This is a genomic window from Xanthomonas sacchari (genome assembly GCF_024266585.1).
In the GTDB taxonomy this organism is placed as follows: Bacteria; Pseudomonadota; Gammaproteobacteria; order Xanthomonadales; family Xanthomonadaceae; genus Xanthomonas_A; species Xanthomonas_A sacchari_C.
This window is the reverse complement of record NZ_CP100647.1, coordinates 4,650,141-4,707,811: the sequence shown is the minus strand read 5'-3', so window position 1 is coordinate 4,707,811 and position 57,671 is coordinate 4,650,141. Positions and strand designations below refer to the sequence as shown.

The window sequence follows — 57,671 nt, the reverse complement described above, 5'->3', positions numbered from 1 at the left end:
CGGGAATCGCGACAGCGGTTCCCGATTCCTCCTTGCTCTAGGCGACTCAGGCACGCCGACTTGCCGTGCGCCAGGTCTGTAGTACGGGCGTCAGCCGGCGGTCGCTGAGGTGCTGCATCCCCGTGGTCGTGGGCCTTCGTCATCGGACATCGGGAACCGGCACTGCCGATTCCCGTTTCCCCATTCCCCGCTTTCAAACCAACGCGATCGACTTGTTCTTGCGCTCGGCCAGGCGCTTTTCCAGGTAGTGGATGTTCTGGCCGCCGGCCTGGAAGCCCTTGTCGCGCATGATCCGCTGCTGCAGCGGGATGTTGGTCTTGATGCCATCCACCACCATTTCGCTCAGCGCCACCCGCATGCGCGCGATCGCGGTCTCGCGGTCGGGGCCGTGCACGATCAGCTTGCCGATCATCGAGTCGTAGTTCGGCGGTACCTTGTAGCCGCTGTAGATGTGCGTATCCACGCGCACGCCGGGGCCGCCGGGCGGGTGGAAGCCGGTGATCAGGCCCGGGTTGGGCATGAAGGTTTCCGGATCCTCGGCGTTGATGCGGCACTCGATCGCATGGCCGCGCAGGACGATGTCCTTCTGCTTGATGCTGAGCTTGTGCCCGGCGGCGATGCGCAGCTGCTCGCAGACCAGGTCGATGCCGGTGATGCGCTCGGTGACCGGGTGCTCGACCTGGATGCGCGTGTTCATTTCGATGAAGTAGAAGCGCCCGTTCTCGAACAGGAACTCGAAGGTGCCGGCGCCGCGGTAGCCGATGCGGATGCACGCGTCCACGCAGACCTTGCCGATCTCGTTGCGCAGTTCCTCGGTGATGCCCGGCGCCGGCGCTTCCTCCACCACCTTCTGGTGGCGGCGCTGCATCGAACAGTCGCGCTCGCCCAGGTGGATGGCGCCGCCCTGGCCGTCGGCCAGCACCTGGATCTCCACGTGGCGCGGGTTCTCCAGGAACTTCTCCATGTACACCTGGTCGTTGCTGAAGGCGGCCTTGGCCTCGGACTTGGTGGTCTCGATCGCGGCCTTCAGCGCGGCCTCCGAATGCACCACGCGCATGCCGCGGCCGCCGCCGCCGCCGGCGGCCTTGATGATCACCGGGTAGCCGATCTCGCGGGCGATCTTGGTGTTGGCGACGATGTCCTCGCCCAGCGGGCCGCCCGAGCCGGGCACGCACGGCACGCCGGCGGCCTTCATCGCGCGGATCGCCTCGACCTTGTCGCCCATCAGGCGGATGGTGTCGGCCTTGGGCCCGATGAAGATGAAGCCGGACTGCTCCACGCGCTCGGCGAAGTCGGCGTTCTCCGACAGGAAGCCGTAGCCGGGATGGATGGCCTGGGCGTCGGTGACCTCGGCCGCGGCGATCAGCGCCGGGATGTTGAGGTAGCTCTCCGACGAGGGCGCCGGGCCGATGCACACCGACTCGTCGGCCATGGCCACGTGCTTGAGGTTGCGGTCCACGGTGGAATGCACCGCGACCGTGCGGATGCCGAGCGTATGGCACGCGCGCAGGATGCGCAGCGCGATTTCGCCGCGATTGGCGATGACGACTTTATCGAGCATGGGAAGGCCGGGAATTGGGAATGGAGAATCGGGAATGGAGGACGGCGTGCATCGTCAATCTCCGCGCTTGCTCAGGACATTCATCAATGCGGTCAGTTTGGCGAAGATCGTATCGATCAATCCGTCGAGTGCCGCGATGTCGGGGGTGTAGTCGAGCCGGCGCGCGATCTGCAGATGCGTGCTTGCCTCGGACAGCGAGCCACGTGCGATCGACAGGAAGCGCAGGTATTCGGGAGTGGAGCGGCGTGCCGCGCCTTCGGCGATGTTGGCGGGGATGCTGACCGCTGCGCGGCGCAGCTGCGCCGTAAGCCCGAAACGTTCCGTCGCCGGAAACGTCTCGGAGAGGCGGTAGATCATTCCCACCAGATCCATGGAGTCGCGCCAGACGTCGAGCCGCTCGTGTGGCCGCTTTGACGATTCCCCATTCTCCACTCCCGATTCCCGGCGTCTCAGCCAATCACAAACAACGGCTGGTCAAACTCCACCGGCTGGCCGCTTTCGCCCAGGATCGCGACGATGGTGCCGGAGACGTCGGCTTCGATCGGGTTGAACATCTTCATCGCCTCGATGATCGCCAGGGTCTCGCCGGCCTTGACCGCCTGGCCGACGCTGACGAAGGCGGGCTTGTCCGGCGCCGGCGAGGTGTAGAAGGTGCCGACCATCGGCGCGCGCAGCACGTGGCCCTCGGGCAGGGCGTTGCCGGGCTTGGCGCTGCCGCCGGTGGAGGCTTCGGTGGGCGAGTTCATCGGCATCGGCGCGGCCGCCGCCGGCGCGGCCACCGGGGCGGCGGCCACGTACTGCGGCGCGCTGCCGGTCATGCCCTTGGGGGTGCGCGCCAGGCGCACGCTTTCCTCGCCTTCCTTGATCTCGATCTCGGCGAGATTCGATTCTTCCAGCAGGTCGATCAGTTTCTTGATTTTGCGGAGATCCATAACGGCCTCTTGAGGTGACTCGGAAAAAGACCGGGCGCGCGGCCCGGGGACTCAGACGGGGGTGTGCGGCACCGGTCGGGCGCGGCTCATGCGGCAGTTCCCAGCCGGGTCAGCGCCGCATCCATCGCATAGCGGTAGCTGTCGGCGCCGAAACCGCAGACCACGCCGACCGCGTGGTCGCTGAAATAGCTGTGGTGGCGGAACGGCTCGCGGCTGTGCGGGTTGGACAGGTGGATCTCGATGAACGGGATCGCCACCGCCGCCAGCGCGTCGCGCAGCGCCACCGAGGTATGGGTGAAGGCCGCCGGGTTGATCAGGATGAAGGCGGTGCCGTCGGCGCGCGCGGCCTGCACCCGGTCGACCAGCACGTGTTCGGCGTTGGACTGCAGGCTCTCCAGCTGGTGGCCGGCGGCACTGGCCTGGGCCTGCAGCGCCGCGTCGATCTGCGCCATGGTGGCATGGCCGTACACGCCCGGCTCGCGGGTGCCGAGCAGGTTGAGATTGGGGCCATGCAGCAGCAGCAGTCGCGCCATCGGGAACAAAACAGCCGAAAGGGCGGCAGTCTGCGCGAAGCCGGCATTGCTGTCCAGTTCGGCGAAGTTGCGGGTGTTTTAAACAAATGTTTGATTATGTCGCCGGGCTGCGGGGCGTCATGCGGCGCGCGGCGGGCCTCGGCCGCAGGGAGGACGCAGCGCCCGCGGCCTACGGTGATGGCCCATCGTGCGCGGGCCAGGCAAGTCTCGCTGCCGCATGGGTCGGGACGATTGCAGTGCCGGCGCCCGCGCGGCGCCGCCGCCATAAGTGGTATATACCATTTGGAAATCACTGAAATACCAATCGGGAGTGGGCGCATGCGAACCGACCATGGTGGCCGTTCCGGCCTTGGCCGCTACATCCTGGCGCTGGCGCTGCTGGCCGGCTCGATCGCCGCGCCCGCGCTGGCGGCGACGCCGGCCACGCTGCCGGCGGTGTACCCGGCGCCGACCGCGCTGCGCCTGCTCGGGCCGGAACTGCCGCTCGGGCCGTCGGTGGTGCTGGTGCAGGCCGGCACGCCCGATCCGGCCACCGACGCGCTGGTGCGCGCGGTGTTGCGCCAGGCCGGGGTCTCCCGCATCCGCCGCGCCAGCGCGCTGCCGCGCGACCCGCAGGCGGTGGCGGTGGTGCTGGGCACCGTCGACGCCGCGCCGGTGCGCGATGCGCTGGCCGTCGTCGACCTGGACGTGCCCGAGCGCGCGGAAGGCTATGCGCTGGGCAGTGTGGCGCGCGGCCGCGGCGCGCTGATCGTGCTGGCCGGTCGCGACGGCGACGGCCTGTACCACGCGGCGCAGACCTTCCGGCAACTGGTCGCGCACGGGCGCATCGCCTCGGTGGCGGTGACCGACGCGCCGGCGATGCCGGTGCGCGGCACGATCGAGGGTTTCTACGGCAAACCCTGGAGCATGGCCGAGCGCGCCGCGCACCTGGCGTTCCTGGCGCGCTTCAAGGCCAACACCTTCATCTACAGCCCCAAGGACGACGCGTTCGCGCGCGATCGCTGGCGCGCGCCGTATCCGGCCGCCACGCTGGCGGCGCTGGGCAAGCTGGCCGCGGTCGCCAATCGCGAGCACATCAACTTCGTCTATGCGCTCTCGCCGGGGCCGTCGATCTGCTACAGCGACCCGGCCGACCTGCAGGCGATCCGGCGCAAGTTCGCCGCGCTGCGCGCCCGCGGCGTGCGCAGCTTCTACATCGCCTTCGACGACATCGAATACACCAAGTGGAACTGCCCCGGCGACGCCACCGCGTTCGGCCCCGCCGGCGAGCAGGCCGCGGCCACCGCGCAGGCGCGGTTGCTCAATGCGGTGCAGGCGGACATCGCCGCGGCCGGCCACGGCGCGCTGATCATGGTGCCGACCGAGTACTACAACGTCACCGAGTCGCCGTACAAGGCGACGCTGCGACAGGCGCTGGATCCGCGCGTGGTGGTGCAGTGGACCGGCACCGATGTGGTCCCGGCGTCGATCTCGGTGAGCGACGCGAAGAACGCGACCAAGGCGTTCGGGCGCAAGACGCTGCTGTGGGACAACTATCCGGTCAACGACTTCGCCGAAACCGCCGGGCGCCTGCTGCTGGCGCCGTACGACCGCCGCCAGGCCGGGCTGTCGGCGGAGCTGAGCGGCATCGTCGCCAACCCGATGAACCAGGAAGTGGCCAGTCGGCCGGCGGTGGCCGGGGTGCTGGCCTTCGCCTGGAACGACCGCGGCTACGACGCGCAGCGCACCTGGCGTGCGGCCGCGCGCGACCTGGCCGGCGGCGACGCGCCGGTGGCCGACGCACTGCTCACCTTCTTCGACACCCAGCACCTGGCGCCGACTTTCGGCCATCTGCCCTGGCAGCCGCAGGCGCCGCGGCTCAAGGCGCTGATCGACGCCGCCCGCGACGCGCTGGCCGACGGCGATCCGGCGGCCCGCACCGCGGCGCTGGCCGCGCTGGGCCGCGCGGCCGACGCCCTGGCGGCGGCACCGCAGCGCATCCGCGCCAGCACCGCCACCGCCGGCTTCGTCGCTGAGGCCGCGCCCTGGCTGGACGCGACCGCGCTGTGGGGCCGCGCGCTGCGCTTGAGCGTGGACGGGCTGAACCAGGCGCTGGCCGGCGACCCGGCGGCGGCAGGCACGTTCGCCGCGGCCGGGCAGCTGGCCGCGCAGGCCGGGGCGATCCCCTCCATTCCCGGCGCGACCCGCTTCGGCGGCCCGGTCAAGGTCGCCGACGGCGTGCTCGACACCTTCATCGCCGACGCGCCGGGCCTGGTGCAGCGTCCGCCGGCGCGCTAGCGGGGGGGCGTGACGGTGCGGATCGGCGCGAGTTGCAGGCGCAGCGCCGCAGGCAGGTCGTAGCGGCCATTGCGCAGCGGCACCGCGGCGAGCGCGGCATGATCCGGCCCCGGCGGCAGCCATGCCGGCGCACGCAGGGACTGGGGCGGCACGCTGGCGCGATCCTTCGCGCCGAGGTCTAAGTGCTGCCCGGAAGACGCCCGGGGGCGCGACAGCATGCCGCGGAGCGCTCGCGACGCGCCGGATGCGAGCGCAAGGCGGTTGCCTGACGGCATCGGTGCTGGTGCGGACGTGCAGAACACGAACCGCATCCGCCGCAATGCGCGCGGCCAGGCCGCAGCCGACAGGTGCGGATGCTGTACCACCCGCCCCCATGCCGGTCCAACGCGGCGGCGCTGGTCACGCACCGGCGCCTCCCGGCTTGCCCTGCGGATCGGCGCCCGCGCAAACACGCTCATGCGCATCGCCCATGTGCTGATGTCCGATCGCCATGCCGCCGAGCGCACGCATTAACCGGCGGTTTACACCTTCGGCCCGCATCCCGGGCACAAAGAACGCCCGACCGGCCACGAGGGCGAGCCATGCGAATTGCGATCATCGGCGCAGGATTCTGCGGCACCGTGCTGGCCGCGACGCTGGCCAGGCAGGGCGCCGTCCGCCACATCACCCTGGTCGGCGTGGCCGATACCTACGGCCGCGGCATCGCCTACGGCGCGGCGCGGCCGGAACACCTGTTGAACGTGCGCGCCAAGGACCTGGGCGTGGACCCGCAGGCGCCGGGCGGCTTCGCCGACGCCCTGCAGCTGGATGCCGAGCAACGCCTGCAGTTCCTGCCGCGGCTGCTGTACGGCCGCTACCTGCAGCAGCACCTGGACGACGCGCTGGCGGCGTCGGCGGTGGAGGTGGCGCGGGTGAGCGAGGAGGCGGTGGCGGTGGAGCGCGATCCCGACGGCTTCCGTTTGTTCCTGGCCAACGGCGAGGCGGTGGTCGCCGACGTGGTGGTGCTGGCGATCGGCGCGCTGCCGCCGGCGGCGCTGCCGGGCATCGGCCCGCGCCTGGCGGTGCATCGGCGCTACATCGGCTGGCCGTGGCAGGACGGCGTGCTCGACGAGGTGCCGCCGCAGGCGCGGCTGTTGCTGGTCGGCACCGGCCTGACCATGGCCGATGTGGCCTTGACCCTGCGCCGGCGCGGCCACCGCGGCCCGATCACCGCCCTGTCGCGGCGCGGCCTGCCGCCGCAGGCGCACCTCGCGGTGCCGGGCGCGCCGGTGACGCTGCCGCCGAGCGTGGCGCAGGCGCTGCGCAACCACGACCTCGCCGGCCTGCTGCGCAGCCTGCGCCAGCTGACCACGGTGGTGGAAGACTGGCGCTGCGTGGTGGACGCCTTGCGCCCGCACCTGCAGCCGTTCTGGCAAGGCCTGGCGCCGGCGGCGCGCGCGCGCTTCCTGCGCCACCTGCGTCCGTACTGGGAGGCGGCGCGGCATCGGCTGGCGCCGGCCGCGGCGACCGCGCTGGCGCAGATGCAGGCGCAGGGTCAGCTGCGCATCCGCGCCGGGCGCCTGCTGCGCGCACGGCTGGGCGAGACCGCGGTGGAAGCGGTGATCCGCGATCGCGCCAGCAGCAGCGCGCGCACCGAGGACTTCGACGTGCTGATCCGCGCCACCGGGCTGGACACCGATGTCGCCCGCACCAGCCACCCGCTGGTCGCCACGATGCGCGACGCCGGCCTGCTGCAGGCCGATCCGCTGGGCCTGGGCCTGCGCGTGGACGAGCGCCTGCGGGTGCGCGACGGCAGCGGCCATCCGGTCGCCGGGTTGTACTGCCTGGGACCGCTGTTGCGCGGCGTGCTGTGGGAAATCACCGCGGTGCCGGAACTGCGCGCCGGCGCGCAGCGCCTGGCGGCGGAACTGGCGACGCTGGGGCAGGCACGGACCGCCGATGACGGTGCGGGCGACGCGCGCCAGCGACAGGCGTTCTAGCGATCGGATCCGGTACGGTGTTGGGGAGCGACGGCGGTCGCGGCGGGGCTTGAGCTGTATTCCGTCGCGACGGCAGGCGAGCTTCCGAGCATCCTGCAAGGCGCGCGCGTAGGAGCGGCGTCAGCCGCGACGGGTGTTCCCGGGAAGGCCCGTCGCGGCTGAAGCCGCTCCTCCAGGACACTGCACGCATCGGGACGCGCACCGGCTACGGCGACGGCTGGGCGCCGCCGCCGGCCCACGTCTCGACTTCGCCCGGCGCGAACGGGCCCAGCTTCTGCTTGACGATACGGCCATCGGCGTCGATCAGCACGCTGTACGGCAGCAGGCCCTGGGTGTCGCCCAGGCGCACGCTGGCGTCGGCCGGACCCGGGGTCTCCAGGGCGATCGGGTAGCCGATCGGTACCTGCTGCAGGAAGGCGCGCACGTCCTCGGCGCGGTCCAGGGCGATGCCCAGCACCTGCACGCCGCCGTCGGCCTGGGCGCGGGCCAGCCGGTCCAGTTCCGGCATCTCGCGCACGCAGGGCTCGCACCAGCTGGCCCACACGTTGACCAGCAGCGGCCGGCCGCGGAACTGCGCCAGGGTCAGCTGGCCGCCGTCGAGCGTGGGCAGGCGCAGCGCCGGGGCGGGGTCGCCCGGCCGCGCTGTGGCGACCGGCGCCGCGTCGCGGCCGCTGGCTGTGGCCGGCACTGCCGTGGCCATGCCCGGCGCCCGCCGTTCCCACCAGTGCGCCGCCGCCACGCCCAGCACCGCCGCCACCGCGGCGACCGCCAGCAGGCGCGCGGCGCCGGCGTTCACCGCGCCGCGCGCAGCAGGGCGTCCTCGACCACGGCCTGGCTCAGCACCGGCGGCAGCACCGTCGGCGGCGCGCCGGGGCCGTAGACCACGTACAGCGGCACGCCCACCGCCTTGTGCTCGGCGAGGAAGGCGCTGATGCGCGGATCCTCGTTGGTCCAGTCGCCCTTCATGTACACCGCGTCGACCCGCTTGATCGTGTCGCGGAACGCATCGCTGTCGAACACGTTGCGCTCGTTGGCCTTACAGGTGACGCACCAGTCGGCGGTCATGTTGACGAACACCACGCGGTTGTCGGTGCGCAGGCGGTCGAGCATCTGCGGCGAATAGGCCACGGTGTTGCGCTCGACGCTGGCGCTGGGCGGCGGCAGCCGGGTCACGCCCCAGGCCGGCAGCAGCGCCAGCAGCAGCAACACGCTGGCCAGGCGGGTGCCCAGCGCATGCCCGCGCCAGCGCGCGCGCTCGAACCACCACAGGCCCAGCGCCAGCAGGGTGGCGCCGATCAGCAGCAGCGCCACCGCGTCCACGCCGCGCTGCTTGCCCAGCACCCACAGCAGCCAGATCGCGCTCAGGTACATCGGGAACGCCAGCACCTGCTTGAGCGTCTCCATCCACGCCCCCGGCTTGGGCAGGCGCCTGGCCAGCGACGGCACGAAGCCGATCAGCAGGAACGGCAGCGCCAGGCCCAGGCCCAGGGTCAGGAACACCAGCATCGCCGCCGCCGCCGGCGCGGTGAGCGCATAGCCCAGCGCCGGGCCCATGAACGGGCCGATGCAGGCGCTGGACACCACGCAGGCCAGCACGCCGGTGAAGAAGTCGCCGACCGGGCCGCTGCGCGCCGACAGCGACTGGCCGACGCCGCCCAGGTTGGCGCTGAGGGTGAACACGCCCGACAGGCTCAGCCCGACCACGAACATCAGGTACACCAGCACCGCGACGAAGCCCGGGCGTTGCAGCTGGAAGCCCCACAGCAGGCGCGCGGCCACGGCGATGCCGCCGATCACGGCGAAGGAGGCGAGCACGCCCAGCGTGTACCACAGCGCATGGCTGCGGGCGCGGCCGCGGCTCTCGCCGCTCTGCGCCAGGCCCAGCACCTTCAGCGACAGGATCGGCAACACGCACGGCAGCAGGTTCAGCAGCAACCCGCCGCCCAGCGCCAGCAGCAGGATCCACAGCAGGTTCTGCGTGGCCGGCGGCGGCGCGGCGCTGCGCGCGGCGTTGTGCGCCGAGGCGTCCGGGATCGCCGGCAGGGCGTCGGCGGCCGCGGCGGCGGCCGCGTCGTTGGCGTCGGCCTGGCGGCTGTCCAGCGGGGTCACCAGCAACGGGCTGACCTCGGCCTGGTCGGCCGGGGTGACGGTGCCCTTGGGCAGCGCCAGCTTCACCCGCCGGGTCATCGGCGGGTAGCAGATGCCGTCGGTCTGGCAGCCCTGGAAGGTCGCCACCAGGGTCGCGGCGGCGGCATCGGCGCGCTGGCGCTGCAGCGGCACGGTGACTTCGGCCTGGTCGAAGTACACCACCACGTTGCCGAAGTGTTCGTCCTGGTGCGAGCTGCCCTTGGGCCAGCGCGGCATGCCGGTGCGGATGCCGGGCGCGCCTTCCAGCGCCAGCGCGGTGCGGTCGCGATACAGGTAGTAGCCCGGCGCCGGGGTGAAGCGCAGCAGCAGGGTATTGCCGTCGCCGACGATGGCTTCGAACTGGAACGCCTGGTCCGACGGCAGCGGCAGGCCCTGCACCGCGGCGGCACCGGCGCCGGGACCGAACAGCGGCTTGGCGCCGGTGCCCGCGCCCGGGCCGCTGCCCGGCAGCCCGCCCGTCGCGGCCGGCGGTGGCAGTGCCGGCGCCGGATCGGCGGCGGCACTGGCAGTGGCAGTGGCTGCCGCCGGCAGGGTCACCTCCAGCAGGCGCTTCTGCGGCGGGTAGCACACGCCGGCATCGGCGCAGCCCTGGTAACGCACCTCGAGCTGCACGCGGCTGGTACCGGGATCGGCGACGCCGCTCTGCACCGCGTTCAGTGCGTCGCGGTAGGTCTCCACTTCGCCGAAGTACGGGTCGGTCTTCTTGTGGCCGGCCGGCAACTGCAGGGTCGGGTTGGGCTTGAAGCCGCCGATCACCTTCACCGCGATGCGGTGCCGATACAGGTAATAGCCCTTGGCGATGTCCCAGTGCAGCGCGATGCGGCCGCGTTCGGGCGCCTGCGCGCTGAGCGCGAAGGCCTGGTCCACCGACAGCAAGTCCTTTTCGCTGATCGCCAGGGCGGGGAAGGCGGCCACGGCCAGCAGGCACAGGGCGGCGAGGCGGTGCAGCAGGGTCATCGGTTTACGGTTCCTCACGGGTTTCGGCATGGACCCACTGCAGGTAGGCCGGCAGGCCGCCGGCGACCTCGAGTTCGACCAGTTCGGGGACTTCATAGGGGTGCAGCGCACACAGTCGCTGCTGCAGGGCAGGCAGGCGGTCGGCGGTGGTCTTGATCAGCAGCAGCACTTCCTCGCCCTGTTCCACCGTGCCTTGCCAGCGATAGGTGGACTGCACGCCGGGCAGGCGGCTGACGCAGGCGGCCAGGCGCTCGTCGACCAAGGCCTGGGCGATCCGCGCGGCGCTGGCCGCATCGGGGCAGGTGCTGAGCAGCAAGCGGAGGGCGGGCGCGGACATGCGGCCGACAGTATAGGGATGCCGGCCCCGCTTTGGCGGCGCCGGCCGTGGCCGCTCGCGGCCAATTCCCAATCCCGGCTTTCAACAGCCGCAGGCTGGTCATCCCGAATCCCCGCCCGCTGCAAACGCAGCGGGCGGGGCAACACGGCTCAGTTGACCAACTGGCAGCTGGCCGGCTTGGCCGAGGTGAACAGTGACGAGGTCGCCCACTCGGGGTGGTCGATGAACGGGTTGCGGTTGCCCTGGAAGCTGTAGATCACCTCGTTGCGGGCACGCTCGGCGTCGTCCGGCGGATCCTGCTGGCTCCACGCGATCAGGGTCGACAGCAGGCCCATGTAGGCGGGCGAGGACGAGGTCTTGACGATCTTGCTGCGGTCGTCGGTCAGCTCCAGGTCCGGCTCGGACTGCCCGGTCTTGGCATCCACCCCGCCTTCATAACGGATCGCCATGTACATCACCGCACGCGCCATGTCGCCCTTGCGGTGGTCCCACACCTCGAAGGTGCCGCTGTTGCCGTCCGGGGTGCGCACCCAGTTGGAATTGCCCGGGTAGCGGCCGCTGCCGCCGCCGAAGCCGGCGTTGGCCTCGGTGGCGCGCTCGCCGCAGTTGCTGTCGCACTTGGCGTAGGGCTTGTTGCCGCGGTCGGCGTTCCAGGTGGCGTCGGTCAGGTACAGCATGTGGGTGTCGGTGTACGGCGCGTAGGGCAGGCCCTTGTCGCCGGTGGCGGTGCCGAAGCCCAGCGAGTTCGGCCAGCTGTGCTCGCGGTTGTACTTCAGGCCGCTGCCGCTGCCGGCGCGGTCGCTGCCCTTGGCGTAGCTGCGGTTGCGGTAGGCGTCGAGGACCCGCTGGCTGTTGTTCGGATCCTCGTCGGCGATCTCCAGGATGGCCCAGGTGTCGGTGCCGGAACTGCTGCTGTACGGATAGACGGTGTGGCCCTTGATCGTCTCGTGCAGCGAGCAGCGCAACTGGCTGGGGCTGGAGGTGTTGACGTGCGAGTAGTAGGTGCCGGCGCCGCTGCCGCCGCCCGAGCCGCTGGCCACGTTGAAGGCGACGCTGCGGTCCTGCGCCGGATGCGCGCCGTCGGCATCGCTCACGCGCGCGGCGACGATGCTCAGGGTGCAGCTCTCGCCGGCCTTCAGCGCGGTGTTGGTGGACAGCGTGAACTGGGTGCCGCTGCTGGGGTAGCTCAGCGCCACGCTGCCGGACTGCTGGCAGCTCAGGCCGAACGCGCCGCTGGCCAGGCTCACCGCCTCGCTGAAGGTCACCGCCAGGTCGCCGGCGGCGGGGAAGTCGGTGGCGCCCTGGGTCGGGGTGGTGGCGGTCACCGTCGGCGCGGCGTTGCTGCTGCCGCCGGCGAAGGTCTGGCCGTTGTTGCAGGCGCCGAAGGTGTTGGCGGCGCTGGCGGCCCAGCTGAAATCGGCCGCGGCGCTGCCGTTGCCGCGCAGTTGCAGCGAGGTGCCGGCCGCGGTGCTGTTGCTCTCGCTGACCGGCAGGTTCTGGCTGGTCATGCCCGCAGCGGGGCCGCCGCTGCCGGTGATGGCGCCCTCGTAGCTGAGGAACTGCACCACCTTGCCGTCGCCGTCGACCAGCGCCAGGCCGTCGTTGGGCCCGTTCTGGATGCCGTTGCTGGCATAGCCGACGGTGGCGATGCGCACCTGCCCGCCGCAACTGACCAGGTTGCCGGCCGGCACCGCGCTGTTGGCGTAGACGGTGGCCGCGCTCGGGTTGCTGCCGTTGTACAGGTAGACGCGGTAGCCGCTCAGGCTCTCCCCGGCGGTGGCGACGATCTCCACGCCTTCGCCGGTGTCGCCGGCGGCGGTGGCATCGTCGTAATGCAATTCGTTGATGAATACGGCGGCCTGGGCCGACCCGGCAAGGGCGAGCAGGCAGGCCAGCGGCAACGCAACGGCGGATGGCTTCATCGACAACTCCTTTTGGTGATGGATCCCCCCCTGGGTCCGCGCCCAGCCTAGCCCGACTCTGTGACACTGTGACGGGATTCGGTCACTGCTTGGAACGCCGCGCACGCCGCAGGCAAAAATTTTTTGCCGCCGGCCCTTGAAAGCGCCCGCCGCGGCACTACATCAGGCGCATCCCGGCCTTACCGGGTTTTTTCGCGAGCGTTGCTGGCAGTCGTCATGGGCGAGTGCTAACATCGCCGGCCTTTCCTAGACCAATCAATCACTTAAGAGGTCTCTCTCAATGAGCATCAAGCCGCTTCACGACCGCGTCGTAGTCAAGCCGATCGAAGCCGACGAAATCTCCGCCGGCGGCATCGTGATCCCGGATTCGGCCAAGGAAAAGTCCACCAAGGGTGAAGTCGTGGCCGTCGGCGCCGGCAAGCCGCTGGACAACGGCAGCGTGCGCGCCCCGGCGCTGAAGGTCGGCGACAAGGTCATCTACGGCCAGTACGCCGGTTCCAGCTACAAGGCCGAAGGCGTCGAGTACAAGGTGCTGCGCGAAGACGACGTGCTGGCGATCGTCGGCTAACAGCGCCGCCGATCGCGGGAATCGGGATTGGTGAATCGGGAATCGGTCAGGCGCCTTCGTCGCCCGCGATTTCCGTCCGTCCCGACCGCCCGCTCTTGATCTGCCTATTCCCTGTTCTCCATTCCCTATTCCCGAGGTAACTCAACATGGCTGCCAAAGATATCCGTTTCGGTGAAGACGCCCGTTCGCGCATGGTGCGCGGCGTCAACATCCTCGCCAATGCCGTCAAGGCCACCCTGGGCCCGAAGGGCCGCAACGTCGTGCTCGAGAAGAGCTTCGGCGCCCCGACCATCACCAAGGACGGCGTCTCCGTCGCCAAGGAAATCGAACTGGCCGACAAGTTCGAGAACATGGGCGCGCAGATGGTGAAGGAAGTCGCCTCCAAGACCTCCGACAACGCCGGTGACGGCACCACCACCGCCACCGTGCTGGCGCAGGCGCTGATCCGCGAAGGTTCCAAGGCGGTCGCCGCCGGCATGAACCCGATGGACCTCAAGCGCGGCATCGACAAGGCCGTCGTGGCCGCCGTGGCCGAGCTGAAGAAGATCAGCAAGCCCACCGCCGACGACAAGGCCATCGCCCAGGTCGGCACCATCTCCGCCAACTCCGACGAGTCGATCGGCAACATCATCGCCGACGCGATGAAGAAGGTCGGCAAGGAAGGCGTGATCACGGTCGAGGAAGGCTCGGGCCTGGAGAACGAGCTGGACGTGGTCGAGGGCATGCAGTTCGACCGCGGCTACCTGTCGCCGTACTTCATCAACAACCAGCAGAGCCAGCAGGCCGACCTGGACGACCCGTTCGTGCTGCTGCACGACAAGAAGATCTCCAACGTGCGTGACCTGCTGCCGGTGCTGGAAGGCGTGGCCAAGGCCGGCAAGCCGCTGCTGATCGTCGCCGAGGAAGTGGAAGGCGAGGCGCTGGCGACCCTGGTGGTCAACACCATCCGCGGCATCGTCAAGGTCGTGGCGGTCAAGGCCCCGGGCTTCGGCGACCGTCGCAAGGCGATGCTGGAAGACATGGCCGTGCTGACCGGCGGCACCGTGATCTCCGAGGAAGTGGGCCTGGCGCTGGAGAAGGCGACCATCAAGGACCTGGGTCGCGCCAAGAAGGTGCAGGTCTCCAAGGAGAACACCACCATCATCGACGGCGCCGGCGACACCTCGGCGATCGAGTCGCGCATCAAGCAGATCAAGGCGCAGATCGAAGAGACCTCTTCGGACTACGACCGCGAGAAGCTGCAGGAGCGCGTGGCCAAGCTGGCCGGCGGCGTGGCGGTGATCAAGGTCGGTGCCTCGACCGAGATCGAGATGAAGGAAAAGAAGGCGCGCGTCGAAGACGCCCTGCACGCGACCCGTGCGGCGGTGGAAGAAGGCGTGGTCCCGGGCGGCGGCGTGGCGCTGGTGCGCGCGCTGAGCGCGATCGGCGAGCTGAAGGGCGCCAATGAAGATCAGACCCACGGCATCCAGATCGCGCTGCGCGCGATGGAAGCGCCGCTGCGCGAGATCGTCACCAATGCCGGCGAAGAGCCGTCCGTGATCCTGAACAAGGTCAAGGAAGGCAGCGGCAACTTCGGCTACAACGCTGCCAACGGCGAGTTCGGCGACATGGTCGAGTTCGGCATCCTGGATCCGACCAAGGTGACCCGTTCGGCGCTGCAGAACGCCGCCTCGATCGCCGGCCTGATGATCACCACCGAAGCGATGGTGGCCGAGGCCCCGAAGAAGGAAGAGCCGGCCGCCCCGGGCGGCATGGGCGGCGGCATGGGCGGCATGGGCGGCATGGATTTCTGATCCAGCCGGCCACGGCCGACCTGTTCCACGCAGTCGAAAGGAGCCCCGCAGCGATGCGGGGCTCTTTTTTTGCGTGCGCGCCGGTGGCGGCCGCACCGCGTGCGGTCATCGCGGTGGCATGCCGATGCGCTCGTCCGCGCCTTCGTGCGCCTGGGTCAACGCCGCGGCGCATCCGCTTGCCGTGACCCCGCAGAACCTGCTTGGCGAGCGTCTGTAGAGCACTTCGGCAAAGACGAGGGAACGATGTCGCAGGAGCGGCTGCAGCCGCGATGAAGCGTTACCGGCAATGCCCGTTGCGGCTGAAGCCGCTCCTGCGAGGACAACGGCGTGTGTCGCCGAGCTGCGGCAAGCAGCGAAGCTGCATTCTGGAAGCTGCCTGCGCCGGGCTTGTGCGATCTTCCGACCGAGGTGCGGCACAGGCGTCGCAGGCGGCAGTGCCCCCGACAGGCGGGATGAGAATGCAGGCGTCCCGCCATGCGCCCAAACACCGCGAGACGCTGCGCGCCGTACCCTCACCCCAACCTCTCTCCCAACGGGAGAGGGGCACGCGATCGCGATGCGCGTGCAGCCCATCGTTGCCCAGCAGCGTCTCCGCCAGAGTTGCGGCTGGCACTGCCTGCGATCGCGATGCGGCGGGAATCGGCGCGCTGCGCGGCGAATCGCGCACAACACGCAATCGTCTACACGCGTGGTGCGGCCGCGTGTTGACAGCGTTTTCAGCGCCATGCAGGTTAGGGCACACGGGCGTCCAGGGGGATCTGCACGCCCGCATGTTCGTCTTCTTCTGTGCGCCGCGGCCGGCGCAGGGTGGCGCGTGCCCGCGGCATGCGCGGCACGGCCAGGGGCGCGGCGCAGCGAAGAGGACGCCGCAGGTCGTGTTCGCACGGCGCTGCTTCCATCCGCTGCCGGGGACACTGCATGCCACTTCGCCCACTCACCACCCTCGCGTTCGGCATCGTGCTGGCGCTGCATGGCGCGCCGGAAGCGCGTGCGCAGAACGCCGACGCCGACGCCGACACCGACACCGCCGCGCCCAAGGCCGCCGCCACCGACCTGGGCCAGGTCGTGGTCACCGGCTCGCGGATCAAGCGTTCGGAGGTGGAGGGCGCCGAGCCGGTGCTGACGATCAGCGCGCAGCAGATCCAGCAGGAAGGCTTCCTCACCGTCTACGACGTGCTCAGCACGCTCAACCAGCAGGGCAGCGTCGAGGCCGACACCAAGTACGGCTCGCACACGCCCAACGCTTCGCCGGTGAGCCTGCGCGACCTCGGGCCCGGGCGCACCCTGCTGCTGGTCAACGGCCATCGCGTCGCCGACTACCCGCAGCCCTACGCCGGCGAGAGCAATTTCGCCAACTACGCCAACATCCCTTCCGCGGCGGTGGAACGCATCGAGATCCTCACCGGCGGCGCCTCGGCGATCTACGGCTCCGACGCGGTCGCCGGCGTCATCAACGTGATCCTCAAGCAGGGCTATGAAGGCAATCAGGTGCGCCTGCGCGGCGGCACCGCCACCGCCGGCGGGCGCGACGTGGTCGACCTGTCCTGGGTCGGTGGCCGCAGCGGCGACAAGTGGAACCTGACCTATGCACTGCAGTGGACCCGGCGCGATCCGCTGTCGGTCGGCGAGCGGCCGAAGATGGACGATCAGGACGATGAGTCCTACAGCAACTGGACCGCGCAGGCGCGCAAGTACGGCTTCAATCCGTTCACCGGGCTGAGCCTGATCGACGCCGGCAACAGCCAGCGGCTGGCGCCGCCCAGCGGCACCTGCGCGCGTTTCGGCGGCCAGTTCATCGACGCGCAGCGGCTGAGCTACGACTACAACAGCGACACCGTGCGCAACCTCGGCGGCTACTGCGGCATGGCCCACGACTACGCCGACTGGCTGGCCGCCAGCGGCGGCGACAGCGGCTCGGCCTACCTGTACGGCACCTTCGATTTCGACAACGGCGTGCAGGCCTGGAGCACGCTGTCCACGACCAAGAGCCTCGGCTACTGGACCTACGACCCGCCCTACGTCTACCTCGGCCCGTTCCACGACACCGCCAGCGACCGCGACCTGTATGCGATCCGCCAGTTGACCCGTTTCGAATCCGGCGGCTGGAAGAACCTGGCCAACACCACCAAGGAACTGTCCTGGGATCTGAGCGCCGGCCTCAAGGGCCGCCTTGCCGATCGCTTCGACTGGGAGCTGGCGGTGGGCCGCGCGCGCTACACCGTGGACGAATACGTGCGTACGGTGGACACGCAAAAGGCCTATGCCTACTTCCTGGGCCCGCAGCTGGGCAGCACCGCCGACGGCACGCCGATCTACGATCTCGACGAGTCGCGCTGGTACCAGCCACTGACCGGCGCGCAGTACAACGACCTGGCGGTGAAGGCGCACAGCCGCGCCGATTCCTGGGTCAACCAGGCCAGCGCCAACATCACCGGCGAGCTGCTGCAGGGCTGGGCCGGGCCGATCAAGTTCGCCGCGGTCGGCGAGGTGGCCAAGCAGGGCTACCGGCTGGCGCCGGATCCCTGCGCCAACACCTGCTATCCGCTGGACGTGGTCGATTACGGCGGCGGCGAGCGCCTGCGCTACTCCGGCGGGATCGAGTTCGACGTGCCGCTGCTGTCCTCGCTCAATGCCAGCCTGGCCGCGCGCCACGACCGCTACGGCGACTACCGCGTCTACGGCAGCGACCTGGGCGCGGCGATCGGCACGCAGCGCGACACCACCTGGAGCGCCGGCCTGGAATGGCGGCCGCTGAACACGCTGCTGCTGCGCGGCAGCGTCGCCACCAGCTTCCGCGCCCCGGACATGCACTACGTGCTCGGCGAACCCAGTTCCACCGAGCAGACCGTGATCGACCAGTACCGCTGCATCCAGAAGGGTTACTACCTCACCGGCGGCTGCAGCGCCGAGAACAGCGACGTGTTCTACCTGATGCAGGTCAATCGCCGCGGCACGCCTGACCTGGAATCGGAGCACGGCCGCTCGGTCACCGCCGGTTTCGTCTGGGATATCGCCGAGGGCCTGTCGCTGACCGCCGACTACTACCGGATCCGGCTGCAGGACATGATCAAGGACCTCAACCGCGACGAGGTGCTCAGCGCCGAAGCCGGCTGCCGCACCGGCCTGACCACCGCCGGCGGCGTGTGGGTCAATCCCGGCGGCGCCGAGTACTGCGCGCGCATCCTCTCGCGCGTTTCGCGCGATGCCGCCGGCCGCGTCACCGACATCGAGCAGGGGCCGATCAACATCGCGCAGATGCACGTGTCCGGCGTCGACGCCTCGTTGAAGTACCGCCTCAACACCGCGCGCTGGGGCAACTTCAGCTTCGCCCTGGATTACAACAACCTGATCGGCTACCACGAGCAGACCTACCGCACCGACGACGACAAGAACCTGCGCGATCAGAAGATCCGCAGCAAGCTGCGCGGCAGCTTGCACTGGGAAAACGGTGGCCCGCTGGACCTGACCGTGTACGCCAAGCGCTTCGGCTCCACCCAGGCGGTGAACTGGGGCACCTGCACCCGTTTCGACGACGGCTACCAGCCCAGTCCCTCCGACGCCTGCCGCGTCACCGACAGCGGCAACCGCCACTTCGGCCAGAGCACCACCCGCTACTTCGGCCGCGTCGGCCCGGCGCTGTACTGGAACCTCACCGCCGGCTACCGCATCGCGCCGAAGATGAAGGTCAACCTGTACATCAACAACGTGCTCAACACCGTCGGCTACGACAACAAGGAGCGCTACTACGGCTACCAGTTCTACAACACCACCCTGTACGACGCGATCGGGCGCGAGGTGGCGGCGGAGTACGTGCTGGATTTCTGAGGGGCGGGGAATCGGGAGTCGGGACTGGGGAGTCGAAAGCGGAGCGGTGGCGCTGCTTTTTCCGATTCCCCATTCCCGATTCCCCATTCCCGGCTCCACAAGTTGCCAATGCAACTGTGGCGCCGCCGCAAACCCTGTGTTATCACTACGTCCCATGAACGCTTCCTGCCGCAGCTTTTACTTTTGGTACTACGGTTTTCCGATGCCGCTGGCGGAGGAAGGATCGCGTTCACCCTGAAGGACACTTCAGCCGCAATCCCGAAAGCCGCCAGCGAACCTGGCGGCTTTTTTCATGCCGCCGGCCCTGGCCCCACCCAAGCCCCCACGAGAGACACCCATGGCCCCGCATACCGACGATCTGCGCATCCGCAAGATCGAACCGCTGACCCCGCCCTCCCAGTTGCTGGCGCTGCTGCCCTGCGACGAGGAGGCCTCGCAGACCGTCGCCGCCTCGCGCGCGGCGCTGCACGAGATCCTGCACGGCCGCGACGACCGCCTGGCGGTGGTGATCGGCCCTTGCTCGATCCACGACCCGGTCGCGGCGATGGAGTACGCGCAGCGCCTGCGTCCGCTGCGCGAGACCTACGGCGATGCGCTGGAGATCGTGATGCGGGTGTACTTCGAGAAGCCGCGCACCACGGTCGGCTGGAAGGGCCTGATCAACGACCCCAACCTCGACGGCAGCTTCGACATCAACAAGGGCCTGCGCCTGGCGCGCGGCCTGCTGCGCGACATCAACCGCCTGGGCCTGCCCGCGGGCGTGGAATTCCTCGACATCATCTCGCCGCAGTACATCGCCGACCTGGTGGCCTGGGGCGCGATCGGCGCGCGCACCACCGAGAGCCAGGTGCACCGCGAGCTGGCGTCGGGCCTGTCGTGCCCGGTGGGCTTCAAGAACGGCACCAGCGGCGACGTCAAGATCGCGGTCGACGCGGTCGGCGCGGCCTCGCATCCGCACCATTTCCTGGCGGTGACCAAGGACGGGCAGACCGCGGTCGCGGCCACCGCCGGCAATCCCGACTGCCACGTGATCCTGCGCGGCGGCACCCAGCCCAACTACGACGCCGACAGCGTGGCCGCGGCGGCGCAGGTGCTGCAGAAGGCCGGCCTGCCGGCGCGGCTGATGGTCGACGCCAGCCACGCCAACAGCGGCAAGAACCCGGACAACCAGCCCAAGGTGATCGAGGACATCGCCCGTCAGCTCGAGGCCGGGCAGACCCGCATCGTCGGCGCGATGGTCGAGAGCCACCTGCGCGGCGGCCGCCAGGACCTGGTCGCCGGCCAGCCGCTGGTCTACGGCCAGAGCATCACCGATGGCTGCATCGACTGGGACAGCTCGGTGCAGGTGCTGGAGCGGCTGGCGCAGGCGGTGCGGGTGCGGCGTGCGCGCTGCCTGAGCGACGCGGCGTGAGGTCGGCGCGCGCCCGGGCCGCGGGTCCGGGCGCACACCCCGCACTGCCGCGGCGCGCGCTCAGTGCGCTTCGTCGCTGTACACGAACTTGGGCATTTCCCATTTGCAGTGGATCGCCAGCAGGCGCAATAGGAATCCGCCGCCCAGGCACCACAGCGTGGCGGCGTTGAGCGATACACCCAGTTGTAGCAGTCCCAGCCAGGCCGCACCGGTGAACAGGGTGATCAGCGCATAGAGTTCTTTCTGGAAGATCAGCGGCACTTCGTTGCACAGCACATCGCGCAGCACGCCGCCGAAGGCGCCGGTCAACATGCCCGCGATCACCACGATCGGCGCGGAGTGCCCGGCATCGCGCGCCACCGCGCAGCCGATCAGGGTGAACGCGATCAGGCCCAGCCCGTCCAGCACCAGGAAGGTCCGGCGGAAGTGATGCATCCAGCGCGCGACCCAGGTCGCGATCAGCGCCGCGCAGATGGTGAAGCCCAGGTACTCCGGATGCTTCACCCAGCCCAGCGGGTAGTGTCCCAGGACGATATCGCGCAGCGATCCGCCACCGAGCGCGGTGACGCAGGCGATGATGGCCACGCCGAACAGGTCCATGCGCCGGCGCCCGGCGGACAAGGCGCCGGTCATGGCTTCGGCGGAAATGGCGACGAGGTAGATCAGAGAGAGCAGCATGGGGAGGCTCCGGACACGGCAGGCGGGGACGGAAACGCGCCACGCACGCGGGCGCGAGCACGCGGGCGTGGGGATTTCCGTTGCCGCTCCCGCTGTCCTTTTGCCTGAGAGTTCGGTGGCCGGGCCACGTGCCCCTTCGGCGGGTCATTGAAGACCTCTCTCCAGATCGGCGTACCGGATGCATGGTTGGCGGCGTGTCGTGCCACCGGCCTGAGCGATTATGGGAGCCTGCGCCTTCGGCGGGCGCCGGCATCGGCGCCTCTCTCCTGCATCCGGGGGCGATTCTAGCAGCCGGCGCCGCCGCTTCGCTGGAGACTCCCGTTGCGCGCGCTGCATCGGCGCGCCGGTCCGGGCGATGGCGCTGCGACTTGGCCAGCGTGCCCGCGGCGGTCGCCGCAACGCTGCCGGCGGGGAGGCACACGGCGGAGACTGCGCCGCGCCAGCCAGCCGCCGCCGGCCATGACGCCGCGCCTGGCGGCCGAACACGCAAAAAAACCGGCCGCGCCGCCGAATACGAAGGGAGAGAGCTTCGGTGTCGACGGCTGCGAGCCGGCGATGTCGTTATCCGCCTGCACGGTGGCCCTGGTATGCCGGTGTGTGGCAACGGCTGGCAAGGTGTTCGCAGCGCGTTAAAGCCTGTTGTCGCCGGTTCAGCGCAACGGCGCGGAACCGGCGCGCTGGGACGTACAGCTGCGAATTGATGGGCTGGGACATAGCGGCGATCGACTGCCAAACGCACCAGGCCCTGCCCGGCGCCACGCTGTTCCAGCGCCATGCGCGTGAGGTCAAGCTGACCGCCGAAGGCCGGCGACTGGCCGATGCCGCCAGCGCCGCGCTGGCCGACATCGGGGTCTGACCAACAGGTGATGCCCGAGGTCGCCTGCGCGCATGGGCGGACGCCGCTGCTGGTGAAACCGGCCACCGTGTCGATAATGCCTGCATGGCCGCCGACTCGCCCTGGTTCCTGTACCTGCTCGAATGCCGCAACGGCAGCTACTACGCCGGCATTACCCCGGACCTGCAGGCGCGCTTCCAGGCGCACCTGCGCGGTGCCGGCGCCAAGTACACCCGCGCCAACCCGCCGGTACGGCTGCTGGCCAGCCGCGCCTACCCCGACCGCGCCGCCGCCTCGCGCGCCGAATACGCACTCAAGCGCTTGCCGCGTGGCTGCAAGCTGGCGTTCCTGGCCGCGCCCGACCCCGTACCTGGCGCCGACAACCTACACGCGCCAGCCGAATCTGCAGCGGTGGTGTAGGAGCGTCTTCAGCCGCGAGAGGCGTGAGCGGTAAAGCCCGTCGCGGCCGACGCCGCCCCTGCAACGGTGCCGCACATGCGCGCGAATTTTGGAGGCAAGAGGGCCGCCCTGTGGGAGGGACTTCAGTCCCGACGCGACGGACTCGAACGACGCGACAACCACCAAACCGGACATGACGCTGCCGGCAGCAAACACACCCGATGCACACCGCGCCTCAGCGGCTGGGCCAATGCCACGCCGGCCGATCGAGTACGCGAAGGTCGGCGACGTCGGTCTGGCCGTGCTCCTTGATCAGCAGGTGGTGCAGGCAATCGGGCTGCTGCTCCAGCGCCGCGATCAGCCGGCTGGCATGCGAGACCACGATGATCTGCGACTGCCGTGCGGCGCTGCCGATCAGCCGCGCTAGCGCCGGCAGCAGGTCAGGATGCAGGCTCGCTTCCGGTTCGTTGAGCACCAGCAGTTCCGGCGGGCGCGGGCTCAGCAGGGCGGCGATCCACAGCAGATAACGCAAGGTGCCATCGGACAGCTCGGCTGCCGAGAGCGGCCGCAGCAGGCCATGCTGGTGCATCGCCAGGTCGAAGCGCCCGGCATGCACCTCGATCGTCAGCCGTGCGCCGGGGAAGGCATCGTCCACCGCCGCATGCAGGCCGTCGGCGTCGCCGATCTCCAGGATGGTCTGCAGGGCCGCGGCGAGGTCGGCGCCGTCGTTGCTCAGCACCGGCGTGTGCGTGCCGATCTGCGCCATGCGTGCCGGTGCCGCGGCATCGGTGCGGAAGTGGTCGTAGAAGCGCCAGCGGCGAATGTTCTCGCGTACCTCGTGCATCTCCGGTGCCGCGCGCGGATCGGAGAATTGCGCCAGCACGCTGTCGAAACTGGCGATGCCGGCGCCGGCATCGGTCCAGCCGTCGTCCTGGGTGCGCAGGCGCACCGCCGGCCCGTTGCGGTCCACCAGCAGGTTGGACTGGCGTAGCCAGGGACCGGCCCAGATGCATTCGCGCTTGATCTGCGGATCCAGCCCGAAGGCCGACGCCGAGGGCGTCGGCAGGCCCAGGTCGATGGCATAGCCGAATGCGTCGCTGGCGTAGCCCAGCTTCAGGCCGACGGCCTGCTGCGGTACCGTGCCCTCGACCGGATGCGCCCCGCGCCTGACCGCGCGGCTCAGCGTCTCCGGGCCGGCCCACAGCGCCGACGGCAGGCCGCCCTCTCGGGCCAGTGCGGCGATCACCCCGCCCTGGGCGGTGTCGGCGAGCAGGCGCAGCGCGCGGTAGACGTTGGACTTGCCGCTGCCGTTGGCGCCGGTGATCAGGGTCAGCCCCGCCAGCGGCAGCACCAGCTCGCGCAGGGAACGATAGGAGGAAACCGCCAGGGTGGTCAGCATCGGCGCAGCATACGCGCTGCTGGCGCCGCTCAACCGCCCGCGTGCATCGTGCCGGTGTCCAACCAGCGCTGGTGCCAGGACAGTGCCTCTGTCAGCAGGTGCGGGGTGTGCTTGCCGTAGCTGGCATGCAGGGCGCGGTCGAAATAGTCCTGCAGCTGTGCGCGGTAGCTCGGGTCCACGCAGTGCGCCAGCAGCTGCTGCGCGCGCTGCCGCGGCGGCAGGCCGCGCAGGTCGGCCAGGCCGTGCTCGGTGACGATGATGGAGACGTCGTGCTCGGTGTGGTCGACGTGGCTGACCATCGGCACGATCGAGGAGATGCTGCCGTTCTTGGCGGTGCTGGGGCTGAGGAAGATCGACAGGAAGCCGTTGCGGGCGAAGTCGCCGGAGCCGCCGATGCCGTTCATGATGCGGCTGCCCATCACGTGGGTGGAATTGACGTTGCCGTACAGGTCGGCCTCGATCATGCCGTTCATGCCGATGCAGCCCAGCCGCCGTACCAGTTCCGGATGGTTGGAGATCTCCTGCGTACGCAGGATGATGCGCTGCCGGTAGAAGTCGATGTTGCGCTTGAACTCCTCGTTGGCCTCCGGGCTCAGCGCGAAGCCGGTGCACGAGGCGACCTTGAGCACGCCGCTGCGCAGCAGGTCGAGCATGCCGTCCTGGATCACCTCGGTGAACGCGCTGAGGTCGCGGAAGCCGCTGCTGGCCAGCCCGGCCAGCACCGCGTTGGGGATGTTGCCCACGCCCGACTGCAGCGGCAGCAGGTTGGGCGGCAGCCGGCCCTTGCCGACCTCGTGCTGGAAGAACGCGATCAGGTGTTCGGCGATGCGCTGGCTGGTGGCGTCGGCCGGGGTGAACGGGCTGTTGCGGTCGGGGCCGTGGGTGCGCACCACCGCCACGATCTTGTCCGGGTCGCAGCGCAGCGACGGTTCGCCGATGCGGTCGTCGGCGTGCAGCAGCGGAATCGGTTTGCGCTGCGGCGGCAGCGCGGTGCCGTAGTACACGTCGTGCATGCCGTCGATGCCGGCCGGCTGCCAGTCGTTGACCTCGATGATCACCTTCTTCGCCAGGTCCAGCCAGGTCTTGTTGTTGCCGACCGAGGTCGACGGGATCAGGCGGCCGTCTTCGCGAATGCCGGCCACTTCCACCACCGCGGTGTCGATCTGCCCGTAGAAGCCGAACCACACGTGCTGGGCGACGTGGCTGAGGTGGATGTCGATGTAGTCCAGGCTGCCGGCGTTGATGCGCTGGCGTGCGTCCGGGTCGGATTGGAACGGCATGCGCAGGGCGATGCCGTCGGCCTTGGCCAGGGCGCCGTCCAGTTCCGGCGCGGTCGAGGCACCGGTCAGCAGCTGGATCTTGAACGACTGGCCCTGCAGATGCGCCGTCTCGATGCGCTGCGCCAGCGCCATCGGCACCGCCTTGGGATAGCCGGAGCCGGTGAAGCCGCTCATCGCCACCGTCTCGCCGGGCTGGATCAACGCCGCCGCGGCCTCGGCGCTGACGATGCGTTCGCGCAGGCGGGGATGGAGGATGCGTTCGGCGGACATGCGGCGACCATGGCGTGGGAAGGGGACGGCAATTATCGCGGATCGGGCCGGGGCCCGCGCTGGGACGTGTCCCCACTTTCATTTCTGTTGCGCCACGTGCGCGCGCGCGGCAGGCAGCGCGGCGACGCAGGTGAGCGGCCATCCGCCCCTGCGCGCCGGCACGCGCGCCGCGCGCGATGTGCTCCAGCGGCCGCTCGCGTGCTGTCGTGCCAGATCCGCCGTGCGCCTGCCCGGGGCGGACACCGTACAACGGCATCGAGGCCGGGCGCCCGTGTGCCGCTTTCACGCGCTCCACGCCGCGCCGCGGCGATAGTGCGGCGGTGCCGCTCTCCGCCCGCCCGCTGACCGCCGTCCACGCACGCTACCGGCGTCTGCCGCGTGGCTGGCGCCTGCTCCTGCGCGGCCTGCTGATCGCCTACCTGCTGTACCTGCTGGCCGGCAACGTGTTCCTCAACACGCCGCTGTTCGACCTGGCCACCAACCGCAAGCCGGAGAAGTTCCGCATGCACACCGGGCCGGCAGTCACCGTGCTGCCCGGCTTCATCACCGCCTGGAACGTGCGCATGCGCGGCCATGTGCAGCGCAACGTCTGGCAGGTGCGCGCCGACCGCGCCAGCGCGCGCATCGCGCTGCTGCCGCTGCTGCATCGCGAGGTGCGCGTGCCGTGGATGGAAGCGGTGAACGTGGTCGGCGAGATGGATCGCGTCGAGGAGATGATCCCGCCGCCGCCGCCGAGCGACCAGGGCTGGACTCTGCGTTTCGACGCGATCCACAGCGGCACGCTGCGCCGCGCGCGCTTCGGCGAGCTGGCCATCGAGGGCCAGGGCCACGGCACCGTCGGTTTCCTCAAGCAGCTGCGTGGCGGTCCGTCGCAACTGTTCCGCTCGCAGATCGTGTTCGAGGACGCCAGCGTGCGCTACGGCAAACGCCAGATCGCCGACCAGGCCACGCTGGATGCGCGCTTCTCGTTCCCGCGCCACTACCGCGCGCAGGCGCCGGGGCTGCGCAAGCTGGGCATCACCGACCTGGCGCTGCGCGTGCACGGCCGCAGCGTGGCGCTGCGCATCGATACCGCCGGCGACACCACGAAGCTGAGTACCGAACCCGGGCTGGGCCATATCCAGGCCGATCTGCACCTGCTGCGCGGCGCGCTGCAGCCCGGCAGCACGCTCAACTGGCGGGTGCCGCTGCATGCCGGCGTCGGCGCCACCGACCGTGGCGTGCTGGCGCTGCTGCTGGACGTGGAGGGCGACAGCATCCGCGCGCGTGCGCGCCTGCCCGGCCAGGTCGATCCGGGCAGCATGCTCGATGCCGACCTGCGCATCGCCGGGCGCCAGGTGCCGTTTGCCGACCCGGCAGCGCTGCTGCCGCGTACCTCCGGCCGCGTGCAGGGGCGCTGGCATTTCGAATCGTTGAACTGGATCAGCGACCTGCTGGTGCGCAAGCCGTGGTTCCAGCTCGACGGCGGCGGCGACGTCGCCGCGGACCTGCTGCTGCGGCAGGGCGCGCTGCAGCCCGGCAGCCGCCTCGACGTGCCCGACGTGCAGGCGGTGGCCGAGATCATGCGTGTGCGGGTGAGCGGCAAGGCGCAGGCGGCCGGCCGCATCGTCGGCAGCGCCGAACAGCCACGCACGCAACTGGACGTGCGCATGCGCCGCTTCGCGCTGGCGCCGCTGGACGATCCCAAGGCCAGCTTCGTCGAAGGCGAGAACCTGCAACTGGCGCTGCAGGGCGACGGCGCGCTGGCCACGCTGCGCGATTCGCTGCAGGCGCAACTGCGCTTCGCCGATGCGCGCGTGCCCGACCTGCGCGCCTACAACCGCTACCTGCCGGCGTCGCAGGTGCGCGTGCTCGGCGGCGACGGCCGGCTCAGCGGCGACCTGCAACTGGACGCGTCGGGCCAGGTCGGCCAGGGCCGCGTGCGCGTGCTCGGCCGCCGGGCGCGGCTGCAGACCGCGGGCCTGGAGCTGGCCGGCGATCTCGACCTGGACGCGCGGCTGCGGCGTGCCGAACTGCAGGGCAAGCGCCTCGACCTCAGCGGCAGCACCCTGCGCCTGAAGGGCGTGCGCTACGGCAGCCAGCCCAAGCAGGGCGACTGGTGGGCGACGCTGCGCATTCCGCAAGGACGCATCGCCGGCGCGGCGCCGGTGCAGGCCGATGCGCAGGTGCAGATGCAGATGCGCGACGCCGGCCCGGTGCTGGCGGTGTTCGCGCAGCACAGCGATGCGCCGGCGTGGTTGCTGAAGCTCGCCGACGCCGGACAACTGCAGGCCAGCGGCCAGTTGCGCTGGCGCAAGGACGCGCTGTGGCTGGATCGCGTGAGCGCGGAGAACGAACGGATCGCGTTACGCGCGCGCCTGCGGGTGGGCGATGCCGGCACCCAGGGCGATCTGTACGCGCGCTGGGGCGTGCTCGGCGTGGGGGTGGCCTTGCGCGGCGAACAGCGGCAATGGCATCTGCTCGGCGCGCGCGAGTGGTACGACCGGCAACCGGCCTGGCTGCCGGAGGCGCCGGCACCGGCGGCATCGCCCTGACGCGACGACGCACGCGTCGTGCCGTGCGCCGGTGTGCGTGCGTCGGCAAGGGCAGGCCAACTGCAATCGCGGCGCCCGCAATGTGCGGGCTTGCGCAAGGCGCACATCGCACGCTTGTCCCATTCCCCATTCCCGTTTCCCCACTCCCGCCAACCAAGCAGAATGTACTGCCCGGTATCGTTTTGCAGTGCAGCGTGCAATGTCCAAAAAAAGCGCCCAAGATCGCCCTGCATCCCGACGTGGGGGAGGGAGCAAAGCCCGCTGGCAGTTCGCTGCAAGCGGGCTTTTTTATTGCCTGTTTCCTGGTGCCGGGCCGGCGCAGACGCTGCGCGATGGCGTGCTGTGGGATGGCGATCCCAATCATTCACCGTAGTGGCGTGAATGCGTCGCGCCCCGTGAACATCCGCACTGACCGTACTGACCGCACTGACCGCACTGGCCGCGCGGGTTTCGCGGCAGCGCGGGCGACCGCGATCGCGTCAGGTCGGCATGGCCTGCGACGGCGCTTCCGGCGACGGCGGAAGTTCCGGCCGGGTCGGATCCACGGTCAGCGGCTCGTCGTTGTGCAGCAGCGCGTGCGCCTCGGCTTCGCTGGCCACCGCCGGCGGCGAGCCGCGCAGCGGCAGGCCTGCGGTTTCACGCACGAAGACCATCGTCGCGATACCCACCACCGCCGCACCCATCAGGTAGTAGGCCGGCACCAGCGGATCGCCGGTGCGCTCGACCAGCCACGCGGTGACCAGCGGCGTGGTGCCGCCGAACAACGAGACCGACACGTTGAAGGCGATCGACAGCGCGCTGTAGCGCACCGGGGTGTAGAACAGCGCCGGCAAGGTGGAGGGCATCGAGCTGGTGAAGCACACCAGCGCCAGGCCCAGCAGCATCAGGCCGAGGAAGATCAGCCAATCGCTGCCGGTGCCGATCAGCAGCAGGCACGGCACCGCCAGCACCAGCAACGCGATGCACGCGCCGATCACCATCGGCTTGCGGCCCAGGCGATCGCTGAACAGTCCGCCGACCACGTTGAGCGGCATCATCACCAGCATCACGATGATGATCAGCAGCAGGCCCTTGCTCTCTGCATAGCCCATGGTGACGCTGAGGTAGCTGGGCATGTAGGTCAGCAGCATGTAGTCGGTGACGTTGAACACCAGCACCAGGCCCACGCACTTGAGCAGCTGCGGCCAGTGGATGCGGAACAGCGCGCCCAGGCCGGGCGCGTCCTGCTCGCGCTTTTCCGCTTCCTCGGCATAGGCCTGGAACGCCGGGGTTTCCTCCAGCTTCATGCGCATGTACAGGCCGAGCAGGCCCAGCGGGCCGGCGATCAGGAACGGCACGCGCCAGCCCCAGTCGAGCATCTGCGCATCGCTCAGCGCGAAGTGCAGCGCGGTCACCGTGGCGGCGCCGGTGATGTAGCCGCCCAGCGTGCCGAACTCCAGCCAACTGCTCATGAAACCGCGGTTGCGGTCGGTGGAGTACTCGGCGATGAAGGTGGCCGCGCCGCCGTACTCGCCACCGGTGGAAAAGCCCTGCACCAGTCGCGCCACCAGCAGCAGGATCGGTGCCCAGATGCCGATGCGCTCGTAGGAGGGGATGATGCCGATCGAGAACGTACCCAGCGCCATCAGGATCATGGTCGCGGCCAGCACTTTCTGCCGGCCGTAGCGGTCGCCCAACGGGCCGAACACCAGCCCGCCCAGCGGGCGCACCAGGAACGCCACGGTGAAGGTCGCGAACGTGGCGATCAGCTGCGCGGTGGGGTTGGTGCTCGGGAAGAACACATGGCCCAGGGTCACGGCCAGGTAGCCGTACACGCCGAAGTCGAACCATTCCATCGCGTTGCCCAGCGCCGCCGCGCCGACCGCCCGCTTGAGCATCGGTTTGTCGACGACGGTGACCTCTTCCACCCGCAGCTGGCGGCGGCGCTTGAACCATCCGAAATGGGCGTGGAATTCCGACATGTCTTCTCCTGTCCTGAAACGGTGAGGTGATGACCCCCGGCCCGCACGCGGCAGGGCAAGCAAGACGGAATGGCGCAAGCGGCGCCGCATTGGTCTGCGGGGGCACGATCCCGGATGGCCGCGTCGACACCACGGCGCTGCGAGATCGAAGAGACGGAGCGGGCGGCGCGGGATCACGCGAGGCTCCGTCGAGGGGCGCATGATACACCATCGCCCGATTCGGCCGAGCGGCATGGTCCGCGAAACGCGGCGAACGTGGCGTGAAACGCTGCGTATTGCGGCGATGTGCGGCAACGCGCGGCGCGTACGGCGTCGTGTTTGCGACGTCTCAATTGCGCGGCCGGCACGCAGCGGGCATTGCCCCGGGACGCGCCTGGCGCGTGGTTTCGCGTGCAGGCCAATGGCGACGTGTCGCTTTGGGCGGATCGCAGCCGCAATGGGGCCGCGATGCCGAGAGGTTGCATGGCGATGGCAGCGGTACCTGTAGGAGCCAACTGTCATGCAGCCACGGCGCGCGAAGCGGCGTGCGTTCCGATGGCGCAATGCGTCGGGACTGAAGTCCCTCCCACAGTGCACCCGGCGAGCTCGCCGCAAGACCCGCTTTCGACACAAGCGGCTTCAGCCGCGACGGGGCGTCGCGGCTGAAGCCGCTCCCACAGTGGCGGCGTCGGCACTGTCGGGAACTGCATTGTGGGAGGGACTTCAGTCCCGACGCGCCGACTCGGTTGCGCTCTTGAGCCTCAGCGCGTCGCGGCTGAAGCCGTTCCCACCAACGCAACGGCGCTTCTGACGAGCCGCGAAAAGCATGCGCTGTTGGATGTGCCTGAACGCCCGAGATGCCAGAATCGCCCGATGTCCAACGCGTCCGCCGCCGTTCCCGCCGCCCTGCAGCCCACCCTCGATCGCAGCCTGGCGCGCCTGCGCCAGGCCGTGGCCGCGCAGCCGTGGCCGTCCTCTCCCGGCGTCGACGCCGCGCTGGCGCGCGCGTTGCTGGCCAGCGACTTCCTGCTCGACACGCTGTGCCGGCAGCCGGCGTTGCTCGCGCACCTGGCGCAGCCGGACCCGCCGCCGTTGCCGCTGCCGCAACTGGATCCGGCGCAGCCGGCGGCGTGGCCGGCGCAGTTGCGTCGCTACCGCGCGGCCGCCTCGGCGCGGCTGGTGTGGCGCGACGTGCTGGGCCTGGACGATGTCGATGCGACCCTGGCCGGCAGCACGCAGCTGGCCGAGGACTGCCTGGCGCTGGCGTTGCAGGCGCTGGAAGCCGAGTTCGCCACGCGCCATGGCGTGGTCCGCGCGGCCGATGGCAGCGTGCAGCGGCTGGTGGTGTTCGGCCTGGGCAAGCTCGGCGGTGGCGAACTGAATTTCTCCTCCGACGTGGACCTGGTCTACGCCTATCCGCAGGGCGGCGAGTCCGACGGCGCACGCGCGCTGGCCGCCGAGGAATACTTCGCGCGGCTCGGCCAGCGCCTGGCGCGGCTGCTCGACGAGACCACCGCCGACGGCTTCGTGCACCGCGTGGATCTGCGCCTGCGCCCGTTCGGCACGGCCGGCCGGGTGGCGTTGTCGTTCGCCGGCATGGACCAGTATTTCCAGCGCGAGGGCCGCGACTGGGAGCGCTACGCCTGGCTGAAGGCGCGCGCGGTGGCCGGCGACATCGCCGCCGGCGAGGAATGGCTGCAGGCGCTGCGTCCGTTCGTGTACCGGCGCTATCTCGACTACACCGCGCTGGACGGCCTGCGCGAGATGAAGGCGGCGATCACCGCCGAAGTCGCGCGCCACGACCGCCTGGACGACATCAAGCGCGGCGCCGGCGGCATCCGCGAGATCGAGTTCCTGGTGCAGTCGCTGCAACTGATCCGCGGCGGTCGCGAAGCGGCCTTGCGCGAGCGCCGCCTGTTGCCGGCGCTGCGCGCGCTGGTCGCCGCCGGCCAGGTCGCGGCCGAGGACGGTGCGGCGCTGGCGCAGGCCTACCGCTTCCTGCGCCAGGTGGAGAACCGCCTGCAGATGCTGCGCGACGCGCAGACCCATGCGCTGCCGGAAGACCCCTTGGATCGCGCGCGCATCGCCTTCTGCCTCGGTTATGCCGACTGGGCGGCGTTGCACGCGGCGCTGCAGGTGCAGCGCGACCGCGTCGCCGCCGAGTTCGCCGAACTGCTGGCGCCGCGCGAGCGCGTGCTGGCGCCCGACGCGCTGGCCGACTATTGGCGCGGGCTGCCCGACGCCGGCCAGGCGCAGGTGCTGCGTGCCGCCGGCTTCGCCGACGCCGAGGGCGCCGACCAGGCCTTGCGCGGCTTCGTGCAGTCGTTGGGCGTACGCAGCCTGTCCGATGCCGCGCGCGCGCGCCTGGACCGGGTGCTGCCGGCGCTGCTGCATGCCGCGGCGCGCTCGGCGCAGGCCGATGCCGCCTTGCACCGCGTGCTCGGCCTGCTGCAGGCGATCCTGCGCCGCGCCAGCTATCTGGCCCTGCTCGACGAGCAGCCCAGCGCGCTGGCGCGGCTGGTCGACGTGCTGGCGCGCAGCGCGTTCCTGTCCGAACGGCTGGCGGCGCACCCGTTGCTGCTGGACGAACTGCTCGACAGCCGCGTCGCCGGGCCGCTGCCGGACCTGGCGGCGATGCGGCGGCTGTGCGAGGCCGCGGTCGCCGCCGCCGGCGACGATCCGGAAGCGGCCTTGCGCGGCCTCAACGAAGCGCGCCAGTCGCTGAGCTTCCGCATCGCCCTGGCCACGCTGGACCGGCGCCAGCCGGCCCTGGCCAGCGCCCGCCAGCTCGCGCAGCTGGCTGAGGCGGTGGTGCTGACCGTGCTGCGCCTGGCCCGCGCCGACCTGGTCGCCGCGCACGGCGAGGTGCCCGGCGGCAGTTTCGCCATCGTCGGCTACGGCAGCCTCGGCGGCGTCGAGCTGGGCATCGGTTCGGACCTGGACCTGGTGTTCCTGTACGACCATCCACCCGGCGTGGAGGCCTCGGCCGGGCCGCGGCCGCTGGAGAGCGGGCGCTGGTTCGCGCGGCTGGCGCAGAAGGTGATCGCCCTGCTCGGCGCGGTCACCGGCGGCGGCCGCCTGTACGACATCGACGTGCGCCTGCGCCCGGACGGCGGCAAGGGCGCGCTGGTGTCGTCGCTGGCCAGCTATCGCGACTACCAGCGCGAGCGCGCCTGGACCTGGGAGCACCAGGCGCTGGTGCGCGCGCGCGGCGTGGCCGGCGATGCGGCGCTGCTGCAGCAGTTCGAGCAGGTGCGCGCGCAGACCCTGGCGCGTCCACGCGAGGCCGCGGCCCTGCGCGAGGAAGTGCGCAAGATGCGCGCACGCATGCGCGCCGAACTGGACCGCAGCGATGCCGCACGCTTCGACCTCAAGCAGGGCGCCGGCGGCCTGGTCGACCTGGAATTCCTGGTGCAGGCCGGCGTGCTGCTCGGCGCCGCGCAGCAGCCGGCGTTGCTGGCGCCGCGCGACACCCCGGCGCTGATCGACGCGCTGGCGCACAGCGGCTGGCTGCCGTCGCCGATCGCGGCGAGCCTGCATGCCGCCCACGCCACGCTGCTGGAGGCCGGCCTGGCCTGCACGCTGGACCGGCGTCCGCGCCTGACCGCGCCCACCGCCGAGATCGCCGCGGCGCGCACGGCGATTCGCCAGTCCGCGGCCGCCCTGGAGCTGGTGTTCGTCGACGGGCGTGCGGGCGACGAGGCGGTGCACTGACGCGCGACGGGAGCGCTGCGTGGAGGGGGCGCTGCGTGTGCTGTCCAGCGCATGGGCATGGGCGGCGGGATGCCAGGGTCGAGAGAGCGACAGGAGCTGTAGGAGCTGCTCTGCACAGGAGTGGGCATGCGCTGCGATGCCGCTATGCACTGCAGCGCGGTCGACATCGCGCGTCGGGACTGAAGTCCCTCCCACAATGCAGTTCCCGGCAGTGCCGACGCCGCCACTGTGGGAGCGGCTTCAGCCGCGACGCGCGGAGGCTCAAGAGCGCAACCGAGTCGGCGCGTCGGGACTGAAGTCCCTGCCACAATGCAGTTCCTGACAGTGCCGACGCCGCCACTGTGGGAGCGGCTTCAGCCGCGACGCGCGAAGGCTCAAGAGCGCAACCGAGTCGGCGCGTCGGGACTGAAGTCCCTCCCACAATGCAGTTCCTGACAGTGCCGACACCGCCACTGTAGGAGCGGTTTCAGCCGCGACGCGCGGAGGCTCAAGAGCGCAACCGAGTCGGCGCGTCGGGACTGAAGTCCCTCCCACAATGCAGTTCCCGACAGTGCCGACGCCGCCAGTGTGGGAGCGGTTTCAGCCGCGACGCGCGGAGGCTCAAGAGCGCAACCGAGTCGGCGCGTCGGGACTGAAGTCCCTCCCACAATGCAGTTCCTGACAGTGCCGACACCGCCACTGTAGGAGCGGTCTCAGCCGCGACGCGCGGAGGCTCAAGAGCGCAACCGAGTCGGCGCGTCGGGACTGAAGTCCCTCCCACAATGCAGTTCCCGACAGTGCCGACGCCGCCACTGTAGGAGCGGTGTCAGCCGCGACGGGCGCAGCGGAGTGCCGCATGTACCGATGGGTTTACCCTGCTACCGCGTTGGCGCCATCCGCCACAGCAGCGCGCGGAACGGCGCCAGCAGGCACACGCCGATGCCCAGCTTCACCGCCAGGTCGCCGGCGGCCCAGCTCAGCCAGGGCAGCGCCGAGCCGGCGAAGGCGATAGACCAGAAGATCGTGGTGTCCAGCGTCGCGCTGCAGGTGGTGGCGACGATCGGCGCGCGCCACCAGCGCCCGCGGCGCAGCCGATCGAACACGGTGATGTCCAGCAGCTGCGCGGCGATGAAGGCCAGGCACGAGGCCGCGGCGATGCGCGGGGTGGCGATCCAGATCGACAGCAGCACCGCCAGCGCGAACCCGCACCAGGCCACCCGCCGCGCCGCGCGCGGGCCGAAGCGGCGGTTGATCAGGTTGCTGACCAGGAACGCCACCGGATAGCTGAAGGCACCCCAGGTCAGCCAGTCGTTGATCGGGAACTGCACCAGCACGTTCGACAGCAGCACCACCGCGCCCATCGCCAGCACGGACAGCAGCAGCGCGCGCGGGCTCAGCGCGGCGAAAGTGGGCGAGGGAGCAGCGACGGAGGGCACGGCGATCGTGGGCAGGGCGGGGCGCGCATTATCGCGGCCCGGTCGCGCCATGACCAATGCCGGGGGCGCGGACATGCGCTTCGGAGGAGCGGCTTCAGCCGCGACCACGCGCGATCGGAAACGCCCTGTCGCGGCTGAAGCCGCTCCTCCAGTGGGAGCCCCGCGACGGGAACCGCGTTTGCGAATCCCCATCCCCTAATCCGCATTCCCGGCTCCATCGCGGCTGAGGCGGCTCCCACTCTTGCGGCACCGGCACTATCGGAAGCTGCATTGTGGGAGGGACTTCAGTCCCGACCCGACGATGCATCCGGTTCGCACTGCGTGTTCCTTACTTTCATGCGTCGCGGCTGAAGCCGCTCCTACAGAAGCCACCACGACGGGACCGCTGTTGCGAATCCCCACTCCCTAATCCCCAATCCCCAATCCCGGCTTCATCGCAACTGAAGCCGCTCCCACCCTTGCGGTACCGGCACGGTCGGAGGCTGCACTGTGGGAGGGACTTCAGTCCCGACGCGACGATGCGTCCGTTTCGCCCAGGGTGTCCCCGACCTCCGCGCGTCGCGGCTGAAAGCCGCTCCTACGGGAGAATCCCACGACGGGAACCGCTGTTGCGATTCCCCAATCCCGATTCCCCACTCCCGGCTTCACCGCCCCGTCGGCGACGTTCGATCCACCGCGGCACGGCCCACGGCCGGGTCGTCGGTGAAGAAGCCATCGATGCCGGCGTCGAGCAGCGCGCGCATCTCGGTGATGCTGCCGGCGGCGTTGACCGCGGCCGGACCGCGGCCGTCCTGCAACTGCCTGGGCAGGAAATAGTTCTCGGGCCGGAACGTGTACGGAATCACCTGCAGGCCGGCCGCATGCGCGTCGGCGACGAAGGACGTGGGCACGGCCAGCGCACCGTCGGCGGTCACCGGTACGATCGCGCGCAGGTTCGGGCTGACCAGTTGCGCGTACTTGGCGATCGCGCGCAGGCCCTGCGCGCTGCCCATCTGCGCGTAGGTCGGGCCGTCGCGCAACTGGTCGCCCGGGCGCTCCTTGGGATCGCCCAGCAACTGCACCAGGCGCACGTTCGGATGGGTGCTTCCCAGCTTGCCGTGCAGATACTCCAGGTTGCCGATCTCGAACGACTGGATCACCACCGGCGCCTTGCGCGTGTAGGCATGCGCATCGAGGGTGGCGACCAGCTTGTCTTCCATCGCCAGGCCGAGCCCGCGGAAGTAGGTGCCGTGCTTGATCTCGGGAATCAGCCCGATCGGGCGCCCGCGCGTGGCCGACTCGGCCGCGGTGAAGTCGATGATCTCGTCCAGGGTCGGCACCTGGAACTGCCCGTCGAAGGCGGTGCCGCGCAGTTGCGGCAGGCGCTCGCGCGCGCGCAGGGTCTTCAGTTCGGCCAGGGTGAAGTCTTCGGTGAACCAGCCTTCCACACGCTGCCCGTCGATCTGCTTGACGGTCTTGCGCGCGGCGAACTCCGGATGCGCGGCCACGTCGGTGGTACCGCCGATCTCGTTCTCGTGACGCGCCACCAGTACGCCGTCCTTGGTCGAGACCAGGTCCGGCTCGATGAAATCGGCGCCGTCGGCGATGGCCTTGGCGTAGGACGCCAGGGTGTGCTCGGGGCGCAATGCGCTGGCGCCGCGGTGGCCGATCACCAGCGGCTTGTGCTCGCCCGGGGCGGCGGCCGGTGTGGCCGCCGCGGTGGTCGCCAACACGGCCATCGCGCATCCCAACAACCAGGAGGTGGATCGGATCATCGCATGCGTTCCGGTGCGGGGGCGGGCGGACAGGATGGACGCGCTCAGAAGCGCGCGTCCAGGGTCAGGAACGCCTGCCGCGGCGCACTGGCGTGGAAGGCCTGCGCGCGGCCGCTCGGATCGGTGTTGCTGAAGGATGTGAGGTTGGAGGCGTAGCGCTTGTCGGTCAGGTTGGTGACGTTCAACGACAGCTTCAGGTCCTGCAGGAACGACACCGCCCCGAAGTCGTAGCCGGCGCCGGCATCGAAGGCGGTGTAGCCGCCGAAGCCCTGGTCGTTGGTGTAGGTGTAGTAGCGCTGGCCGGTGTACTTGCCGCGCAGGTTGGCGTTCCAGCCGTTCCAGGTCCAGCTGATCTCGCTGGCGAACATGCGCTTGGGCGTGTCCACGGTGTACTTGCCGGCGGTGGGGATCACCGCGCCGTTCTGCACGTAGTTGTCGTCGTAGGTGGAGCGGTTGATCGAGGCCGAGTTGTACCACTGCAGGTGCGCGTTCGGCTTCCAGATGAAGGTCAGCTCGCCGCCGCGGCTGCTCACCGAGCCGACGTTGAAGAAGCGCGTGGTGCAGGCCGGGCTGGTGCCCTGCTGGATGCTCGCGCAGGGGTTGAGCGAGAGCAGGCGGTTGTCGAAGGTGACGTCGTAGCCGACCAGCGAGGCTTCGAACTGGTCGCGCACCAGGCGGTAGCCGGCTTCGAAGGTCTTGGACTTCTCCGGTTGCAGCGCGCCGACGCTGGCGTCGAACGAGGCCTGGGTCACCAGCAGCGGGCCGCCGGCGCCGCCGCCCTGGAACGCGGCGATGTTCTCGGCGTAGGAGCCGAACACTTCCTGGCCCTCGCCCAGGCGGTAGCTCAGGCCGGCCTGCGGCAGCAGCGCCTTGCTGGCCTTGAGTTCGCCGTTGGCCACCGGCGACTCCACCGCGATCCCCGGCGTCTCGCGCGCGGTCATCGTGGTGTGCGGGCTCTTGGCGCCGATGTCCAGGGTCAGGCGCTCGTCGAGCAGCTTGAAGGTGCCCTGCACGTAGGCCTGCTTGGTGGTGATGACGTAGTCCTGCGAGAACAGCCGGCGGTTCGGGTTGCTCAGGAACACGTCGTCGTCGATCGGGCCGTCGATCCAGTAGAAGTTGCGCTCCACGTGGTGCTTGTTGCGCTCGTACCACACGCCCGCCTCCAGGTGGTGCGGGCCGATGTCCCAGCCCAGCGAGGCGATGCCGCCGGTGCGGTTGATGGTGTAGTTGGTGCTGCGGATCGAGATCGGCAGCGCCTGCGGCGTGCCCGGGTAGGAGGGCTGGCCCGGCGACCACCAGTGGCCCTGGCCTTCGTTCTCGTGGTGGTAGACCTGGGTGTGCACGCTCACCGCGTCGGACGGCTGGAAGTCGCCGGCCAGGTAGTACAGGTCGTCGTTGCGCAGCGCGCGGCTCTGGTAGTAGGCGTCGTTGATGTTGTCCACGCCGCCGCTGTAGCCGCAGCGGCTGGCATCGAACGTGGCCGGCGCGCAGTACGCCGCGGCCAGCGCGCGCTGCCAGTCCGGCGCGTACAGGTTCCAGTCCCAGCCCAGGCCGCGGTGCAGGCCGCTCTTGGACAGGTAGGCATAGTCGGCCTGCGAGGTGCGCGAGGTGTCGACGAAGGCGGTGAGCTTGCCGCCCTCGAACTGGTACACGCCCTTGCCGTTGAACTGCGCGGTATGGGTCGGCGATTCCGGCTTGGCCCACATGTCGGCGTCGGCATAGACGCCGGACAAATACGCGGAGAAGCCGTTGTGCTCGCCGGTATCCAGGCGCAGGTAGGTGCGGCGGTTGTTGTCCGAGCCCACGGTCTGCGCCAGGCGCACGCCGACCTCGGTGGACGGATCGTCGGAGTAGTACTGCACCGTGCCGCCGAGGTTGCTGGTGGAGGCGGTGCCCAGGCTGCCGATGCCCGAGGCCAGTTCCACGCCGCCGAAGTTTTCGGCGATCAGCGCGCGGCTGATATTCAGGCCGTTGTAGTTGCCGTAGGCGTTGTCGCCCAGCGGCAGGCCGTCCAGGGTGTAGCCCAGGCGCGTGCCGTTGAAGCCGCGCAGGCTGATGGTCTGCGATTCCTCGTTGGCGCCGAAGGCGTCGTTGGACTGCACGTTGACGCCGGGGATGCGGTTGAGCAGCTTCTGGATGCTGGTGCCCGGCGGCAGCACCGCCACGTCCTGGGCGGTGATGCGCTGCACCTGGCGGGTCTCGCCCTGGCCGATCACCGACACCGCGTCGAGTTGCTGCACGTCGGATGCGGCGCCATCGGCGGTGGCAGGCTCCGCGGCGGTGGCGGCGAAGGGCGACAATAGGGCGGCGAGGATCGCCGTGCTCAGCAGGGAATGGAGAGGCATGCGCAAGGGGGATTCGTAAAGGAAGTGCGCACACGATGCGACAGCGACGTTGCAGGTTGGCGTCACCGGCGTTGCGTTTGTCATGCAGCGGTCCTGCAGCGTGGCGTTCGCGTCGCGGCGGCAGTGCGCGTCATGGCCCCATGCGGACCATCGCGCGCCACTGCGCAAGACCTGGCGCGGCGCCGCGCGCGTCGACATCAAAGCGTTACAGAGTGGCGGTTATTGCCATGCATGGCGGGCGCCGAACACATGTAAGCCTATGTGTCGAAAACCCGGTGAAACACGCTGTTTACAAAGTCGAAAAGGGCGTCGGCCGTCAAAGTTTTGCGGTGCACTCCTCTTCAATGATCAAGCCTCGCCCAGCCCGACGAGGTGCCGATGCGTGCAGACATGAGCAGGACGCGCAGTGCACCCGCATCGGTCCGATGGCTGTCCGCGTGCCGCGCTGGATCCGCGCATCGCCGGCTCGGCGCGCGCATTGCTTGTCCCGCACTCTCACCCCAATCCCTCTTCCGAAAGGAGAGGAGCACCGGCGCCTCCCTTCTCCCCTCGGGAGAAGGTGCCCCGCAGGGGTGGATGAGGGTGCGGGCGAAGCTCGCATCGATGGATCAACGCGTGCGCTGCGCGCTTCGCACCCTCACCCCAACCCCTCTCCCGGTGGGAGAGGGGCTACGCGCTTCCCTTCTCCCCCCGGGAGAAGGTGCCCCACAGGGGCGGATGAGGGTCGGGCGAAGCGGCGCAGCGATGGATCAACGCGTGCGTTGCGCGCTTCGCACCCTCACCCCAACCCCTCTCCCGGTGGGAGAGGGGCTACGCACTTCCCTTCTCCCCTCGGGAGAAAGTGCCCCGCAGGGGCGGATGAGGGTCCGGGCGCAGCGGCGCAGCAACGGACCAACGCGGGCGTTTCGCGCTCCGCACCCCAGCCCCTCTCCCGAAGAGAAAGGGGCAATCGATTTCCCACCGCGAGGCCGTTGCGGCCTCGTCCACCCGCTCTACCCCCGGAGAGACGCCCATGCTTGATCGCATCCGCCGTCGGCCCTTGCTGGCTGCCGTGTTGTCCGCTTCCCTGCTGTGCGCGCTCGGCACCGCCAGTGCCGCGCCCGACGCCTCCATCGCGGCGATGACCGCCGCCCTGCGCAGCGCGCCGGTCAGCTTCGACGTGCACCTGCCGTTGCGCGACCAGGCCGGTCTGGACGCGTTGCTGGCCGACATCCAGGATCCGCTCTCGCCGCAGTACCACCACTGGCTGACGCCAGCCGAATTCCAGCGCCGCTTCGCCCCGGCGCCGGCGCAACTGGCAAAGGTGCGCGCCGCGCTGCAGGCCGCGCACATGAACGTCGCCGAGGAGGGCGCGACACTGCATGTCAGCGCGAGCGCGGCCAACGTCGAGCGCTTGTTCGCGGTACCGCTGACCGCCGAGGTGCAGCAGGGCAGCCAGGCCCGCCTCGCCGCGGCCGCGCCGCTGCAACTGCCGGCGGCGCTGCGCGACACCGGTGCGACGGTGATCGGCCTGACCCGCGGCGCGCCGCCGATGCACGTCAACTGGCAGCGCTCGGCCGTCAAGAATCCCGCCAATCGCTACGGCGCCGGCGGCACCACCTATTGGTACAACGACCTCAAGCAGGCCTACGGCTATCCGTCCTACCAGGCCACCACCGGCGCGGCGGGGCAGCAGCGCCGGCTCGACGGCAGCGGCAGCACCATCGCCATCCTGATCAGCAGCGACGTGCTGGATTCGGACATCAAGGCGATGTTCGACCACGAAAACTTCAGCCGCTACGCCGCCAACCGCGCCGACCCGACCCTGTACGCACGCCGCTACGTCGCCGGCGCCACGCCGGGCCTGCAGGACGGCAACGACGCCGCGGCGGGCGAGGCCGCGCTCGACGTGGAGATGGCGCTCGGCGGCGCGCCTGGCGCGCACGTGCTGCTGTACGTGATCCCGGACCTGAGCGACGCATCGGTATTGGCCGGCTACCGGCAGATCGTGCAGGACAACCAGGCCGACGTGGTCAGCTCCTCGTTCGGCGTCTGCGAGCTGTACTACACCGCGCCCTACAACGGCGGCAAGGATTTCACCCCGCTGCTGCGTCCCTACGATGCGGTGTTCAAGCAGGGCAACGCGCAGGGCATCACCTTCGTCGCCTCCAGCGGCGACAACGCCGGCCTGGACTGCGCCGACACGCAGTACGCGATCGACCACAAGGACGGCCGCTTCGTGGCCGGCGTGGAGCACCCGGCGGCCAGCCCGCACGTGACCGCGGTCGGTGGCGGCAACCTGCTCACCGCCTACAAGAAGGGCAGCCTGGAGTCGGGCTACAAGAGCGAAAGCGCCTACGCCGATCCGCTGGAGACCGCCGATTACTACGGCGTCGGTGCCAACCTGGCCGGTGGCTACTGGGGCGCCGGCGGCGGCGTCAGCACCCTGTTCCAGCGCCCGGCCTACCAGTTGCGTGCGCTCGGCGGGACGCGCAGTTCCATGCGCACGCTGCCGGACATCGGCATGCTGGTCGGCGGCTGCCCGGGGATCGCGACGCAGCCGTGCCGGGAGGGCGATAGCTCGGTGGCCACCTACTTCAAGGGCAATCTGGAGGCGGTGATCGGCACCAGCGTGGCCGCGCCGGAGTTCGCCAGCGCTGTCGCGCTGCTGGTGGAAAAGCAGGGCCGCCAGGGCAATCTCAACGACTACCTGTACCGCCTGGCCGCCAATGGCCCGGAGGCGCTGCATCGCGGCATCCCCGGCGACAACGGCGTGGTCGACAACAGCCAGCCGATCAAGGGCAAGTACAACTACACGGTCGGCCTGGGCACGCCGGTGGTGCGGCTGCTGATCGGCGCGCTGGATGCGGCGCCGGCCGGCGTGCCGCGCTCGCCGAGCAATCCCTGACGGGTTGGGCCCGCTTGCCGTGTCGGCGTCGTGGCAGCGACGCCGGCGCGGCGGCCGATCAGGCCAGCGCCAAGCGGTCGCGGATCAACGCGGCCACCCGCGCGGTTTCGCGCAGCGGTTCGATGTCGGCGGCGTGCGCGCCGCCGGCATCCTCCGCCGGCAGCAAGCGCCCGCGCGCCTGCAAGGCGCGATGGAACGCCAGGGCGCGGCCGCGCGCCACCTCCGGCATCAGCACCTGCACCGGCACGCGCGTGGCGCAGGCCTCGGACAGCAGGTTCACCGAATCCGGCGTGCAGGCCAGGCGTTCGGCCCAGCCGAGCAGGCCGGCGTAGGGATTGGCGCCGTCGTCCTCACCGCACCAGACCACGCCCGGCACCCCGGCGAACGCGCGGCGCAAGGCCGTGGCCACCGCGGGCGGCGTGCGCCGCGAGGCGCTGGCGAGGAGGCTGCCGCCGTGCGCGCGCAGCTGTGCGGCGAGCGCAGCGAAGGCATCCTGCGCCTGCGCGTCACTCCACGGCGCCAGCCCGGACGGGCCGCCCACCAACAGACCGACGCGCGGCGACGGCAGCGCGCCCAGTGCAGGAAATGCCGCGCGCCCGGCGGCCAGCCAGGCATCGTCGATCGGATGCAGGCTGCCGAGCAGGGTCAGCACGTTGGCGCCGCGCAGGCGGTCGTGTTCCGGCACCACCACCATGTCCCAGTGCCGCGGATCCAATCGCGGGTCCAGGATCTGCACCACCTGGCTGCCGCGCGCGCGCAGCAGCCGCGTCGCCAGTGCCGCCTGGCGGCCGCAGCCCACGGCAAGTTGTGGCGGCTGCCGCAGCGAATCGGCGAAGGCGGCGCCGTAGGCATGCTGCGCGCCGGGCAGCCAGCGCGGCGCCAGCCAGCGCCAGGGCATGTGCGGCTGCAGCAACTGCGGCTGGATCGGTGTGGTTGTCGGAAGCGCCAACGCGGCGGCCAGCGCTTCGGCCTGGCGGGCGTTGCCGGCGCGGCCATCGCTAATCGCCCAGGTCGCGTCCGATCGTTTCACGTTTGGTAGTAATCCGTTGCATCGCGGCCGGGTGTTGCGGCAATCGTGCCACTCTACACTGGCCGCCTTGCATCGGGACGGCCCCACCGGGTCTCCTGGCGCTTCCCCCGACCAAGGAACTCCCCGCATGTCCGACGCCTTGCACGACGCCGCCCTCGACCAGTTGTTCCGCACCGCCCGCACCCAGAACGCGTTCCTGGACAAGCCGGTCGGCGAAGACACCCTGCGCGCCCTGTACGACCTGGTGAAGTGGGGCCCGACCGCGGCCAACGGCAGCCCGGCGCGCTTCGTCTTCGTCACCTCGCCGCAGGCCAAGGAAAAGCTCAAGCCGGCGCTGTCCGAGGGCAACCTGGCCAAGACCCTGGCCGCGCCGGTCACGGTGATCGTCGCCCACGACGAGGACTTCCACGAGAAGCTGCCGTACCTGTTCCCGCACACCGACGCCAAGAGCTGGTTCGACGGCCCGCGCGAAGGCCGCAGCGAAGGCGCGTTCCGCAACGGCTCGCTGCAGGGGGCCTACCTGATCCTGGCCGCGCGTGCGCTGGGCCTGGATGCCGGTCCCATGTCCGGGTTCGACAACGCCAAGGTCGATGCCGCGTTCTTCGCAGGCACTGCGATCAAATCCAACTTCCTGGTCAACCTCGGCTACGGCGACCCCAGCGGCCTGTTCCCGCGCCTGCCGCGGCTGAGTTTCGACGAGGCCGCGCGCATCGAGTGAGCGCGCGCGTTTCGCTTCCCTGTCCCACCGCAGGCCCGCGCCTGCCGCAGTTTCGTCCCATCACCCCTCCAAGGAGTTCCACCATGACCAAGACCCGCAAACTGCTGCTCCCGCTCGCCATGGCCCTGGCCGTCGTCGTCGCCCAGCCCGCCACCAGCGCCTTCGCCGCGCCGGCCGCCGCCGCTGCCCCCGCCAAGGGCGTGTCCGGCACCTACACCCTCGACCCGGCCCATACCGACGTGCTGGTGCAGTGGAGCCACTTCGGCTTCTCCAACCCGTCCGCGCACTTCGGCGACGTCGACGGCACCCTGGTCTACAACGCCCAGGACGTGAGCAAGTCCAGCGTCAACGTGACCCTGCCGCTGTCCGGCCTCAACAGCTTCACCGCCAAGTTCGACGAGCACCTGAAGAGCGCCGACTTCTTCGACGCCGCCAAGTTCCCGACCGCCACCTTCAAGAGCACCAAGGTGACCTCGGCCGGCGCCAACAAGCTGACCGTCGCCGGCGACCTGACCATCAAGGGCACGACCAAGCCGGTGGTGCTGGCGGTGACCCTCAACGGTGCCGGTCCGCACCCGATGAAGAAGGTGCCGGCGCTGGGCTTCGACGCCACCACCACGATCAAGCGCAGCGACTTCGGCCTGGGCGCCTACGTGCCCAACGTCAGCGACGAGGTGAAGATCCGCATCACCACCGAAGCGACCTTGAACGCGGCCAAGTAAGCCTGTCTGCGCGCTGCGGTGGCGCTTCGTGCGCTGCCGTCCGCACGTAACGCGAACGCCCGCCATTCGGCGGGCGTTTGCGTTTCCGGACGCGCGTTGCGCGTCGCGCTGTGGACTACCTACATCGCCTGTTCGATCGACAGCGCGTAGACCTGTACGCCGTAGCGGCTGAAGGTGGCGGTGGTGTCGCTGCCGATGTTCATTTCCTCCAGTGGCGTGCCTTGCGCGTCGGCGAGGGTCAGCCGATAGATCGGCCCGAAGCGCGTGGTGATGTCCGTGGTGCTGATCTTCACCCGGTAGGTGCCGTTGCCCTTGAGCGCCAGCGGTTCGGAGAGCTGACCCGGGATCAGTTGCAGGTCGGTCGATGGCTGGCGCAGGTCGCCAAGGACTTGCACCGCGAAGGTCTGCGTCTCGGGGAGGGCGCGGCCGACGGGGGGCGCGGTCTGTGGAGCGCTGGCACCGGTTGCCGCGGCAGATGCGGCGGCGGCAGGAATCATCGCGGCGATTGCAGTAGCAGCGGTGCCGAAGAGGAAGTTGCGGCGGCTATCGTTCGTATGCGTTGTCATGGCGATCCACCTGGTGGTTGCACGTCAGCCCTGGCCTGGGCCCGGGTTGGGGGTGATACAGGAACCTTTGTTGGTGCAGTTGGTATTGCTCCCTAACGAGCAGTCCTTTGTATTCGTGCACGCCGGGTTGGTGCCATTGCAGACTTCGTTGGTGGCCAGCGTGCCGAAGCGCCGTGTTGCGAGTGCTTCGACCGCAGCGGCGGTAGACGCTTCCGAGCCGTCGAACAGCACTTCTGCATTCTTGCCTAGCGATACTTTGTCTGGGTCTATGCGGATGGGCATTAGGATGCATCTCAGGTGCTTGCCAAGGTGGAAAGCGGGCAACCAAGCGTTTGCTCGGAGAGGTCGGAAAATCCGCTCATCCAACGACGCAGCTTGTCGTTTTCGATGTCGATGGTGCCGTCAGCGTGGAGGCGCCCGAGGTCGTTGCGATCATCGCTGAGCGCGACCGTGCATTTGCCGATCTTCCCGTTGGCGCGAATCATCAGTGAGTTCGGTTTTGCCGCATAGCAGATATACCCATCCAGGTGCTCTTCCGAAATCGGGCGCTCGTCCTTGGGCGGAAGATCGGTGGAGGCGGTGATATAGGCGATGGCGTCCAGATAGCGGTCTCGCGGCAGCACCTTTTCCCCTATCGTGCTGCCGGCGCTCAAGTTCGAGACTTTGTGGAAGTAAACCGAGAACCGTGAATCATCGAGCAGCTCGCGATGCAGGCGTGCGTAGAGGCGCCGCACGGATTCAATGTTGTCCTGGTGCAGATGCAGCCGCAGCGAGATGGAAAAGCGCGCCGCGAGTGAGCGATAGGCGATGAGGTTGGACCAGATTTTCTCGAACGTGGCACCTTTGTTGGCGGTGACTCGCGTCTTGTCGTGCCATTCTGCGTCACCGTCCAGCGTGATCTGGAACTCGCGGTGCTGGAGTTCCGTAAAGCGTTGGAGCAAGGCGGGCTCCAGCAGATAGCCGTTGGTGGTAAAGCCGGCGCTGAAGGCGACGTCGTGTTGCGCGCAAACCGCATTTGCGTGTTGGCCGATCTCCAGGACGACATCGCGCGCCAGGAGGGGTTCCCCGCCGAACCAGGAGATATTGAGTCGATCCAGGTGGGGGGCGCGATTGGCGATCAATGCCTTGATGCCGCTGACCACGCTCGGTTGCATGCGGCCTATCGCAAAATCTTCATAGCAATAGGTGCAGCGGAAATTGCATTTTTCGGTCGGCAAAAGAATGAGAGACAGGATGCGCGGAGAAAGCGCCTCGGCGATGGTGGTTTCGCTCAGCATCGGCGTGCCTCAACCGTTCGGCGAGGGCTGGCCGCCGGCGCGACAAGAGCCGACATTGGACGCTTTGGAACAGTCGCCTGTGTTGTTGCAGGTGTAATTCGTGGAGGAGCAGGTGCCGGAGTTGGTGCACGTTCCGGCATTTTCGCTCATGGGGCGAATCGCCCCTGCCGTCGCTGAAGCGATTGCCGCGGCGCGCAATCGATGGTTGGCGAAGTTGATCGATCCGTCCGGGTTCAGCGTAATGCCGCGGGGATCGATCGCGTGAAATGCCTTGTCCATGTGCAAGCCGCCTCCCGAGATCCGTCGATGGGTAGGCGGGTTTGTAAAATGCAGGCCTCTGAAATATTGTGATGAAAGTCACAAATGAGTCGCGTGTCTACAGCACAAATGCGTGCTGCCCAACCCAACCTGCGATCGCACTTCGCCGCGTGGCGGCATGCCGTCGCCCCGGCGTGCTACTCGTCCTGGTCGCCGCCCGCCTTCCAATACCCGGTCGCGCGAATCCACTCCTTGGGCACGCCCAGGTGGCCTTCGACGAACTTGCGCATCATCCGCGCGCGGGCCGATTCGCAGGCGATCCAGTAGAACGCGTCGCCATCGGGCGGATCGAAGTCGCGCAGGGCGCCTTCCAGCAATTGGCTGCTGCGCGGGTCCACGCCGTTGCGTTCCAGCCAGGTGACGCGCAACTCGGCGTCGCAATCCAGCGTCTGTCGGTCGGCATAGCCGGGGATCTCGATCAGCGCGTCGACCTGCGCATCGGCCGGCACGGTTTCCAGCCAGCGGCCGATCGCCGGCAGCGCGGTCTCGTCGCCGATCAGCACGTAGGCATCGAAATCGTCGGCAGCCACGAACGAGCCGCGTGGCCCGCCGACCACCAGCGCATCGCCGGGGTCGGCCTGCGCCGCCCAGCGGCAGGCCGGGCCGTCGCCGTGCAGCACGAAGTCCAGGGTCAGTTCCTGCGCGTCGGCGTCGTAGTGGCGCGGGGTGTAGTCGCGGGCGGGCGAGGGCAGCGCGTCGGCCGGATACACCGGGCCGTGCTCGGTCATCGTCGGCAGCACGAACGCGCCGGCGGGATTGGGGAAAAAGAGTTTGACGTGGTCGTCCGGCCCGGCGCTGACGAAGCCGTCCAGCTCGGGGCCGCCGACGACGACGCGGCGCATGTGCGGGGTCAGGGGTTGCGTGCGCAGCACCTGGAGATGACGCAGGCGCAGCGGGTGGCGCAGCAGGCGGTGTTCGTGAGTCGCCATGGGAATCCTGGAAAGTGGGGGAGAGGGTTGGCGGGCGACGCGGACGCCGAAAGCGCAGATGTCCGCGTGCTGGCTGGAAGGGAAATCAGGGGGGAGTGCCATCCATACCGTCGGCAGCGGCATTCAACAGCGCGGCGACGCGGTCGATCTCGTCCGGGTCCCAGCGTCCGTGCCGTGCCAGCAGGCCGTGCTTGATGCGGCGCATCGCCTCGCGCACCGGCGCCGGCACATTGGCGCGCACCAGGGCGCGGGCGCTGTGCTGGGTGCGCTGCAGCGCCGCGTCCACCTGCGCGCGCTCGGTGCGCACGAAGGCCTGGCCGGCCTCGGTGATCGCGTAGCGCTTGCGGGTGGCGTCGGCATCGGCCTGTACCAGGCCCTGCGCTTCCAGCTGTGCCAGGGTCGGGTAGACCGTGCCGGCGCTGGGCGTGTACAGGCCATGGAACAGTTCGGCGATCGCGCGGATCAGCTCGTAACCGTGGCGCGGCTGGGTCTCGATCATCGCCAGCAGCAATAGCCGCAAGTCGCCGTGGCCGAGTGGGCGGGGGCCGCGTGCGCTGCGGCCGCGGCCGGTCCGATCTTCCTCGAACAGGCGGTGCGCGGGGTGCGGGCCGGGGGGATGGGGTCGTGGCATTTCGATATGTCGAATCAGGTGCGGAAACGATATATCGAAGTGGGGTGGTCGGCAAGCGTCTGGGAGGGCGGGCGTTGGAGCGCTGTGGGATTGGTTCAGCCAAGACGGCAGGGCGCGTTCGCGTCGTGCTCGTGCGTTCGGTGCGCGTGGGATCTCTGCGGGGGGAGTTGCGCAGGTCGCGTCGGCCAGCGGTGGCCCTTGTGGGAGTCCACTGTCATGCAGCCGCGACAAGCGAAGCCGAAAGTCGACGGACACCCTGCGTCGTCGGGACTGAAGTCCCTCCCACAAGGGATGCCCAGCCCATCCCTGTAGGAGCGGCCTTCGCCACAACGGGCTGTACGGCAAATCCCGTCGCGGCTGAGGCCGCTTGTGTCGAAAGAGGGTCTTGCGGCGAGCTCGCCGGGTGCACTGTGGGAGGGACTTCAGTCCCGACGCATTGCGCCATCGGAACGCACGCCGCTTCGGGCGTTGTGGGCTGCATGACAGTTGGCTTGTGTCGAAAGAGGGCTTGCAGCGAGCTCGCCGGGTGCACTGTGGGAGGAACTTCAGTCCCGACGCATTGCGCCATCGGAATGCATGCCGCTTCGGGCGTCGTGGCTGCATGGCAGTTGGCTTGTGTCGAAAGAGGGTCTTGCGGCGAGCTCGCCGGGTGCACTGTGGGAGGGACTTCAGTCCCGACGCATTGCGCCATCGGAACACACGCCGCTTCGCGCGCCGTGGCTGCATGACAGTTGGCTTGTGTCGAAAGAGGGTCTTGCGGCGAGCTCGCCGGGCGCACTGTGGGAGGGACTTCAGTCCCGACGCATTGCACCATCGGAACGCACGCCGCTTCGGGCGTCGTGGCTGCACGACAGTTGGCTTGTGGCGAAAGCGGGTCTTGCGGCGAGCTCGCCGGGTGCACTGTGGGAGGGACTTCAGTCCCGACGCATTGCACCATCGGAACGCACGCCGCTTCGGGCGTTGTGGGCTGCATGACAGGCGACTCCCACGCAAGACGGGCTCATCACCATCTTGCTCACACCGCCGCGGCGGCATCGCGTCCAGCCAACCATGCTGGTGCCGCGCCCAAGCAAGCGCATGTTCCCTTCGTGGGGAACCGCGCGACATCCAGTGCATCAGGCCGCAGCGACCCCTGTGGGAGTGGCGTCAGCGGCGACGGGCGTTACCGACGGTGCCTGGCGCAGCTGATCCCGTAAAAGGGGACAAAGGCGGGCCTGCAAAAAAGGCGGATGTGCCGATCTGATCGGTGGACGTCACGCGCCTCAGCCACCGCGTTCCTGCTCCAGCACCCGCCGCTGCATCTCGTCCAGGTAGTCGTCCAGCTCCTGCACCGAGGTGAAGATCTCGTTCAACGGCACCGCCTTGACCACGTCGAACACCTTGCGGATCTGCGGTTGCGGGTTGACCACCAGCACCCGGCCCTCGCGCGCGGCCAGCACCTTGCGCGCCTTGAAGATCGAGCGGATGCCGGCGCTGCTGATGTAGTCCAGGTGCGACAGGTCCAGCACCAGGGTGGTGATCGGCGTGGCCAGCAGCGGCGCCAGCGCCTCGTCCAGGGCCTGGTAGGTGTGAGTATCCAGGCGCCCGCTCAGGGTGAGGCGTTGGCGCTTGTCCTGCGCCGGGTCGATCTGCAGGCTCAACGTGGTCATGCGGGCGACTCCTGAAGGGATGGATCGGCGGGCTGCAACAGCACGATGCGCACGACGTTGCGGCCGCCGTCGTGGCGGTACTCCAGGCGATCGGCGAGTTGCTGCACCAGGTGCAGGCCGAGGCCGCCGATCGGGCGCTCGGCGATGTCCGCTTCCAGGTCCGGCACCGGCGCAGTGCGCGGGTCGAAGGCCGGCCCGCTGTCGTGGAATTCCAGCACCAGCGCGTCGTGCTGCAGGTGCACGATCACGTCCACCGGCAGCGGTGCGCGGCGCAGGTGGCCGTGCTCCAGGGTGTTGCAGGCCAGTTCCTCGACGATCAGCCGGGTGCGGCTGACCTGCTCGCCGCTCACCCCATGCCGCAGCAACGCCGCCTCCACGCTGTCGCTCAGCTGCGCCAGCGCGTCCAGTGCCGGTTCCATTTGCCACCGCAGCATCATCGTGTCGTCTCCCGTGCCGGATCCTGGCGCAGCCGGATCGCCAGCAGGGTAATGTCGTCGGACTGCGGTGCCAACGCGGTGAACGCCTGCACGTCGGCCAGCACCGCGGCGCACTGCGCCTGCGCGTCGGCGCCGGGCCGCAGTGCCGCCAGCAGCCGCGCCTCGCCATAGGCCTGCTCCTGCGCATCCATCGCCTCGGTGATGCCGTCGGTGTAGCTGAGCAAGGTGGCGCCAGCGGCCAGGCGCCCATGCACCACCGGGTAGCGCGACTGCGGCTCCAGCCCCAGCGGCGGGCCCGATTCCAGCGGCAGCAGCTCCGCGCGGCCGTCGGCGCGCAGCAGCAGCGGCGCCTCGTGGCCGGCGCTGGACAGCCAGTAGTCGCCGCTGTGCACGTCGATCAGCCCGCACAGCACGGTGGCGAACATGCACGGCTCGTTGCCTTCCACCAGCCGCTGCGAGGCCGCGATCAGGATCGCGTCCGGGCGCGTATGCCGGCGCGCGGCGATCTCCAGCACGGTCATCGCCCGGGTCATGAACAGCGCCGCCGGCACGCCCTTGTCGGAGACGTCGCCGACCACGAACCACAGCAGGCCCGGCTCGGTCTCGAAGAACTGGTAGAAGTCGCCGCCGACCATCTCCGCCGGCTCCAGCAGCGCATAGGTCTCCAGGTGCTTGTTGGCGCTGTCGAAGGTGCGCCCGCCCGGCAGCATCGCCTGCTGGATGTCGCGGGCGATCGACAGTTCGCTCTGCATGCGCTGCCGCGCCTGCGCCAGCGTGGCGATCTCCTCCAGCTGGCGCTTGATCGAGCCGCGCGCGCTGTCGAAGGCGCGCGCCATCACCCCCACTTCGTCGGCGCGTTCCACATGCCGCAGTGGCGTATCGAACGCGCCCTGGCTCAGGTGCACCGCCGACTCGGTCAGATCCTCGATCGGCCGCACCAGGCGCACCGTGTAGTGGTGCAGCAGCCACAGCCACAGCGCCAGCGCCGCCGCGCCGGCCAGCGCGCCCCACAGCACGATGCGGTTGAGCCCGGCCAGGATGTAGTCCTCGGACACGCTCAGCGCGAAAGTCCAGCCGGTGTCGCCCACCGCCGCGCTCTGCGTGAGGTAGCGGGTGCCGTCCGGCGCGGTGTGTTCGAAGCGCACCGGCGCGTGGGTGTCGGCCGCCTGCGCCAGCGGCGACAGGTCCGGGCGCGCCCGCGCCACGTGCGCCTCCAGGGTGCGGCGGAAGCGCAGCGCCGGGTCCGGATGCAGCACGAACAGCCCGTCCGGCGACAGCAGCATCGGCTGCAGCCCGCTGTTGGCCGGCAGTTGGGCGACGGTGGCCTGCAGCCGCTGCAGCGGCACGTCCACGCTGACCATGCCGATCGCCGGCGCCTGCGGCCCGTCGCCGGGCAGGCGCAGCGGCAGGTTGTAGGTGGTCAGGTAGGCGCCGCTACCGCTGGCGTCGCTGTACGGTTCGGACCACCACGGCGCCGGCGCGGCCAGCGTGCGCCGGTACCAGGGCATGCTGGGCGCATCGAAGCCCAGCGCCTCGGTCGGCTGCTCCAGGATCCCGGTGGCGGTGCGCCGCAGGTGCCAGGCGAAGCCGCGGTCGTCGCCCTGCAGTGCGCCCGGCTCGATCACCAGCAAGGCCCCGGCGATGTCCGGATCGCCCTGCAGCGTGGCGTGCAGCAGGCTGCGCAGGTTGACCGGCTGCCGGCCCAACCCGGCCGCGGCGGCGGCCAGGGTGCGCCCGCTCACCTGCACCGAGCCCAGGGTGGCATCCAGGCTGCGCGCGGTCTGCTGGGTCAGCCCGGCCACCTCCTCGCGCGCGTTGCGCACCATCACCTGGCGCGCGCCCAGGTAGAACAGCAGGGCCAGGCCCAGCAGCAGCGCCACCTGCAGCAGGCTGCCCCACAGCAGCAGCCGGGTGCGCAGGCTGTGCCGCCAGGCGACCGCGGAGGCGTCCTGCGCTGACGGGGCAAGGGCGATGGCGGCGCTCCACGGGGGCCTGGCTCCCGATCATAAGCGCAGCCGCGGCCACCCGGCGCAGCGGCGCCGGCGGCCGGCCCGCCGGGTGTCCCGGGCCAATGTGACAGTCCGTTCCATACGCTGGCGTACGAGGTCCTGCGAGGCGGTTGCGCTACACTTGCAGGCTTCGAGAAAACACATGCCATCGCGCGCGTGCGTGCGACCTACGGGAGCGTTATGAACTGGTTGAACGAGGTGCTGCAGAACGATCCGAACCCCACTGAGACCCAGGAGTGGATCGAATCGCTCAAGGCCGTCATCGATGTCGCAGGCCCCGAGCGCGCGCATCAGCTGCTGGAGGACATGGTCGAGCTGACCCGTCGTTCCGGCGCCTACCTGCCGTTCTCGCCGACCACCGAGTACGTCAACACCATCGCCCCCGCCAACGAGGCCAAGAGCCCGGGCGACGCGGCCATCGAGTGGAAGATCCGCTCGATCATCCGCTGGAACGCCATGGCCACCGTGGTCCGCGCCAACCGCAAGCCCGGCGACCTGGGCGGCCACATCGCCTCCTTCGCCTCCAGCGCCACCCTGTACGACGTGGGCTTCAATCACTTCTGGCGCGCGCCCTCGGACAAGCACCCCGGCGACCTGCTGTACATCCAGGGCCACAGCTCCCCCGGCATCTACGCCCGCGCCTTCCTGGAAGGCCGCATCAGCGAAGACCAGCTCAACAACTTCCGCATGGAAGTGGACGGGCAGGGCATCTCCTCCTATCCGCACCCGTGGCTGATGCCGGACTTCTGGCAGACCCCCACCGTGTCGATGGGCCTGGGCCCGCTCAGCGCCATCTACCAGGCGCAGTTCATGAAGTACCTGGAGCACCGCGGCCTGATCGAGAAGTCCGACCGCAAGGTGTGGTGCTTCATCGGCGACGGCGAGAGCGACGAGCCCGAGACCCTGGGCGCCATCGCCCTGGCCGGCCGCGAAGGCCTGGACAACCTCATCTTCGTGGTCAACTGCAACCTGCAGCGCCTGGACGGCCCGGTGCGCGGCAACGGTAAGATCATCCAGGAGCTGGAAGGCGTGTTCCGCGGCGGCGGCTGGAACGTCATCAAGCTGCTGTGGGGCGGCTACTGGGACGCCCTGCTGGCCAAGGACACCAACGGCGTCCTGAAGAAGCTGATGATGGAAACCGTCGACGGCGAGTACCAGAACTGCAAGGCCTTCGGCGGCGCCTATACCCGCGCCAACTTCTTCGGCAAGTACCCGGAGACCGCGGCCATGGTCGCTGGCCTGTCCGACGACGACATCTGGCGCCTGAACCGCGGCGGCCACGATCCGCACAAGGTCTACGCCGCCTACCACCAGGCGGTGAACACCACCGGCATGCCCACCGTGATCCTGGCCAAGACCGTCAAGGGCTACGGCATGGGCTCGGCCGGCGAGGCGCTGAACCCCACCCACCAGACCAAGAAGCTGGACGACGACGCCGTGCGCGCGTTCCGCGACCGCTTCAACATCCCGCTCAGCGACAAGCAGCTGGCCGACGCCGAGCAGGTGCCGTTCTACCACCCCGGCCCGGACTCGCCGGAAGTGCAGTACCTGCAGGAGCGCCGCGCCTCCCTCGGCGGCTACCTGCCGCAGCGCCGCCGCAAGGCCGACCTGTCCATCCCGGCCCCGGGCCTGGACAAGTTCGAGCGCCTGCTCAAGGACAGCGGCGAGCGCACCTACTCCACCACCATGGCCTTCGTGCAGAGCCTCAACATCGCCCTGCGCGACAAGGAACTGGGCCCGCGCATCGTGCCGATCGTGGCCGACGAAGCGCGCACCTTCGGCATGGAAGGCATGTTCCGGCAGATCGGCATCTACGCCCCGTTCGGCCAGAAGTACAAGCCGGTGGACGCCGACCAGCTGATGTTCTACCGCGAAGACCAGTCCGGCCAGGTGCTGCAGCAGGGCATCAGCGAGCCGGGCGCGATCTCCTCGTGGCTGGCCGCCGGCACCAGCTACTCGGTCAGCAACGTGCCGATGCTGCCGTTCTACATCTACTACTCCATGTTCGGCTTCCAGCGCGTGGGCGACATCGCCTGGCAGGCGGCGGACATGCGCACCCGCGGCTTCCTGCTCGGCGGCACCGCCGGCCGCACCACCCTCAACGGTGAAGGCCTGCAGCACGAAGACGGCTTCAGCCAGGTCATCGCCGGCTCCATCCCCAACGTGCGCAGCTACGACCCCACCTTCGGCTACGAAGTCACCGTGGTCATGCAGTACGGCATCCAGCGGATGATGCAGGAGCAGGTGGACGAGTACTACTACATCACCCTGATGAACGAGAACTACGCCCACCCGGAAATGCCGGCGGGCGCGGAAGACGGCATCATCAAGGGCATGTACCTGCTCAAGGACGCCGGCAAGCCCAAGAAGGGCGAACTGCGCGTGCAACTGCTGGGCTCGGGCACCATCCTGCGCGAAGCCATCGCCGCGGCGGAACTGCTGGACAAGGACTTCGGCGTCACCGCCGACATCTGGTCCTGCCCCAGCTTCAACGAACTGCGCCGCGACGGCTTCGACGCCGAGCGCTGGAACCGCCTGCACCCGGAAGGCGAGCAGCGCAAGCCGTTCGTCACCCAGCTGCTGGAAGGGCGCCAGGGGCCGGTGGTGGCCGCTACGGACTACGTGCGTGCCTTTGCCGACCAGATCCGCGCCTTCGTGCCGATGCATTACACCGTGCTGGGCACCGATGGCTTCGGTCGCTCGGATACGCGTGCGAACCTGCGCCGGTTCTTCGAGGTCGATCGGTACTACATCGCGCATGCCGCCATTGCGGCGTTGGCGAAGGATGGGAAGATGACTGGCAAGGATGTGGCCAGGGCGATCAAGCAGTACAAGATTGATCCTGAGAAGGCTAATCCGGTTGGGGTTTGATTGGTAAAGTCAGGGGCGGCCAGTTGGCCGCCCTTCTTCTTGGCACATTAGTTAAATTAGAGGCTGCAATCAGCCTCATGCTTATCTGCAGGATGGAGATATGATGACTACGGCCGCGCCCGCACGTCTTACACGACTTCAAGCACAGCTAGATACTGAGAGGCGTCTCGTCTCTTTTGATAGCTATGACATGACCGTAAAACAAATATTTGACATGTTTCTGGATGGTTCAATATTTGTGCCGCCAGAGTATCAGCGCCAGTTTGTATGGGATGAGGTGCGAGAATCTAATTTAATCGAGTCGATTTTTTTGGGAATTCCGGTGCCGAGCCTCTTTATGGCAACAAATCCGGACTCCACATGGGAAATTGTGGATGGCGTGCAGCGTTTATCGACCATAGCCCACTTCATGGGGAAGGATGAAGTGGCCGCGCGTGTCGGTCGCCAAGATGTTCTTAAGATAAGTGGGCTGGAGAAGATTTCAGAGTTGGATGGGCTCATATATGAGAATCTGAGTAAATCCATGCAGTTGTTGTTCCAGACACGCCCTATCAGAGTTACGGTGTTGAATGATAAGAGTGACTTAAGTGTTCGCTTTGATTTGTTTGAACGCCTGAATACCGGCGGAGTTTTGCTGACTAACCAGGAAATTAGAAATTGTATATTTAGGGGTCAATTCAATATTGATCTAAAGTCTCTGTCAAAGACTAGTGATTTTCTGAAGGTGGTGAAGCTTAAAGATTCTGATCAATACAATGGCACAGCTGAGGAATATGTCCTTCGCTTCTTTGCTTATCTTGATGATCGTGATCTATTTGAACATAGCGTTAAAGATTTTTTGAACTCATACATGAAGAAAAATTCCGAGAAGAAAATAACTGGCGCAAAGAAAAAGTTGTTTAGGGATACTATGGCGTATCTCGCCGCTGCGTTTCCGACAGGTATTAAGCGTGGCCAGTCCAGTACAACCTCCGCTGTTCTCTATGAGGCGCTTGCAATTGGTGTCGCAGTTGCAATTCAGCAAGGGAAAACTATTCGAGTATCTAGGTTAAGGCCGCTTGTATCTGACTCGAAGCTAAAGAAGTTCTCCACTGGTGCTACTAATAGTAGAAAGATGCTTAATAGCCGAATTGACTATGTTGCGGACGCAATGTGATGTTCGGTCAAGAGGTCGATCAAGTTATCGAAGATCGTTTCCGATCTGCGCGTACTTTGTTGACCCTAATCAAGTCTATGGAGTCGGACTCGCTGCCACCAGTTAACACAGATGAAGTTAAAATTCTCAGGGGGCTTTTCTTTGTGCACCTCTATGGCGCATTTGAAAAGTCAGTTACTGATACTGTACAGGCTTATCTCAGGAAGTTAGCGGAGATTGAACTGGCTAGTTGTCACGTTGGATTCGAAATGTGGCCTTCGGCTTTTGATAACTATTTTCGATCCCTCCAGACTGTACAAGGCAAGGGAGGGTGGGCGAAACGAAGAGAATTTGCAACCCTCCTCCAGTCCGAAGATATGTGCCCAATAAATGAAGGGTTATTCTCAGATAGGCTACAGAATGTACGCCCTGATGTCTTGATCGATATCCTTGGATATTTAGGCCTAAGCGTGCAGATTGTTGGCGATGATGTGGCTTTTGCATTAACCGAGGTTGTAGAGAAAAGGAATCAAGTTGCCCACGGAAGAGCCGATCCAAAAGCTATCGGTGCAAACGGTACATCTGGTCAATTGGAAGCTAGGTTCCATTCATTGTATGAGCTGGCGCGAAGTTTGATAGATTCTATGCGATTGCAGCTCGCTGAATTCTCATTCATTAAAGAGGCCTATCGGTCTAAATATCGCGAAAAGCTGCTGGCTGATTAGTTTTGCCCGACGGACTATATCGGCGCTACATTCCAAACCCTTAGTGGGGCGATTGGGGTTATTAAAGCCTAAGGTGCCGCATGGCTTCGCCGTCATTTGCAGCGCCACAGCTATGGTGTGGTGGTTAAGTCGCGGCTACTTACAGAGTGCAGTAGTAAGCTATTCCCGCTGCAAGATGTGCTTGGGAGTGCTGGGAAGGTCACATCGCTGGAAGTGGGGCACGTCAGTAGAACGGTTCGAAGAATGCCGCTAGCGATGCCGCGCAGGATCCTGACATCGTCTACAAAGCTGATTGCAATTCAGCCTACTCTATGCAAGACGATTTAGGGGGCGGAAATGGCACGGGATCTTACCAACGGAATTGATAGAGCCTATAGCGAAAGAGTCGATTTGCTTGTTGTAGCTCTTACAGGACGTACTGGCAGTGGCTGCACTACGACTGCGCAAACGATGGGAAGAGATTATTCAGATATCTCAGCTTCAAATGCAGGTTTGTCACCTGCTGAATCTAGAAAATTTGATATATGCAAGACTTTTTTAGGCGCGCATTGGGTTCCTTTTAAAACCATCTCGGTTTCGACGGTGATACTTAGTTTTCTGATTCAAGAGGAGTGGGCTGCCGTCAATTCATTTTTAAGAAATTCAAAGCTCGATTCCCAAGTGGGTCATTTTAAGGGCATATACGACCTTCTTAGATCTGAAGCTGCATATGCCAGTTTTAAGGAATTGACGGAAGAGCATGATTCAAAAGAGTCCGCTCAAGCGTGGGATTTCTATTGTAATTGCCTCCACCCTGAGGCAAGCAAGCTGAGAGGGCTGCTGGCAAATAAGTATGCTGAGCTCTTTCAGTCGCTGGGGGACAATATAAGGCTAAGCGGCTCGGCTATATCGAGTGCTGTCAATCCCGACAAGATATTCTCTCTGATAACTAGGGTGAAGCGATTAGCAAAAGCGGCTAATG

Annotated in this window: 41 protein-coding genes, 1 pseudogene and 2 riboswitches (1 of these 44 only partly in view); of the genes and pseudogenes, 17 read left to right on the top strand and 25 right to left on the bottom strand. The window is 68.5% G+C overall.

The features are described 5' to 3' along the window. Positions 1-193 precede the first annotated feature (193 nt). From accC to aroQ, 4 genes are all read right to left on the bottom strand, one after another. A complete protein-coding gene (gene accC / locus NKJ47_RS19835) occupies positions 194-1,561 on the bottom strand; it encodes an acetyl-CoA carboxylase biotin carboxylase subunit (RefSeq protein WP_017911501.1) in 1,368 nt (455 codons plus the stop codon). 54 nt (positions 1,562-1,615) lie between these two features. Continuing rightward, positions 1,616-1,993: a four helix bundle protein gene (locus NKJ47_RS19830; protein ID WP_254459432.1), complete on the bottom strand. Its 378-nt coding sequence runs from the start codon at positions 1,991-1,993 to the stop codon at positions 1,616-1,618. A gap of 17 nt (positions 1,994-2,010) precedes the next feature. Beyond that, the gene (accB, locus tag NKJ47_RS19825; RefSeq protein ID WP_254459431.1) at positions 2,011-2,493 is read right to left on the bottom strand and encodes an acetyl-CoA carboxylase biotin carboxyl carrier protein; all 483 of its coding nucleotides are present in this window, start codon (positions 2,491-2,493) and stop codon (positions 2,011-2,013) included. 86 nt (positions 2,494-2,579) lie between these two features. Beyond that, on the bottom strand, positions 2,580-3,026 hold the full coding sequence (aroQ, locus tag NKJ47_RS19820; protein ID WP_254459430.1) for a type II 3-dehydroquinate dehydratase: 447 nt from the start codon (positions 3,024-3,026) through the stop codon (positions 2,580-2,582). Between the two features lie 318 nt (positions 3,027-3,344). On the opposite strand from aroQ, the gene NKJ47_RS19815 reads away from it, so the two are divergent. Continuing rightward, complete coding sequence (locus tag NKJ47_RS19815; RefSeq protein ID WP_254459429.1) at positions 3,345-5,303, top strand: beta-N-acetylhexosaminidase family protein; 1,959 nt, start codon at positions 3,345-3,347, stop codon at positions 5,301-5,303. Here NKJ47_RS19815 and NKJ47_RS19810 read toward each other — a convergent pair. After that, the gene (locus tag NKJ47_RS19810) at positions 5,300-5,761 is read right to left on the bottom strand and encodes a hypothetical protein (protein WP_254459428.1); all 462 of its coding nucleotides are present in this window, start codon (positions 5,759-5,761) and stop codon (positions 5,300-5,302) included. The genes NKJ47_RS19815 and NKJ47_RS19810 overlap by 4 nt on opposite strands. 123 nt (positions 5,762-5,884) lie before the next feature. Between NKJ47_RS19810 and NKJ47_RS19805 the strand changes: the two genes are divergently transcribed. Further along, positions 5,885-7,282, top strand: coding sequence for an FAD/NAD(P)-binding protein (locus tag NKJ47_RS19805; RefSeq protein ID WP_254459427.1), 1,398 nt, complete (start codon positions 5,885-5,887; stop codon positions 7,280-7,282). A 205-nt stretch (positions 7,283-7,487) separates the two neighbouring features. On the opposite strand, the gene NKJ47_RS19800 is transcribed toward NKJ47_RS19805, so the two are convergent. From NKJ47_RS19800 to NKJ47_RS19785, 4 genes are all read right to left on the bottom strand, one after another. Next, entirely contained in the window at positions 7,488-8,078 is a 591-nt protein-coding gene (locus NKJ47_RS19800) for a TlpA family protein disulfide reductase (RefSeq protein ID WP_254459426.1), read from the bottom strand. Continuing rightward, positions 8,075-10,387 carry a protein-disulfide reductase DsbD family protein gene (locus NKJ47_RS19795; RefSeq protein WP_254459425.1) on the bottom strand — a complete coding sequence of 771 codons (2,313 nt, stop codon included), beginning with the start codon at positions 10,385-10,387 and terminating at the stop codon, positions 8,075-8,077. Before NKJ47_RS19795 ends, NKJ47_RS19800 begins: the two co-directional genes overlap by 4 nt. A gap of 4 nt (positions 10,388-10,391) precedes the next feature. Further along, positions 10,392-10,724 carry a divalent-cation tolerance protein CutA gene (cutA, locus tag NKJ47_RS19790; RefSeq protein ID WP_254459424.1) on the bottom strand — a complete coding sequence of 111 codons (333 nt, stop codon included), beginning with the start codon at positions 10,722-10,724 and terminating at the stop codon, positions 10,392-10,394. 149 nt (positions 10,725-10,873) lie between these two features. Then, a complete protein-coding gene (locus NKJ47_RS19785; protein WP_254459423.1) occupies positions 10,874-12,646 on the bottom strand; it encodes an endonuclease in 1,773 nt (590 codons plus the stop codon). Between the two features lie 280 nt (positions 12,647-12,926). Here NKJ47_RS19785 and NKJ47_RS19780 point away from each other — a divergent pair, with 280 nt between their 5' ends. The 4 genes from NKJ47_RS19780 (at position 12,927) to NKJ47_RS19765 (ending at position 20,243) form a co-directional block, all read left to right on the top strand. Then, positions 12,927-13,214 carry a co-chaperone GroES gene (locus tag NKJ47_RS19780; protein ID WP_010340979.1) on the top strand — a complete coding sequence of 96 codons (288 nt, stop codon included), beginning with the start codon at positions 12,927-12,929 and terminating at the stop codon, positions 13,212-13,214. 146 nt (positions 13,215-13,360) lie between these two features. Continuing rightward, on the top strand, positions 13,361-15,007 hold the full coding sequence (gene groL / locus NKJ47_RS19775) for a chaperonin GroEL (protein WP_010340980.1): 1,647 nt from the start codon (positions 13,361-13,363) through the stop codon (positions 15,005-15,007). 897 nt (positions 15,008-15,904) lie between these two features. Further along, complete coding sequence (locus NKJ47_RS19770) at positions 15,905-18,832, top strand: TonB-dependent receptor plug domain-containing protein (protein WP_429002555.1); 2,928 nt, start codon at positions 15,905-15,907, stop codon at positions 18,830-18,832. A gap of 337 nt (positions 18,833-19,169) precedes the next feature. Next, positions 19,170-20,243, top strand: a complete 1,074-nt coding sequence (locus NKJ47_RS19765) for a 3-deoxy-7-phosphoheptulonate synthase (RefSeq protein ID WP_254459421.1) — start codon at positions 19,170-19,172, stop codon at positions 20,241-20,243. 60 nt (positions 20,244-20,303) lie between these two features. Here the strand turns inward: NKJ47_RS19765 and NKJ47_RS19760 are convergent, their stop codons facing one another. Continuing rightward, on the bottom strand, positions 20,304-20,921 hold the full coding sequence (locus NKJ47_RS19760; RefSeq protein ID WP_254459420.1) for a trimeric intracellular cation channel family protein: 618 nt from the start codon (positions 20,919-20,921) through the stop codon (positions 20,304-20,306). An 84-nt stretch (positions 20,922-21,005) separates the two neighbouring features. Continuing rightward, positions 21,006-21,096, bottom strand: a riboswitch (glycine riboswitch). Between the two features lie 21 nt (positions 21,097-21,117). Next, positions 21,118-21,193, bottom strand: a riboswitch (glycine riboswitch). A gap of 470 nt (positions 21,194-21,663) precedes the next feature. Here NKJ47_RS19760 and NKJ47_RS19755 point away from each other — a divergent pair. Next, a pseudogene (locus tag NKJ47_RS19755) lies at positions 21,664-21,768 on the top strand (LysR substrate-binding domain-containing protein); the annotation flags it as partial. 93 nt (positions 21,769-21,861) lie between these two features. Next, positions 21,862-22,176, top strand: a complete 315-nt coding sequence (locus tag NKJ47_RS19750) for a GIY-YIG nuclease family protein (protein ID WP_254459419.1) — start codon at positions 21,862-21,864, stop codon at positions 22,174-22,176. Positions 22,177-22,390: 214 nt separating this feature from the next. Here the strand turns inward: NKJ47_RS19750 and NKJ47_RS19745 are convergent, their stop codons facing one another. Next, positions 22,391-23,554 carry an AAA family ATPase gene (locus tag NKJ47_RS19745; RefSeq protein ID WP_254459418.1) on the bottom strand — a complete coding sequence of 388 codons (1,164 nt, stop codon included), beginning with the start codon at positions 23,552-23,554 and terminating at the stop codon, positions 22,391-22,393. A 29-nt stretch (positions 23,555-23,583) separates the two neighbouring features. Further along, positions 23,584-25,104: an acetyl-CoA hydrolase/transferase family protein gene (locus NKJ47_RS19740; protein WP_254459417.1), complete on the bottom strand. Its 1,521-nt coding sequence runs from the start codon at positions 25,102-25,104 to the stop codon at positions 23,584-23,586. Positions 25,105-25,445: 341 nt separating this feature from the next. On the opposite strand from NKJ47_RS19740, the gene NKJ47_RS19735 reads away from it, so the two are divergent. Further along, positions 25,446-27,638: a hypothetical protein gene (locus tag NKJ47_RS19735; protein WP_429002554.1), complete on the top strand. Its 2,193-nt coding sequence runs from the start codon at positions 25,446-25,448 to the stop codon at positions 27,636-27,638. Positions 27,639-28,117: 479 nt separating this feature from the next. On the opposite strand, the gene proP is transcribed toward NKJ47_RS19735, so the two are convergent. Next, positions 28,118-29,599, bottom strand: a complete 1,482-nt coding sequence (gene proP / locus NKJ47_RS19730) for a glycine betaine/L-proline transporter ProP (RefSeq protein WP_254459415.1) — start codon at positions 29,597-29,599, stop codon at positions 28,118-28,120. Positions 29,600-30,451: 852 nt separating this feature from the next. On the opposite strand from proP, the gene glnE reads away from it, so the two are divergent. After that, complete coding sequence (gene glnE, locus NKJ47_RS19725; RefSeq protein ID WP_254459414.1) at positions 30,452-33,292, top strand: bifunctional [glutamate--ammonia ligase]-adenylyl-L-tyrosine phosphorylase/[glutamate--ammonia-ligase] adenylyltransferase; 2,841 nt, start codon at positions 30,452-30,454, stop codon at positions 33,290-33,292. Positions 33,293-34,149: 857 nt separating this feature from the next. On the opposite strand, the gene NKJ47_RS19720 is transcribed toward glnE, so the two are convergent. From NKJ47_RS19720 to NKJ47_RS19710, 3 genes are all read right to left on the bottom strand, one after another. Then, a complete protein-coding gene (locus NKJ47_RS19720) occupies positions 34,150-34,707 on the bottom strand; it encodes a queuosine precursor transporter (RefSeq protein ID WP_254459413.1) in 558 nt (185 codons plus the stop codon). 644 nt (positions 34,708-35,351) lie between these two features. Continuing rightward, a complete protein-coding gene (locus NKJ47_RS19715; RefSeq protein ID WP_254461481.1) occupies positions 35,352-36,425 on the bottom strand; it encodes a glycerophosphodiester phosphodiesterase in 1,074 nt (357 codons plus the stop codon). A gap of 80 nt (positions 36,426-36,505) precedes the next feature. Next, the gene (locus tag NKJ47_RS19710; RefSeq protein WP_254459412.1) at positions 36,506-38,806 is read right to left on the bottom strand and encodes a TonB-dependent receptor; all 2,301 of its coding nucleotides are present in this window, start codon (positions 38,804-38,806) and stop codon (positions 36,506-36,508) included. A gap of 1,012 nt (positions 38,807-39,818) precedes the next feature. On the opposite strand from NKJ47_RS19710, the gene NKJ47_RS19705 reads away from it, so the two are divergent. Beyond that, positions 39,819-41,693 carry a S53 family peptidase gene (locus NKJ47_RS19705; RefSeq protein WP_254459411.1) on the top strand — a complete coding sequence of 625 codons (1,875 nt, stop codon included), beginning with the start codon at positions 39,819-39,821 and terminating at the stop codon, positions 41,691-41,693. Between the two features lie 58 nt (positions 41,694-41,751). Here the strand turns inward: NKJ47_RS19705 and NKJ47_RS19700 are convergent, their stop codons facing one another. Next, positions 41,752-42,723, bottom strand: a complete 972-nt coding sequence (locus tag NKJ47_RS19700) for a mitochondrial fission ELM1 family protein (protein ID WP_254459410.1) — start codon at positions 42,721-42,723, stop codon at positions 41,752-41,754. Positions 42,724-42,850: 127 nt separating this feature from the next. Between NKJ47_RS19700 and NKJ47_RS19695 the strand changes: the two genes are divergently transcribed. Further along, positions 42,851-43,441 carry a malonic semialdehyde reductase gene (locus tag NKJ47_RS19695; RefSeq protein ID WP_160946181.1) on the top strand — a complete coding sequence of 197 codons (591 nt, stop codon included), beginning with the start codon at positions 42,851-42,853 and terminating at the stop codon, positions 43,439-43,441. Between the two features lie 83 nt (positions 43,442-43,524). Next, positions 43,525-44,163, top strand: a complete 639-nt coding sequence (locus tag NKJ47_RS19690; protein ID WP_160946182.1) for a YceI family protein — start codon at positions 43,525-43,527, stop codon at positions 44,161-44,163. 119 nt (positions 44,164-44,282) lie between these two features. Here NKJ47_RS19690 and NKJ47_RS19685 read toward each other — a convergent pair whose 3' ends face one another. From NKJ47_RS19685 to NKJ47_RS19650, 8 genes are all read right to left on the bottom strand, one after another. Next, a complete protein-coding gene (locus tag NKJ47_RS19685) occupies positions 44,283-44,729 on the bottom strand; it encodes a hypothetical protein (RefSeq protein WP_254459409.1) in 447 nt (148 codons plus the stop codon). A gap of 293 nt (positions 44,730-45,022) precedes the next feature. After that, positions 45,023-46,006, bottom strand: a complete 984-nt coding sequence (locus tag NKJ47_RS19680; protein WP_254459408.1) for a radical SAM protein — start codon at positions 46,004-46,006, stop codon at positions 45,023-45,025. Between the two features lie 9 nt (positions 46,007-46,015). After that, positions 46,016-46,285, bottom strand: a complete 270-nt coding sequence (locus NKJ47_RS19675; protein WP_160946186.1) for a hypothetical protein — start codon at positions 46,283-46,285, stop codon at positions 46,016-46,018. A gap of 176 nt (positions 46,286-46,461) precedes the next feature. Then, complete coding sequence (locus NKJ47_RS19670) at positions 46,462-47,253, bottom strand: siderophore-interacting protein (RefSeq protein WP_254459407.1); 792 nt, start codon at positions 47,251-47,253, stop codon at positions 46,462-46,464. Positions 47,254-47,338: 85 nt separating this feature from the next. Continuing rightward, entirely contained in the window at positions 47,339-47,884 is a 546-nt protein-coding gene (locus NKJ47_RS19665; protein WP_429002460.1) for a PadR family transcriptional regulator, read from the bottom strand. 1,262 nt (positions 47,885-49,146) lie between these two features. Continuing rightward, positions 49,147-49,533 (bottom strand): STAS domain-containing protein, encoded by a 387-nt coding sequence (locus NKJ47_RS19660; protein WP_019797362.1) that lies wholly within the window; start codon positions 49,531-49,533, stop codon positions 49,147-49,149. Then, complete coding sequence (locus tag NKJ47_RS19655) at positions 49,530-49,970, bottom strand: ATP-binding protein (protein ID WP_254459406.1); 441 nt, start codon at positions 49,968-49,970, stop codon at positions 49,530-49,532. Before NKJ47_RS19655 ends, NKJ47_RS19660 begins: the two co-directional genes overlap by 4 nt. Further along, positions 49,967-51,943 (bottom strand): SpoIIE family protein phosphatase, encoded by a 1,977-nt coding sequence (locus NKJ47_RS19650; RefSeq protein ID WP_343237540.1) that lies wholly within the window; start codon positions 51,941-51,943, stop codon positions 49,967-49,969. Before NKJ47_RS19650 ends, NKJ47_RS19655 begins: the two co-directional genes overlap by 4 nt. A gap of 216 nt (positions 51,944-52,159) precedes the next feature. Here NKJ47_RS19650 and aceE point away from each other — a divergent pair, with 216 nt between their 5' ends. From aceE to NKJ47_RS19630, 4 genes are all read left to right on the top strand, one after another. Continuing rightward, positions 52,160-54,850, top strand: a complete 2,691-nt coding sequence (aceE, locus tag NKJ47_RS19645; protein ID WP_254459404.1) for a pyruvate dehydrogenase (acetyl-transferring), homodimeric type — start codon at positions 52,160-52,162, stop codon at positions 54,848-54,850. 100 nt (positions 54,851-54,950) lie between these two features. Beyond that, a complete protein-coding gene (locus NKJ47_RS19640; protein WP_254459403.1) occupies positions 54,951-56,006 on the top strand; it encodes a DUF262 domain-containing protein in 1,056 nt (351 codons plus the stop codon). Next, positions 56,006-56,710 carry a HEPN domain-containing protein gene (locus NKJ47_RS19635; protein WP_254461479.1) on the top strand — a complete coding sequence of 235 codons (705 nt, stop codon included), beginning with the start codon at positions 56,006-56,008 and terminating at the stop codon, positions 56,708-56,710. The genes NKJ47_RS19640 and NKJ47_RS19635 overlap by 1 nt, the downstream gene beginning before the upstream one ends. Positions 56,711-57,046: 336 nt before the next feature. After that, positions 57,047-57,671, top strand: the 5' portion of a protein-coding gene (locus NKJ47_RS19630) for a hypothetical protein (protein WP_254459402.1). Its footprint extends 1,085 nt past the window's final position; the window shows 625 of its 1,710 coding nt (coding positions 1-625); its start codon is at positions 57,047-57,049; its stop codon lies off the right edge, out of view.

Coding starts and splice junctions, on each gene's coding strand:
- NKJ47_RS19675 (WP_160946186.1), bottom strand. CDS start 46,285: ATGGACAAGGCATTTCACGCGATCGATCCCCGCGGCATTACGCTGAAC.
- glnE (WP_254459414.1), top strand. CDS start 30,452: ATGTCCAACGCGTCCGCCGCCGTTCCCGCCGCCCTGCAGCCCACCCTC.
- NKJ47_RS19745 (WP_254459418.1), bottom strand. CDS start 23,554: ATGCTGACCACCCTGGCGGTTTCCTCCTATCGTTCCCTGCGCGAGCTG.
- NKJ47_RS19685 (WP_254459409.1), bottom strand. CDS start 44,729: ATGACAACGCATACGAACGATAGCCGCCGCAACTTCCTCTTCGGCACC.
- NKJ47_RS19785 (WP_254459423.1), bottom strand. CDS start 12,646: ATGAAGCCATCCGCCGTTGCGTTGCCGCTGGCCTGCCTGCTCGCCCTT.
- cutA (WP_254459424.1), bottom strand. CDS start 10,724: ATGTCCGCGCCCGCCCTCCGCTTGCTGCTCAGCACCTGCCCCGATGCG.
- NKJ47_RS19665 (WP_429002460.1), bottom strand. CDS start 47,884: ATGCCACGACCCCATCCCCCCGGCCCGCACCCCGCGCACCGCCTGTTC.
- NKJ47_RS19640 (WP_254459403.1), top strand. CDS start 54,951: ATGATGACTACGGCCGCGCCCGCACGTCTTACACGACTTCAAGCACAG.
- accC (WP_017911501.1), bottom strand. CDS start 1,561: ATGCTCGATAAAGTCGTCATCGCCAATCGCGGCGAAATCGCGCTGCGC.
- NKJ47_RS19635 (WP_254461479.1), top strand. CDS start 56,006: ATGTTCGGTCAAGAGGTCGATCAAGTTATCGAAGATCGTTTCCGATCT.
- NKJ47_RS19760 (WP_254459420.1), bottom strand. CDS start 20,921: ATGCTGCTCTCTCTGATCTACCTCGTCGCCATTTCCGCCGAAGCCATG.
- NKJ47_RS19670 (WP_254459407.1), bottom strand. CDS start 47,253: ATGGCGACTCACGAACACCGCCTGCTGCGCCACCCGCTGCGCCTGCGT.
- accB (WP_254459431.1), bottom strand. CDS start 2,493: ATGGATCTCCGCAAAATCAAGAAACTGATCGACCTGCTGGAAGAATCG.
- NKJ47_RS19655 (WP_254459406.1), bottom strand. CDS start 49,970: ATGATGCTGCGGTGGCAAATGGAACCGGCACTGGACGCGCTGGCGCAG.
- groL (WP_010340980.1), top strand. CDS start 13,361: ATGGCTGCCAAAGATATCCGTTTCGGTGAAGACGCCCGTTCGCGCATG.
- aceE (WP_254459404.1), top strand. CDS start 52,160: ATGAACTGGTTGAACGAGGTGCTGCAGAACGATCCGAACCCCACTGAG.
- NKJ47_RS19805 (WP_254459427.1), top strand. CDS start 5,885: ATGCGAATTGCGATCATCGGCGCAGGATTCTGCGGCACCGTGCTGGCC.
- proP (WP_254459415.1), bottom strand. CDS start 29,599: ATGTCGGAATTCCACGCCCATTTCGGATGGTTCAAGCGCCGCCGCCAG.
- NKJ47_RS19810 (WP_254459428.1), bottom strand. CDS start 5,761: ATGAGCGTGTTTGCGCGGGCGCCGATCCGCAGGGCAAGCCGGGAGGCG.
- NKJ47_RS19765 (WP_254459421.1), top strand. CDS start 19,170: ATGGCCCCGCATACCGACGATCTGCGCATCCGCAAGATCGAACCGCTG.
- NKJ47_RS19710 (WP_254459412.1), bottom strand. CDS start 38,806: ATGCCTCTCCATTCCCTGCTGAGCACGGCGATCCTCGCCGCCCTATTG.
- aroQ (WP_254459430.1), bottom strand. CDS start 3,026: ATGGCGCGACTGCTGCTGCTGCATGGCCCCAATCTCAACCTGCTCGGC.
- NKJ47_RS19780 (WP_010340979.1), top strand. CDS start 12,927: ATGAGCATCAAGCCGCTTCACGACCGCGTCGTAGTCAAGCCGATCGAA.
- NKJ47_RS19740 (WP_254459417.1), bottom strand. CDS start 25,104: ATGTCCGCCGAACGCATCCTCCATCCCCGCCTGCGCGAACGCATCGTC.
- NKJ47_RS19815 (WP_254459429.1), top strand. CDS start 3,345: ATGCGAACCGACCATGGTGGCCGTTCCGGCCTTGGCCGCTACATCCTG.
- NKJ47_RS19705 (WP_254459411.1), top strand. CDS start 39,819: ATGCTTGATCGCATCCGCCGTCGGCCCTTGCTGGCTGCCGTGTTGTCC.
- NKJ47_RS19695 (WP_160946181.1), top strand. CDS start 42,851: ATGTCCGACGCCTTGCACGACGCCGCCCTCGACCAGTTGTTCCGCACC.
- NKJ47_RS19660 (WP_019797362.1), bottom strand. CDS start 49,533: ATGACCACGTTGAGCCTGCAGATCGACCCGGCGCAGGACAAGCGCCAA.
- NKJ47_RS19795 (WP_254459425.1), bottom strand. CDS start 10,387: ATGACCCTGCTGCACCGCCTCGCCGCCCTGTGCCTGCTGGCCGTGGCC.
- NKJ47_RS19680 (WP_254459408.1), bottom strand. CDS start 46,006: ATGCTGAGCGAAACCACCATCGCCGAGGCGCTTTCTCCGCGCATCCTG.
- NKJ47_RS19715 (WP_254461481.1), bottom strand. CDS start 36,425: ATGGCCGTGTTGGCGACCACCGCGGCGGCCACACCGGCCGCCGCCCCG.
- NKJ47_RS19690 (WP_160946182.1), top strand. CDS start 43,525: ATGACCAAGACCCGCAAACTGCTGCTCCCGCTCGCCATGGCCCTGGCC.
- NKJ47_RS19750 (WP_254459419.1), top strand. CDS start 21,862: ATGGCCGCCGACTCGCCCTGGTTCCTGTACCTGCTCGAATGCCGCAAC.